Source organism: Helicobacter pylori, assembly GCF_006440215.1.
Taxonomy (GTDB): Bacteria; Campylobacterota; Campylobacteria; order Campylobacterales; family Helicobacteraceae; genus Helicobacter; species Helicobacter pylori_CS.
The window spans coordinates 1-57,671 of record NZ_VEZH01000011.1 but is presented as its reverse complement, the minus strand read 5'-3'; the positions used below and the strand labels follow the sequence as shown (position 1 = coordinate 57,671).

Annotated in this window: 48 protein-coding genes, 4 tRNA genes and 4 pseudogenes (1 of these 56 running past the window's edge); 14 read left to right on the top strand and 42 right to left on the bottom strand. The window is 38.1% G+C overall.

Annotation, left to right across the window (positions count from 1 at the left end):
- From FIM44_RS06205 to FIM44_RS06175, 7 genes are all read right to left on the bottom strand, one after another.
- Positions 1 to 185, bottom strand: the beginning of a protein-coding gene (locus FIM44_RS06205) for a DUF262 domain-containing protein (protein ID WP_238699906.1). Its footprint begins 1,195 nt before the window's first position; 185 of the gene's 1,380 nt are visible here — the first part of the coding sequence; its start codon is at positions 183 to 185; the stop codon falls past the left edge of the window.
- 254 nt (positions 186 to 439) lie between these two features.
- Positions 440 to 1,153 carry an amino acid ABC transporter permease gene (locus tag FIM44_RS06200; protein ID WP_140579436.1) on the bottom strand — a complete coding sequence of 238 codons (714 nt, stop codon included), beginning with the start codon at positions 1,151 to 1,153 and terminating at the stop codon, positions 440 to 442.
- Positions 1,137 to 1,913: an amino acid ABC transporter substrate-binding protein gene (locus tag FIM44_RS06195; RefSeq protein WP_140579430.1), complete on the bottom strand. Its 777-nt coding sequence runs from the start codon at positions 1,911 to 1,913 to the stop codon at positions 1,137 to 1,139. The genes FIM44_RS06200 and FIM44_RS06195 overlap by 17 nt, the downstream gene beginning before the upstream one ends.
- Before the next feature lie 71 nt (positions 1,914 to 1,984).
- Positions 1,985 to 3,118 (bottom strand): alanine racemase, encoded by a 1,134-nt coding sequence (gene alr, locus FIM44_RS06190; RefSeq protein WP_140579429.1) that lies wholly within the window; start codon positions 3,116 to 3,118, stop codon positions 1,985 to 1,987.
- Positions 3,119 to 3,124: 6 nt separating this feature from the next.
- Positions 3,125 to 4,477, bottom strand: coding sequence for an alanine/glycine:cation symporter family protein (locus FIM44_RS06185; protein WP_140579428.1), 1,353 nt, complete (start codon positions 4,475 to 4,477; stop codon positions 3,125 to 3,127).
- 40 nt (positions 4,478 to 4,517) lie between these two features.
- Positions 4,518 to 5,750, bottom strand: a complete 1,233-nt coding sequence (locus tag FIM44_RS06180) for an NAD(P)/FAD-dependent oxidoreductase (RefSeq protein WP_140579427.1) — start codon at positions 5,748 to 5,750, stop codon at positions 4,518 to 4,520.
- Positions 5,751 to 5,772: 22 nt separating this feature from the next.
- A complete protein-coding gene (locus FIM44_RS06175) occupies positions 5,773 to 6,150 on the bottom strand; it encodes a RidA family protein (RefSeq protein WP_140579426.1) in 378 nt (125 codons plus the stop codon).
- Between the two features lie 327 nt (positions 6,151 to 6,477).
- Here FIM44_RS06175 and FIM44_RS06170 point away from each other — a divergent pair.
- From FIM44_RS06170 to FIM44_RS06145, 6 genes are all read left to right on the top strand, one after another.
- A tRNA-Gly gene (locus FIM44_RS06170) sits at positions 6,478 to 6,552 on the top strand.
- 41 nt (positions 6,553 to 6,593) lie between these two features.
- Positions 6,594 to 6,680 (top strand) — tRNA-Leu (locus tag FIM44_RS06165).
- Between the two features lie 53 nt (positions 6,681 to 6,733).
- Positions 6,734 to 6,808: transfer RNA gene (locus FIM44_RS06160), tRNA-Cys, on the top strand.
- A 49-nt stretch (positions 6,809 to 6,857) separates the two neighbouring features.
- Positions 6,858 to 6,945 (top strand) — tRNA-Ser (locus tag FIM44_RS06155).
- A 125-nt stretch (positions 6,946 to 7,070) separates the two neighbouring features.
- On the top strand, positions 7,071 to 8,561 hold the full coding sequence (locus tag FIM44_RS06150; protein WP_140579425.1) for a Na+/H+ antiporter NhaC family protein: 1,491 nt from the start codon (positions 7,071 to 7,073) through the stop codon (positions 8,559 to 8,561).
- A 316-nt stretch (positions 8,562 to 8,877) separates the two neighbouring features.
- On the top strand, positions 8,878 to 9,240 hold the full coding sequence (locus tag FIM44_RS06145; RefSeq protein ID WP_131142773.1) for a hypothetical protein: 363 nt from the start codon (positions 8,878 to 8,880) through the stop codon (positions 9,238 to 9,240).
- 389 nt (positions 9,241 to 9,629) lie between these two features.
- Here FIM44_RS06145 and FIM44_RS06140 read toward each other — a convergent pair whose 3' ends face one another.
- From FIM44_RS06140 to accD, 3 genes are read right to left on the bottom strand one after another with little or no spacing between them, the layout of a single operon-like run.
- Positions 9,630 to 10,643: a LapA family protein gene (locus FIM44_RS06140; RefSeq protein ID WP_033122935.1), complete on the bottom strand. Its 1,014-nt coding sequence runs from the start codon at positions 10,641 to 10,643 to the stop codon at positions 9,630 to 9,632.
- A 9-nt stretch (positions 10,644 to 10,652) separates the two neighbouring features.
- On the bottom strand, positions 10,653 to 11,105 hold the full coding sequence (gene rlmH / locus FIM44_RS06135) for a 23S rRNA (pseudouridine(1915)-N(3))-methyltransferase RlmH (RefSeq protein WP_120878480.1): 453 nt from the start codon (positions 11,103 to 11,105) through the stop codon (positions 10,653 to 10,655).
- 13 nt (positions 11,106 to 11,118) lie between these two features.
- Positions 11,119 to 11,988, bottom strand: a complete 870-nt coding sequence (gene accD / locus FIM44_RS06130) for an acetyl-CoA carboxylase, carboxyltransferase subunit beta (protein WP_140579424.1) — start codon at positions 11,986 to 11,988, stop codon at positions 11,119 to 11,121.
- An 80-nt stretch (positions 11,989 to 12,068) separates the two neighbouring features.
- On the opposite strand from accD, the gene recO reads away from it, so the two are divergent.
- Complete coding sequence (gene recO, locus FIM44_RS06125) at positions 12,069 to 12,683, top strand: recombination protein RecO (protein WP_014536554.1); 615 nt, start codon at positions 12,069 to 12,071, stop codon at positions 12,681 to 12,683.
- A 10-nt stretch (positions 12,684 to 12,693) separates the two neighbouring features.
- Entirely contained in the window at positions 12,694 to 13,350 is a 657-nt protein-coding gene (locus FIM44_RS06120; protein WP_140579423.1) for a CinA family protein, read from the top strand.
- Positions 13,351 to 13,352: 2 nt separating this feature from the next.
- On the opposite strand, the gene FIM44_RS06115 is transcribed toward FIM44_RS06120, so the two are convergent.
- The 18 genes from FIM44_RS06115 to glyS all read right to left on the bottom strand — a co-directional run bounded on the left by FIM44_RS06115 (position 13,353) and on the right by glyS (position 34,889).
- Entirely contained in the window at positions 13,353 to 13,919 is a 567-nt protein-coding gene (locus tag FIM44_RS06115) for a hypothetical protein (protein WP_140579422.1), read from the bottom strand.
- Positions 13,920 to 13,983: 64 nt separating this feature from the next.
- Positions 13,984 to 14,556 (bottom strand): oxygen-insensitive NAD(P)H-dependent oxidoreductase RdxA, encoded by a 573-nt coding sequence (gene rdxA, locus FIM44_RS06110; protein ID WP_140579435.1) that lies wholly within the window; start codon positions 14,554 to 14,556, stop codon positions 13,984 to 13,986.
- A 77-nt stretch (positions 14,557 to 14,633) separates the two neighbouring features.
- On the bottom strand, positions 14,634 to 15,473 hold the full coding sequence (gene lgt, locus FIM44_RS06105; protein WP_140579421.1) for a prolipoprotein diacylglyceryl transferase: 840 nt from the start codon (positions 15,471 to 15,473) through the stop codon (positions 14,634 to 14,636).
- 9 nt (positions 15,474 to 15,482) lie between these two features.
- Positions 15,483 to 16,211: an RluA family pseudouridine synthase gene (locus FIM44_RS06100; protein ID WP_140579420.1), complete on the bottom strand. Its 729-nt coding sequence runs from the start codon at positions 16,209 to 16,211 to the stop codon at positions 15,483 to 15,485.
- A gap of 13 nt (positions 16,212 to 16,224) precedes the next feature.
- Positions 16,225 to 17,406 (bottom strand): lipid IV(A) 3-deoxy-D-manno-octulosonic acid transferase, encoded by a 1,182-nt coding sequence (gene waaA, locus FIM44_RS06095; protein WP_140579419.1) that lies wholly within the window; start codon positions 17,404 to 17,406, stop codon positions 16,225 to 16,227.
- Positions 17,407 to 18,171 (bottom strand): zinc ribbon domain-containing protein, encoded by a 765-nt coding sequence (locus FIM44_RS06090; RefSeq protein ID WP_140579418.1) that lies wholly within the window; start codon positions 18,169 to 18,171, stop codon positions 17,407 to 17,409.
- A gap of 9 nt (positions 18,172 to 18,180) precedes the next feature.
- Positions 18,181 to 18,912, bottom strand: a complete 732-nt coding sequence (locus FIM44_RS06085) for a GTP cyclohydrolase I (protein ID WP_140579417.1) — start codon at positions 18,910 to 18,912, stop codon at positions 18,181 to 18,183.
- 1 nt (position 18,913) lies between these two features.
- The gene (gene glyQ, locus FIM44_RS06080; protein WP_140579416.1) at positions 18,914 to 19,810 is read right to left on the bottom strand and encodes a glycine--tRNA ligase subunit alpha; all 897 of its coding nucleotides are present in this window, start codon (positions 19,808 to 19,810) and stop codon (positions 18,914 to 18,916) included.
- A gap of 13 nt (positions 19,811 to 19,823) precedes the next feature.
- Positions 19,824 to 20,762, bottom strand: a complete 939-nt coding sequence (locus tag FIM44_RS06075) for an NAD(P)H-dependent glycerol-3-phosphate dehydrogenase (protein ID WP_140579434.1) — start codon at positions 20,760 to 20,762, stop codon at positions 19,824 to 19,826.
- 141 nt (positions 20,763 to 20,903) lie between these two features.
- On the bottom strand, positions 20,904 to 22,511 hold the full coding sequence (locus FIM44_RS06070; protein ID WP_140579415.1) for a dynamin family protein: 1,608 nt from the start codon (positions 22,509 to 22,511) through the stop codon (positions 20,904 to 20,906).
- The gene (locus FIM44_RS08490; RefSeq protein WP_194148711.1) at positions 22,508 to 24,838 is read right to left on the bottom strand and encodes a dynamin family protein; all 2,331 of its coding nucleotides are present in this window, start codon (positions 24,836 to 24,838) and stop codon (positions 22,508 to 22,510) included. Before FIM44_RS08490 ends, FIM44_RS06070 begins: the two co-directional genes overlap by 4 nt.
- A 1-nt stretch (position 24,839) precedes the next feature.
- The gene (locus tag FIM44_RS06055; RefSeq protein WP_140579413.1) at positions 24,840 to 26,486 is read right to left on the bottom strand and encodes a dynamin family protein; all 1,647 of its coding nucleotides are present in this window, start codon (positions 26,484 to 26,486) and stop codon (positions 24,840 to 24,842) included.
- Positions 26,487 to 26,712: 226 nt separating this feature from the next.
- The gene (locus FIM44_RS06050; RefSeq protein ID WP_000271454.1) at positions 26,713 to 27,000 is read right to left on the bottom strand and encodes an endoribonuclease VapD; all 288 of its coding nucleotides are present in this window, start codon (positions 26,998 to 27,000) and stop codon (positions 26,713 to 26,715) included.
- A gap of 69 nt (positions 27,001 to 27,069) precedes the next feature.
- Complete coding sequence (locus FIM44_RS06045) at positions 27,070 to 27,351, bottom strand: DUF3240 family protein (protein WP_000880324.1); 282 nt, start codon at positions 27,349 to 27,351, stop codon at positions 27,070 to 27,072.
- A 15-nt stretch (positions 27,352 to 27,366) separates the two neighbouring features.
- Positions 27,367 to 30,426 (bottom strand): efflux RND transporter permease subunit, encoded by a 3,060-nt coding sequence (locus FIM44_RS06040; RefSeq protein ID WP_194148710.1) that lies wholly within the window; start codon positions 30,424 to 30,426, stop codon positions 27,367 to 27,369.
- Positions 30,426 to 31,505, bottom strand: a complete 1,080-nt coding sequence (locus tag FIM44_RS06035) for an efflux RND transporter periplasmic adaptor subunit (RefSeq protein ID WP_140579411.1) — start codon at positions 31,503 to 31,505, stop codon at positions 30,426 to 30,428. Before FIM44_RS06035 ends, FIM44_RS06040 begins: the two co-directional genes overlap by 1 nt.
- Positions 31,502 to 32,797 carry a TolC family protein gene (locus tag FIM44_RS06030; protein ID WP_194148709.1) on the bottom strand — a complete coding sequence of 432 codons (1,296 nt, stop codon included), beginning with the start codon at positions 32,795 to 32,797 and terminating at the stop codon, positions 31,502 to 31,504. The genes FIM44_RS06035 and FIM44_RS06030 overlap by 4 nt, the downstream gene beginning before the upstream one ends.
- Complete coding sequence (glyS, locus tag FIM44_RS06025) at positions 32,787 to 34,889, bottom strand: glycine--tRNA ligase subunit beta (RefSeq protein ID WP_140579410.1); 2,103 nt, start codon at positions 34,887 to 34,889, stop codon at positions 32,787 to 32,789. Before glyS ends, FIM44_RS06030 begins: the two co-directional genes overlap by 11 nt.
- 111 nt (positions 34,890 to 35,000) lie before the next feature.
- Here glyS and FIM44_RS06020 point away from each other — a divergent pair, with 111 nt between their 5' ends.
- The 3 genes from FIM44_RS06020 to gatC are packed head-to-tail and all read left to right on the top strand — an operon-like array spanning position 35,001 to position 37,852.
- Positions 35,001 to 36,068, top strand: a complete 1,068-nt coding sequence (locus FIM44_RS06020; protein WP_140579409.1) for a hypothetical protein — start codon at positions 35,001 to 35,003, stop codon at positions 36,066 to 36,068.
- A 12-nt stretch (positions 36,069 to 36,080) separates the two neighbouring features.
- Positions 36,081 to 37,556, top strand: coding sequence for a 2,3-bisphosphoglycerate-independent phosphoglycerate mutase (gene gpmI, locus FIM44_RS06015; protein ID WP_140579408.1), 1,476 nt, complete (start codon positions 36,081 to 36,083; stop codon positions 37,554 to 37,556).
- Positions 37,557 to 37,570: 14 nt separating this feature from the next.
- Positions 37,571 to 37,852: an Asp-tRNA(Asn)/Glu-tRNA(Gln) amidotransferase subunit GatC gene (gene gatC / locus FIM44_RS06010; protein ID WP_140579407.1), complete on the top strand. Its 282-nt coding sequence runs from the start codon at positions 37,571 to 37,573 to the stop codon at positions 37,850 to 37,852.
- A 114-nt stretch (positions 37,853 to 37,966) separates the two neighbouring features.
- On the opposite strand, the gene bioA is transcribed toward gatC, so the two are convergent.
- A complete protein-coding gene (gene bioA, locus FIM44_RS06005; protein WP_140579406.1) occupies positions 37,967 to 39,277 on the bottom strand; it encodes an adenosylmethionine--8-amino-7-oxononanoate transaminase in 1,311 nt (436 codons plus the stop codon).
- Between the two features lie 129 nt (positions 39,278 to 39,406).
- On the opposite strand from bioA, the gene FIM44_RS06000 reads away from it, so the two are divergent.
- From FIM44_RS06000 to ftsZ, 3 genes are all read left to right on the top strand, one after another.
- Positions 39,407 to 40,870, top strand: coding sequence for a peptidylprolyl isomerase (locus FIM44_RS06000; RefSeq protein WP_140579405.1), 1,464 nt, complete (start codon positions 39,407 to 39,409; stop codon positions 40,868 to 40,870).
- A 15-nt stretch (positions 40,871 to 40,885) separates the two neighbouring features.
- Positions 40,886 to 42,367 (top strand): cell division protein FtsA, encoded by a 1,482-nt coding sequence (ftsA, locus tag FIM44_RS05995; protein ID WP_108521538.1) that lies wholly within the window; start codon positions 40,886 to 40,888, stop codon positions 42,365 to 42,367.
- A 130-nt stretch (positions 42,368 to 42,497) separates the two neighbouring features.
- Positions 42,498 to 43,655 (top strand): cell division protein FtsZ, encoded by a 1,158-nt coding sequence (gene ftsZ, locus FIM44_RS05990; protein WP_140579404.1) that lies wholly within the window; start codon positions 42,498 to 42,500, stop codon positions 43,653 to 43,655.
- Positions 43,656 to 44,000: 345 nt separating this feature from the next.
- On the opposite strand, the gene FIM44_RS05985 is transcribed toward ftsZ, so the two are convergent.
- The 13 genes and pseudogenes from FIM44_RS05985 to FIM44_RS05920 all read right to left on the bottom strand — a co-directional run.
- On the bottom strand, positions 44,001 to 44,666 hold the full coding sequence (locus FIM44_RS05985; RefSeq protein ID WP_232728219.1) for a hypothetical protein: 666 nt from the start codon (positions 44,664 to 44,666) through the stop codon (positions 44,001 to 44,003).
- Between the two features lie 26 nt (positions 44,667 to 44,692).
- Positions 44,693 to 44,857, bottom strand: a complete 165-nt coding sequence (locus tag FIM44_RS05980; protein ID WP_238699633.1) for a hypothetical protein — start codon at positions 44,855 to 44,857, stop codon at positions 44,693 to 44,695.
- Positions 44,858 to 44,915: 58 nt separating this feature from the next.
- On the bottom strand, positions 44,916 to 45,131 hold the full coding sequence (locus FIM44_RS05975; RefSeq protein ID WP_194148708.1) for a hypothetical protein: 216 nt from the start codon (positions 45,129 to 45,131) through the stop codon (positions 44,916 to 44,918).
- Positions 45,132 to 45,534: 403 nt separating this feature from the next.
- Entirely contained in the window at positions 45,535 to 46,359 is an 825-nt protein-coding gene (mscS, locus tag FIM44_RS05965) for a small-conductance mechanosensitive channel MscS (protein ID WP_140579402.1), read from the bottom strand.
- A gap of 207 nt (positions 46,360 to 46,566) precedes the next feature.
- Positions 46,567 to 46,687, bottom strand: a pseudogene (locus FIM44_RS05960) (DNA adenine methylase); the annotation flags it as partial.
- A gap of 242 nt (positions 46,688 to 46,929) precedes the next feature.
- A complete protein-coding gene (locus FIM44_RS05955; RefSeq protein WP_194148707.1) occupies positions 46,930 to 48,342 on the bottom strand; it encodes a Card1-like endonuclease domain-containing protein in 1,413 nt (470 codons plus the stop codon).
- 66 nt (positions 48,343 to 48,408) lie between these two features.
- A complete protein-coding gene (locus tag FIM44_RS08685; RefSeq protein WP_238699630.1) occupies positions 48,409 to 48,615 on the bottom strand; it encodes an AAA family ATPase in 207 nt (68 codons plus the stop codon).
- Positions 48,616 to 48,684: 69 nt separating this feature from the next.
- The gene (locus tag FIM44_RS05945) at positions 48,685 to 51,453 is read right to left on the bottom strand and encodes a DUF2357 domain-containing protein (protein ID WP_140579401.1); all 2,769 of its coding nucleotides are present in this window, start codon (positions 51,451 to 51,453) and stop codon (positions 48,685 to 48,687) included.
- Positions 51,453 to 54,311 (bottom strand): annotated as a pseudogene (locus tag FIM44_RS05940) (AAA domain-containing protein). Before FIM44_RS05940 ends, FIM44_RS05945 begins: the two are co-directional and overlap by 1 nt.
- A pseudogene (locus FIM44_RS05935) lies at positions 54,305 to 55,635 on the bottom strand (protein kinase domain-containing protein). The pseudogenes FIM44_RS05940 and FIM44_RS05935 overlap by 7 nt, the downstream one beginning before the upstream one ends.
- Before the next feature lie 64 nt (positions 55,636 to 55,699).
- On the bottom strand, positions 55,700 to 56,326 hold the full coding sequence (locus FIM44_RS05930) for a protein phosphatase 2C domain-containing protein (RefSeq protein WP_140579400.1): 627 nt from the start codon (positions 56,324 to 56,326) through the stop codon (positions 55,700 to 55,702).
- Entirely contained in the window at positions 56,323 to 56,655 is a 333-nt protein-coding gene (locus FIM44_RS08485) for a hypothetical protein (RefSeq protein ID WP_194148133.1), read from the bottom strand. The genes FIM44_RS05930 and FIM44_RS08485 overlap by 4 nt, the downstream gene beginning before the upstream one ends.
- A 113-nt stretch (positions 56,656 to 56,768) precedes the next feature.
- Positions 56,769 to 57,385, bottom strand: a pseudogene (locus FIM44_RS05920) (vWA domain-containing protein); the annotation flags it as partial.
- Positions 57,386 to 57,671: the final 286 nt, after the last annotated feature.

Here is a 57,671-nt window from a genome sequence, read left to right as displayed (position 1 = left end):
TCAAATTGGTAATTGTCTTCTGGATTATCCATGTTTGGCTGGTGCTTCAAATTCAAATACAAACGCTTCTCTTCATAAGCGTTGGGATTATCGCTTCTAGCCCCCTTTTTCTTAAGAGTTCTAGTGCCTTTAAGCCCGATATAAAGCGAGGTTAAGCGTTGTTGGCCATCTAAGACAATAGACAAATCATCACGACTGATTTGTTCAATATAGATTTTTTCATTGTGAGGCTTTCGCTCATCGTAATTTGTAATGAATTGATAGAGTTGGAAATTGAGTTTATTCTCGTCTTATTCGTCGCTCTTGGCTATATCTTCCTTTTGTAATTTCCAAAATAAAAAAGAGCCAATAGGATAGCCCCTACACACCCATGAGAATCTCCTTATTTTTATTCAGGCTGTATTATAATCAAATATTAAAGGGATTAGATTGAGCCAACTTAATTTAAGATTTTTTCCATGCGCTTTTGGATCACTTCTAAAACCAAGCAAAAAAGCCAGTAAATCAAAGCGGCTTCCAAGTAAATAGGCAAAAAGTCATAGCTGGCGTTCGCTTTTTGCTGCGCGATTCTAAAAACCTCTGCGATCGTTACCACCGAAGCTAAAGAAGTTTCTTTAAAAAGGCTGATGAAAGTGTTACTCAGGCTGGGCGTGGCGACTTTGAGCGCTTGAAAAAAGATGACATGCCAAAAGGTTTGCAAGTAATTCAAACCCAAACTCAAGCTTGAATCCCATTGATCTTTAGGGACAGAAAGAAAGCTCGCCCTTAAAGTCTCTGAAGCGTATGCCCCCACATTAAAGGAAAACGCAATAATACCTGCCGGGATTGGATCCATATAAACCCCAAGAGCGGGCAAACCATAAAACACCACCACGATTTGGACCAATAAAGGCGTGCCTCTAATGAGTGAGACATAGAAATTCACGCCCGCTAATAAAGCCTTATGAACGAAATGTTTAGGGGGCGCGATTTTAATGAGAGCCACCACAATAGCAATCAATAAGCCCAAAATAAAAGAAACAACCGCTAAAGGCAAAGAAATAGAAAAAGCGGCTTTTAGCATGGGGTAGAAAGCCTCTAATAATAATTCCAAACGCTCCTTGCTCAAATCTAAAGATTCAAAAAACAAAGACAGATTATGGCTGGCTGACATCTTTTCCAAAAAATTGTTCGCCTAAGCGTTTTAAAACCCCTTTATCTATCAATCTTTGCATCGCCTGGTTGATAAGCTCTAAGGCTTTTTCTTGGTGCTTGTTGATGACAAAGGAAGCGCCCCCATCTTTTTCTTTGGACTCCCATGCGATTTTAAAGGGGCTATTTTTATGGGTGTTTAGGTAGTTTAAGATCGCTAAAGAACTATTTAAGGTCAAATCGGCTCGTTTTTGTGCCACTAGCAACAAAGCTTGCACCATAGAATCCACCGAAACGATTTGAGCGTCGTATTTGAAAGCGATTTCCCCATAAGTGGAGCTTAAAGTGTTAGCCGCTCTCAAACCCTTAATGTCTTTAATGTCTTTAATGCGGTTTTCATCTTTTCTAACCAGCATGATCGTTCCTGAATAGCTATAGGGTAAGCTTTTATCAAAAGTCGCTTGGCGTTTTTTAGTCGTCAAACTCACCTGGTTAGCGACCATATCAAAACGCCCCGATTTCAAGCCTGTAAGCATCATATCCCATGAAGTTTCGTGGAATTTGATTTTCACGCCAAGCTCTTTAGCCAACTCCCTAGCCACTTCCACATCATAGCCGGTGAGCTTGCCTTCTTTATTGTGGTAAGTGAAAGGGGGGTAAATGCCTTCTGTGCCAACGCTGATCGTTTCTTTATTAACAAGCCTTTCATACAAGCTAGAAGCGTCCAAAAAACCCCCAAAAAAGCTTATTACCAGTAAAAAAAGAAATAAAACTTTTTTCATTTTTTAATCAATCCTACATTTTTATTTTTCGCGCATTCTAGCGCAAAATAAAAATTTTGCATGGTTTGATTTCAAATATAGACGCGCTCCAAGCGTTTGGATAGGGTGCTGATGGTTTCATAAGGAATGGTGTTTAAAAGCATAGCGATTTCGCTTGCATCATTAGCCTTAGCGCTTTTATCCCCAAATAAGATGACCTCATCGCCCTCTTTGGCTTCAATATTATTGAGCTTAACAAAGCACTGATCCATGCATACCTTGCCAATAAGGGGGGCTAATTGGTTATTGATCGCTACTTGAATGCGATTGCCTAAAGCGCGCATTAACCCATCCGCATACCCTAGAGCTAAAACACCCACTAAAGTCTCTTCATTCGTGTAAAAATGCTCGCCATAGCCAATAAATTCACCTTTTTTAACGCTTCTGATTTGAACGATTTGAGCTTTTAAACTGATAACATTTTTTAAGATTGTTGGGCATGTTTCTTTCATTCCATTAGAAGGGTAAAAACCATAGAGCATGATGCCTGGGCGATAGAGGTTTAAGAAGCGATTTTCATTCCCGTTACACAAAGAAAGGATGCCGGCGGAATTGTAGGCATGGCGGTATTGAAACTCTATTTTTTGATCCAAAAGCTGTTCTAAAAAAGCGTTAAAGGTTTTCATTTGGTTTTTAGCATGGGTTTTAATGTTGGAATCAGCGTTGCTTAAATGCGTGAATATCCCCTCTATTTCCAGGCCCTTCAAAGCGCGGATTTTTTTAATGATTTCTATGCTTTTAAAATTAGGCTCTAATCCCAAGCGGTGCATACCGGTATCAATCTTGAGATGGATTTTTAAGCGTTTTTGAGATTTTAAAGCCATTTGGGAAAAAACTTCCGCTTGTTCAAGGCTAAAAACCATAGCGCTCAAATTGTTATCAATCAGCATGGAAGCGTTAGAATTAGGGCTATAGCCTAAAATCAAAATGGGGGTTTTAGAGAAACGAGAGCGCAATTCTAAAGCTTCATCTAAGGTCGCTACCCCTAAATAATTAGCCCCTTCTTGTAAGAAAATTTCGCTCGCTTTTATGGCCCCTGCCCCATAAGCGTTCGCCTTGACAACCGCCATGATGTGAGCGTCTTTAGGGACGATGCTTTTGACTGCACTAAAATTATGCCTTAAAGAAGCGGTATTCACTTCTACAAAACTCGCCCTTTTTAACATGCCGTCTTACTTGTTAGAATGCTTGCTAAAATACCAGCGCGTTTCTGAAGAAACCACTTTATGCAACAAAATCAAAGCGATCAAATTAGGGATAGCCATAAGCCCGTTAGAAAGATCCGCTAAATTCCACACAAAATCAATTTTAGCCATGGCCCCCACCATCACACTCGCTAAAAAGATCAAGCGGTAATATTTCACTTTTTTTTCACCAAAAGCGTATTCAGTGCATTTTTCCCCATAATAAGCCCAACCAATAATCGTAGAGTAGGCAAAAAAGATCATGGTCAAAAAAATCACCACTGCCCCTAATGAACCTAGAAAATACTCCGTGCTTTTTAGAGTGAGCAAATTAGCGCTTAATTTTTCCCCATTAGGGAGCAAGGTGTTGTATTCTGGCGCCATTAAAATCACGCTCGCTGTTGCCGAACACACTATTAAAGTTACAATAAAAGTTTGGAGCATGGACACTAGGGCTTGACGCACCGGGTGGTGCGTTTGAGCGCTTGCGGCAATAATGGCTGAACTCCCTAACCCCGCTTCATTAGAATACAATCCCCTAGCCACGCCCGTTTTTATCATCGTCGCTACCAATGTGCCGCTCGCTCCGCCCACAACGGGTTTAGGGTTAAAGGCTTCTTCAAAAATGAGTTTGATCGCTTGAATGGCTAAATCAAAATGGCTAACAATAATATAAATAATAGCGATCAAATACAAAAGCACCATGATAGGAGCTAAGTAAGAAGTGAATTTACCAATGGATTTAATCCCCCCTATGACAATAACAGCGGTTAAAAGAGTGAGCAACAAGCCTGAAACCCAACTAGGCAAGTTCGCTTGTTCGCTCAAAATGGAAGAAACCGCATTAGATTGCGTCATGTTACCGGTGCCAATGCTTGCAATAATCGTAAAAATCGCAAACGCCATGGCGAGTTTGGGCATGTTAAGGCCGTTTTTGATATAATACATAGGCCCTCCGTTGTATCCAAACGCCCCTTTTTCCCTATATTTCACTGCTAAAATCCCCTCAGAATACTTAGTCGCCATGCCAACAAGCCCGGTAACCCACATCCAAAACACCGCTCCTGGTCCTGCAATGCTGATAGCAGTCGCTACGCCTACGATACTCCCAATGCCTACAGTCGCTCCTAAAGAGAGCATGAGGGCGGAAAATTGCGAAATGTCGCCCTTGGATTGGGACTCTTTGTCAAAAAGGATTTTGATCGCATAAAAAATCTTACTGAATTGCAAACCCCTAAGATAGAAGGTTAAAAACAAGCCGGTGCCTACTAATAAAATTTGCATGGGAATCCCCCACACCAAATTAGATAACAAACGCACCACCGAATCAATCGTTTCCATAAAAACTCCTTAATAAACTAGGGTTTAAAAAAGAAATTTCTTAATCCCTAAAAAATGCAGAAAAAAGCATAATATCGGCATTTTTTTCATTCGCTCCGTCTTGGCTTAAATCGGCGATGATTTTACCAATGGCCGGGCCAAAAGTGATGCCAAGCCACCCAAGCCCTGTCGCATGGATTAAGTTTTTATAGTGTTTGTCAAACCCTAAATAAGGAATATCATTAGGGGTTAAGGGTCTAAAACCGCACCACTCTATGGCGTCTTTCATTTCAAAAGGCTGCGTGAAAGCGGCTAAATTCTTTTTCATGTTGGCGATTTGCTCTTTATCAATGAGAGCGTTGTTGGTGTTTAATTCTAATTTAGAAGTGATCCTAACGGTGTCTCTTCGTGGGGTCATTGCCATGAAAATATCCGCAAATAAAGAAGAGGTTTTGGGTTTCAATTCTTCAGGCATTTTAAAGGTGATGCTATAGCCTTTAGCCCCCATCATTAAAAAATCGTTCTTGGTTTTTTTAATGAGAGCGGGGTTAGCCCCGGCGGCTAGAATGATTTTTTCTGCTTGGATTTTTTCCTTGTGCGTGATAACGCCATCAATGAGGTTATTTTTAAACTCAAAATCGATCACTTCTTCATTATAAAGAAATTCCACGCCCGCATTTTGTAAATATTCTTGCAAAGAGCGCATCACTTCGCCCGGATCCACATGCGCGTTTTCGGTTAAAAGCACGCTCCCGCAGATATTGTCATTAACAATAGGCATGTATTCTTTGGTCTCTTTCACATTCAAAATCTTATAAGCACCGCTGTTATCGCAAGTTTTAAGCTTTTTTTCAAAACTTTCTTCTAAAGTGTAGATCATTAAAAGCCCGTCTTCCTTATACCAAAAGTCCATGCCGTCTTCTAGCATTTGATGGTATATATCAACACTCAGCCACCCATAGCGTTCAAACAACGCCATGGTGCGGTGCGTGGATTTGGCGTTTGCGCTTTTCATAAACTTTAAAATCCATTGATAGAGCTTTAAATTAAGCCCAAAATGGAATTTTAAAGGGGCTTGGTTTTTGAGCATGAGCTTTAGGGTGTCTAACACCACACCAGGGCATGAGAGCGGGGCTTTTTTAAACGCAGAAATGAGCCCGGCATTCCCAAAAGAAGTGCCGTTTGCACCATCGCTTTTTTCAATCACGCAAACCTTATGCCCTAACTTGTGCATAGAATACGCACAAGAAAGCCCCACAATCCCACCACCTATGACCACGACTTCTTTTTTCATGCTGATAGTCCCTTTAATAAAATCACTTAATGGCTATCGCTTCAATTTCTACTAAAGCGTCTTTAGGCAGTTTGGCCACTTGAAAGGTCGCTCTAGCCGGATAAGGCTCTTTAAAATAACTCCCATAGATTCCATTCACCACCGCAAAATCGTCTAAACTTTTCAATAAAATAGTCGTTTTAACCACGCTATCCATCCCTAATCCTGCTTCTTTTAAAACCGCTTTGATATTTTCCATTGACTGCGTGGTTTGAGAATGAATATCCGCGCCTTTAAATTCGCCGGTACTCGCATCAATGCCTAATTGCCCAGAAACAAAAACAAGATCGTTAGTAGCGATAGCTTGAGAATAAGGGCCTATAGCTTTTGGGGCCAGCGTTGAATGAATGACTTCTTTCATGATTGAAACTCCTATGATGATGTGTTATGTCAGCTATTATTATGCAATCAAATTAAAAAGAAGTAAAAAATGAGCGCAAAACGCTTTGAATTTTCATCTTATTATAAGGTATTGTATATTTTTTACCCATATTTAGAAATTCTTAAACGGGTTTTATTTGAATTTTAGGCTTATTTCACAAAATGCCTTTGAGTATTTTTATAGACACTGCCACTAAAAGAGCAAAGCCACAATCTGTTTTTAAAAGAGAATTGAAAATTTTAACAAAACCTTGACTTTTATTATTGAGTTTAGATACAATAACAATCGTCTTTTTGAATAAAGAGTGCGGGAATAGCTCAGTGGTAGAGCACGACCTTGCCAAGGTCGGGGCCGCGGGTTCGATCCCCGTTTCCCGCTCCATATTTTGATTTAACTTCTAGAGCATGGTTTCTATTTAGTTTGCCCAGGTGGTGGAATTGGTAGACACAAGGGACTTAAAATCCCTCGGTAGCAATACCGTGCCGGTTCAAGTCCGGCTTTGGGCACCATTTTTGGGTGCGATTTGATTTTATTTTTTGAATACGCTAGTGTTAAAATTTAAGGCGACATAGCCAAGTGGTAAGGCATGAGTCTGCAAAACTTTGATTCCCCGGTTCGAATCCGGGTGTCGCCTCCATTTATTGTAGTCATTTAGGGACTTTTGTAAGGGACTTTTATGAAAATAGCGGGAGATGGCTGAGTGGTTGAAAGCGGCGGTCTTGAAAACCGTTGAGGGTCATACCTCCGGGGGTTCGAATCCCTCTCTCCCGGCCACTTGATTAAAATCTTTTAAGCGATTTGTTTTGGCAAATTCATCTCTTCTTTTAACAAAGAATTTTGTGAATATTGATTGTCTCTTTTAATTGAAATTTAAAGATTAGTTTAAAGGATTTTATTCGGTGGGATTGTCAGCGTTAAGCCTTATTGTTCCTATTAGCGTTATTTTAATGGTGGTTTTTACTAAAAGAGTCGCACTCTCGTTGTTTGTGGGCATTTTAGTGAGCGCTGTTTTAATGCATTCGTTACACCTTTCTTACATCGTAGAATATGCCTATACTAAAATCACTTCCGTTTTTTACACTTACGAGCCAGAAAAAGGGCTTCATTTCAATCTTTCCAACCTCTATGTTTTTGGTTTTTTAATCTTTTTAGGCGTCTTAAGCCAAGTGATTTTAAAATCCGGTAGCGTGCAGAACTTTGTCAAAAAAGCTAAAAAATACTCTAAAAACGCTAAAACCCCTGAATTTATCGCTTTTTTTTCAGGCATTATTATTTTTGTAGATGATTATTTTAACGCCCTGACCGTGGGGCAAATCTCAAAGTCTTTAAACGACGCCCATAATTCCACACGAGAGCGCCTAGCTTATATTATAGACTCCACTTCAGCACCGGTGTGCTTATTAGTCCCTATTTCTAGCTGGGGGGCATATATCATGGGGATCATGAATAACGACAGCTCGCCCTTATTAAAAGATAGTTTTTCGGTGCTTGTGCAAAGCTTAAGCAGTAATTATTATGCGATTTTTGCGCTCATTGCGGTCTTTCTCACCATTTTATGGCAAATCAATCTCCCTAGCATGAGGAAGTATCAAAACATAGGCGTGAAGGATTTTTATAGCGAACAAGAAGAAAGCTCTTCAAAACTAGCCCCCTTAAGACTGTTACCCCTTTCTATTTTATTATTGATCGTGTCCATTTCATCATTGATTTTTTATACAGGAGTGGTCTTAAAAAACACTGATGCGAGCTTTTCGCTCTTTTATGGGGGGCTGTTTTCGCTCATTGTTACTTATCTTTTAGCTTATAGGTTTTTAGAAAAAGGGAGTTTTTTTAAACTCATGTTGGATGGCTTTAAGAGTGTGGGGCCAGCGATACTAGTTTTAACGCTCGCTTGGGCTATTGGGCCTGTGATCAGAGATGACGCTCAAACGGGGGTTTACTTGGCCCACATCAGCAAGGGATTTTTAAATAGTGGGGGAGGCGTGTATATGCCTTTAATCTTTTTTTTAATCTCTGGGTTTATCGCCTTTTCTACCGGCACAAGCTGGGGGGCGTTTGCGATCATGCTGCCCATTGGAGCGGGCATGGCTAATGAAAGCGATATTATTTTGATTGTTTCAGCGATCCTCTCAGGCGCGGTTTATGGCGATCACACAAGCCCCATTTCTGACACGACTATACTATCGGCTGCAGGGGCAGGGTGTTCGGTGCAAAGCCATTTCATCACACAACTCCCTTATGCGACTATTGCGATGCTTTGTAGTGCGGTGAGTTTGGGGGTGGCAAGTTTTATGCATTCACGCTCGCTCGCTCTTTTAATCGGTGTGGCTTTGCTTGTGGGGGTGTTTTATCTTTTAAAAAGGTTGTATGGTGAAAATCTAAAAACTTAAATTGGGCATTGACCTAAAAATTTAAAAATCCCATTTTTTAAAATTAAAATAAGGTTTTAGCGATCCCTATTGGATTAAAAAAGAGTCTTATCTCATTATCAATCAATTTAAAAAAATTATTCAAAAATAACCATCAATTATAAAAATCTTCACAAATCTCTAAATCGTAACGCTTTTTTAAAAAATACATTTTTTTTAATTTTTTAATCAACCATTAAGGTGTTTTAGGTTAAATTTCCTTATCTGTTAAACATACGGATAATGTTATATCTTAAGGAAAGAAAATGGGGTTAGGACACTAATAAGTTTAGGGATTTTGTTAAGCGTTTTGAATGGCGATGATCTGAGATTGTATTCAAAGCCTTTAGTCTATTCGGCTGGAAGTGGGATTATTGGGATTGATATTGACAAACGGACATTTTATAAACGAGCGTTCGCTTTCACGATGAAATCATTGTTCGGTGAAAACTTGCTTCTGTTTGTCAAATTAAAGCATTCTGCGTTGACGAGCAAACACATGAAAGGGCCTTTAGAAAACCGCCATCATCATTCTTTCACTAAAAATTATGAAAAAGCGGTTAATAGTTGTCAAAAGTATTTCCATATCAAATTGCCTGAAGGTGCTCCTAGCAACTTCAAATCAGGTTCATACATGGCCACTATGGTGGTGCGTTTTTAAAGCGTTATTTGGGGTATTCTTTAATACCCTTATCGTCTTTTAAAATACCATCTTTCAAAAGCACAAATTTATTTTTTAGCCCTTTTTTTAAATCTTCTTAAGACTCTTTTATTGTAGTAATGAATGAAGTATTTTTAAAATATGGATAAAATTCATAGAAGAAAAATAAAAAGGCTCTGTTTTCATCAAATACGGGTTACTAAAACTTTTTATGGTGGGTTAAAGCGTATTTTTGGCTTTAGTTGTTTCTTTTTAGGATTAGTTTAAGGTTTAAAGCATTACTCTCTTTTCTCTTGTCATTTGGCGCTAAAAGCGACTCAATTAGCCCATTCCTTGATGATTGATTTCTTTGTAATCATCTAATCTGCCCTAAAATTAAAACAAACCCCCTACAAAAACGCTTCTAACTTATAAGCTTTTTTATGCTCTTGTTTCAAATCCATGTAAGCGTTTAAAAGCATGTATTCTTCAAAGGATAAAACCGCTAGATGCTCCTTAGCGAGATCGTTCATTTCTAATTCTAACAACACAAACAAAAAGGCTTTTTGCGCTTTATCGTCTTCTTGGCTTAAAATCTCAAAAAATTGGAACCATTGATCAGGGACAAGAAATTTTTGCGCTTTTTGCGCGAGCTTTAAATAATCATTCTTGTCATAACCCACCCTTTTGCAAAGCTCTGAAATCTTTAAAGTGTCTGCGTTTAAAGATTTTTCAAAAAAGGCTTTTAAAAAAGACTTCACGCACTCTTTATCCAAGTTATCTTGCATCGCATTCAAAGCCTTTAAAACCTCTTTTTTGCTGCCTTTTTGGGCGATTTCTATAAAAGCGTAGCGTCGTAATTCCAAAGGGATTTGCGCGTTTGTTAAAACTTCAAAAGCGTTTTTTAAGTCGTTATGAATGAAAGCTTTCAAGCGTTTAGAAAAATAAGCATGATCATAAGCCAGAGAGTGCTTATCGTGATCTTTAGGCTCAAGGGTGTTATTTTCTATATTGTGGTAGTGCTTAAAAAGGTTATCCACTTTTTCGCACCCGCTACTTGGCGTGTTTAAATCAGCCTTTAAATCATAGCGGGCTAAGATTTGAGAGAGGTTTTTAGCGAGATCGCTTTTAAATTTCGTTTTTAAAAAAGTCTTTTGGGTGTCTTGAGACAGGATTTGTTTGAGCAATTTGTCAAAATCCCTTTTTTCATGGTATAAGCGGATTTTATGGCTGAGATTGTGCTTGAATAAAAAAACCCATGAAAAAAAAGCGAACATGCCCAAAACGCCCATAAGCCATACGGCAATGGGAAAATTAAAGCTGTAACTCCCCAAATTGAAAGCATAAGCTTGCGGATCAATGCTATAAACAAACACGCCAAAACCCACAATGAACAAAAATGTAAAGATAATGTAAAAACGCATGCGCACCTCCTATTTATGGTATGGATGCTTAAAAATAATGCTTAAAGCCCTATAGATTTGCTCGCACAAGACAATTTTAGCCACTTCATGGCTAAAAGTCATCTCGCTCAAACTCCAAGCCTGACAATCCTTTAAAAACTTTTCTTCAAACCCATACGCTCCAGCGATAAAAAAATTAATATTAAGATGATTTTCTAACATTTTACTAAACGCAAAGCTATCGCCCCTTTGAGCTTTAGGGTGTAAGGCAATATTTTTCGCCTTAAGGTTTAAATACGGCTCAAAGGCTAGAGAGTAGCTTTTTTGAGCGAGTTCTTTAGAAACTTTTTGAGCGTTGGCGGTATTTTTAGGGAATAAATCCACTAATTCCAGCTCGCAATCAAATTGCCTGCATTGCTTTTGATAAATTTTCACTAACTCTAAAGGCGAACTTTTAGCGATAGAATACACCACGCAACGCATCAATGTTAAAACTTTAAAAAATCTTTGAAGTCTTATGCATCATCATAGCGATCAAATCGCTCAAAGTTTTTTTCAAATCCTTCCTGTGCACAATCATATCAATCAAGCCATGCTCTAATAAAAATTCCGCTGTTTGAAAGCCCTCAGGCAAATCCGCCCCTATAGTTTGCTTAATCACTCTAGGCCCTGCAAAACCTATCATCGCCCCAGGCTCTGCGATAATGAGATCCCCTAAAAAAGCAAAAGACGCACTAACGCCTCCATAAGTGGGATCGCTTAAGAGCGAAATGAAAGGGAGTTTGGCCTCACTCAATCGGTTCAAAGCCGCGCTCGTTTTAGCCATTTGCATGAGCGAATAAGTGGATTCTTGCATCCTAGCCCCCCCACTCGCTGAAACAATCAGTAACGCTTCTTTTTTAGCAACCGCGCGATTGATCGCTCTTACGATCTTTTCGCCTTCCACAGAGCCTAAACTCCCCCCCATAAAACTGAAATCAAACACCACGATCTGCAAAGGCATGCGATTAATTTTAGCCTCACCGCTGATCACTGAGCTTGGGCGGTTAGTCCTTTTTTCGTATTTTTTAATGCGTTGCTTGTAGCTCTCTTTATCCACGAAATTTAAAGGATCATTAGGCCGTAAGTGCTTGTCAAATTCTTCAAAACTCCCCACATCGCAGAGGAATTCAATCCTTTCAGCCGCTTTCATGCGGAAATGGTAATGGCATTTCAAACACACGCTGTATTTACCAAACACTTCTTTATGATACATTAACACATAACATTTAGGGCATTTCACCCAATGGCTTGGCTGTTCTTCCTTACTTGGTGCTGTCCGCAACTTATTGATCTTAAAATTTTTAAAGAAATCTGCAAATCCCATGTTTTTCCTTAATTTTGCAGTTTTATTAGGATTGTATCCAAGTTTTGCTTATAATAAACAAAATTAGCTTAAGAGTAGTGATGCAAGGGTTTCTTTTACAAACACAAAGCATAAGAGATGAAGATTTGATCGTGCGCGTTTTAACCAAAAACCAGCTCAAAACCCTCTATCGTTTCTATGGCAAACGCCATAGCGTGCTGAATGTGGGGCGTAAAATTGATTTTGAAGAAGAAAACGATGATAAATTTTTACCCAAGTTAAGGAATATTTTGCATTTAGGCTATCTTTGGGAAAGAGAAATGGAGCGCTTGTTTTTTTGGCAACGCTTTTGCGCTCTCTTGTTCAAGCATTTAGAAGGCGTGCATTCTTTGGATAGTATCTATTTTGACACTTTAGATGATGGGGCTAACAAGCTCTCCAAACAGCACCCCTTAAGAGTGATTTTAGAAATGTATGCCACGCTTTTGAATTTTGAAGGGCGCTTGCAAAATTACAATTCTTGTTTTTTATGCGATGCAAAATTAGAGCGTTCTGTCGCTTTAGCGCAAGGGTTCATTCTAGCGCACCCCTCTTGTTTGAAAACTAAAAGCCTGAATTTAGAAAAAATCCAAGCTTTTTTTCGCACTCAAAGCACGATTGATTTAGAAATAGAAGAAGTGGAAGAATTATGGCGCACGCTGAATTTAGGGTTTTGAAAGGTTAAAAATGAAATTTAAATTTTTGAATATGGATAATGAGAGCGGTTTTATTTTGATTGAAAAAGAATTGAAACGATTGGACATTCTCGCTCAAGTCAAAGAAGATTGCATTGAATTAAAAGGCGAGAATATCAAACAAGCAAGAATCTATCTTAAAACGCTTTTTAACTCCAATATTGTGGAATTAGACGACAATCAAAAAAGCGCAAGCGCTTTAATAGAACGCTTGAAATCTTTAGGCTTAAAAATTGCGGTGGCTGAAAGCTGCTCTGGGGGGTTGTTATCGCATGCATTCACTTCCATTAGCGGGGCTTCAGCGGTTTTTATGGGGGGTGTTGTGTGTTACAATGAAGAGGTTAAACGCGAATTATTGAAAGTCAATGCCACGACTTTAAAAGTTTTTGGGGTTTATAGCGAAGAATGCGTGAAAGAAATGCTATTAGGCGTGTTTTTAAATTTTAAAGCGGATTTAGCGCTTGCGATGAGTGGGGTGGCTGGCCCTAATGGGGGGAGCAAGGCTAATCCTGTAGGCACGATTTATATTGGTGCACAAAAGTTAGGATCTCAAGCTGTAATTGATCGCTGTTTTTTTGAAGGGAACAGAGAAAGCATTCAAAATAAAAGCGTAGAGCATGCCCTAAACATGCTCGCTAGAATGCTATAAAACTACCTTAACGCGCAAACGCTACCGAATTCTTTTTGAGCGACTTTAGCGATGTAGGCGATTTCATTATCGTTAAGATTTTCAACGCTCGCTTTTAAATACCTTTTGATTTGCTCAATCTGGCAACCCTCTAGCTTGATTTTCACCACAGCCACCTCAGATTTTAAATTCGTATAGGTGTAGGCTACCTGGATCTTAGTCGCTAGGTAATTATAGATAGCGTAGCTGATATCCGTAGTCGTTTTCTCGGACTCATGGAATTGCTCCATGAAGCGTTTTTTATACTTCAACATGATTTCATGAAAAACCACGATCAAGTTCAATTTAGCGTTTAAGGTCGCTTGCTCAATCCCTAAATATTTATTACTAACAGGGATATACGCCACGCCCATTTCTTCATAGGGGACTTTAGGGTCTTCAAAAACCCAAGCAGGAGCATCAGATAGTTCTGATTTCATGCCCTTTAAATCAGAGACTAAAATCCCATCATCTCTTAAAAGACTCTTAGCACTTAATGAAACGCTTGAAAACATCCCTAAAAGAGCGATTAAAACCATTCTTTTAAACAAAATACCACTCCTTAAACTTTAATTTAGGTTTGATTATAGTTAAAAAGTTTTTGATTTTGTTTAATCACAACCAAGTAATTGCATCAACTTTTGATTTTCTTGATTTTTGGCTCGCTTCTGCCACCCTCTTACCCAAAGCGATCAAGCATGCGATTTTAGGCTTATTGATACGCTCTTCTAAAACTTCGCCCACTTTTAAAGGATCAAAGCCTCCAATAATGCAACTATCCAATCCCATTAAGCTCACGCCCATGCAAATTTGCCCCACAGCGATATAGCATTGCTCTAAAATATAGCTTTCTAATTTTTGCATGCTGTGGTTGAATCTCACGCCAAGCATTTGAGCGAAAGAGGGGATCACTCTAACTTTATAAGACTCCGGATAAAGGTTTTGCATGTAGTGGCTGTGTGGCAACAACTCGCTGGGTCTTAAAGAGCATACCACCATTAACGCTGAAGCGCTTTTAATCATTTCTTCATTAAAATAGCTGTGTGCTGCAATTTGATTTTTTAAATCCTTATTAGTAACCATCACAAAATGCCATGGCTGCGTGTTGTAAGAGCTTGGCGATAGTCTGGCGATTTCAGCGATTTCTTCTAATTCTTCGCTAGAGAACTCATAATGGCTGTCAAACATCTTGCAAGAATGGCGCTCGTTTAGTAATTGTCTTCTTTTTTCTTGATCCAAAATCCAAAAATTTCATTGATTTTCCTTTATTTTTTTAGAATTTTTGTAGCATACAATAAAATCCCTAATGAAACAATTACCATAAATAAGCTTAAAATCTGCCCCATGCTCAAATTTAAAAAATAAACCCCCATTTGGCTATCCGGCTCTCTGTAAAATTCCGCAATAAAGCGCATCAAGGAATACCCCAAGCCATAAACCACAATAAGCAACCCATGCGTTTTGGTGTGTTTTTTAGCCCACACCACCATTAAAAACACGATAACCCCCTCTAAAAACGCTTCAATCAATTGACTGGGATAACGCAATTGATTATCCACCATAATGCCTATGATTTGCCCTAAATGGCTGTCTTTGGGGACAATTCTCCCCACAAGCTCCTGATTTAAAAAATTCCCAATCCTCCCAAAAACATACCCTAAAGGCAGGCTAATCGCAATCAAATCCAAATAAATCAAAAGCTTTTTCAAATCCTTACGGCTATAAAGATACGAAGCGATCAAAAACCCCACCAACCCCCCATGATAGCTCATTCCACGAATGCCTACAAAATCCCCATGGCTGTCAAAAGGGTTGAAGATTTGCCAAAAATGCGTCAAATAATAGCTGGAATTAGGCTCATAAATAAGAATGTATCCTATCCTTGCCCCTAGCACAATGCCAAGCTCCGCCCATAAAAAATAACTCTCAAATTCCTTCCTTTCAATGGGGAATCGTTTGGGGTCTTTTTGAATCATTCTTAACGCCATGTAAAAAGCGATAACAATCGCGCACGCATACGCCAAACCATACCAATGCACTTCAATACTGCCAAGACTAAAAGCGATAGGGTTAAATTGATCATAAATCGTATTCCAAGCGTTCATGATCAATCCTTAAATTTCAAATTCTTTAGGGGGGATCGCTTCAAATTCATACCCTAATAGCGCGATTTTATGCGCATGGAGCATCAAGCGTTTGGCTGAACCTGGCTCATTATTATAAAGCGTATCGCCTATAATGGGGTGGTTGATATGCTTTAAATGGACTCTGATTTGGTGGGTTCTTCCGGTTTTGATCCCCACTTTTAAAAGGGTTTTTTTGTTGATGATTTTTAAGGGCGTGATGATTGTAACCGCTTCTTGCCCTTTTTTAGAGATCTTGCTAAACGCTTTAGTGGTTTTAATCGTGAGAATGGGGGCGTTGATTTCTCGCTCTTCTTCTATGATGCCTTGAACGATCGCTAAATACTCCTTTTTAACCACCCTGTCTTTAAAAGCCTTTTTAGCTTTTAAATGGAATTCTGAATTTTCTTTCACCAATAAAATCACCCCGCTTGTTTCTTTATCCAAGCGGTGCAACAAAACCCAACCTTTGAAAAAAGAGGCTAGATCATAGCTCTCTATAAAAGGGGGTTTAAAAAGGGCTAGAATGTTTTCATCTTCAAAAATCACGCTGGGTTTTTCAATTTTTTGGACATTAAAGCGTGTGTTTTTAGGTAATTCCTTTCTGGCGACCATCAATTTCTTCCCCCCTATACTCACTAACCCCAAATCAATCAAAGCTTTAGCTTTTTTATGCGAAATGTTTTCTTGAACGCTCAATATTTTATAAGCTTTTTCCATGTTTATATCCTTTTTAATGTTTAATGAATGCGAGCAATTCGTTTAAATCATGCCCGTTTTCTAAAAAACGCGCCACGCCTAAATTTTTGTAATCCAAAAGAGCGTCTAACAGATCCTCTTTTTGAACGATTTTATAAGGCTTGATTAATTCAAACAACGCTACTTGGTTGAAAATATACTCCCCTGTGATCAAGCGCGCATTAAAAAACGCCGGCTCTAAAGGGTTATGCCCCCCCATTTTGACAAACGAACCCCCTAAAATGACAATATCTGCGATTGGATAGAAATTATTCAATTCCCCCAAGCGATCCACTAACAAAATATCGCATTCCACAAAACCTTTTGAAGAAAAACACTCCAAACTAAAAGGCGTCGTTTTTAAAGCATCTTGCAATAAATTTTGCACGCTTTTAAAACGCTCAGGGTGGCGCGGCACGATAAAAAGTCTTGCGTTTTTAAAAGTCTTTTTCAATTCTAAAAACGCTTTTAACCCTAATTCCTCCTCGCCCTCATGCGTGCTGGCTAAAACAATGTTTAAAGCGCTTGGGTTTTTAGGGTAAAACGAAGTGGTTATGGGCTTTGAAAAACGCTTGATATTCAAAAAATCCACCACTTTTTTTGCCCCTAGATTCAACAAGCGCTTTTTATCATCCTTGCTTTGCGCTAAAACCAAATCAATGCGTTTGAATAAAAGCGCATAAAAAAAAGAAAAACGCTGGTATTTAGGGTAAGAACGAACGCTAATCCTAGCGTTAATGAGCATGGTTTTTGCCCCTAATTTTTGGGCCGTATCAAACACATTAAACCACAATTCCGCTTCTGTAACCACCAAAGTTTTTAAGCGTTTTAAGTTTTTTTTCCATGCAAATAATAGGGTTTCAAAAGGCAAGTAACGCACTTCTATATGCTCCAAATTCTGGTAAGTTTGAGCGGCTAATTCAAAACCGGTATGAGTGGTAACGCTAATTAAAATCGGCTCTTTTAAAGCTTGAATGATTGGCTCTAAGGATTTGACCTCCCCATAAGAGCATGCATGAAACCAAAAAATCGGCTCGCTTTTTAAAAAATTGTCTTTGAGGAAAAAACGAGCTTTTAAAGAATGGCGGTATTTTTCTTTAAAACTCCAAAAAAAGATGAAAGGCGCACCAAAAAGATGCCCCAAAGTTAAAAATAAAAGGTAGAAAAACTTAAACAATCAAACTAATTCTTGGCTTTCTTCTTGGCTTTCTTTTGGAGGTTGAGCGTTGTTTTCATACGCACCCTCAGCGTATAAAATACGCCCGCAATACGGGCAAGTGATCATATCCCCACTCGTTAGCACTTCAGTATAAATCTTATCGTTCAATCTAATAAAGCAACCCCCACAAGCCTGTTTTTTGATCGTTACAATGCTCGTGTTTTTCGCCCATCTTCTGATCCTTTCATAAAAGCTATAGATTTTAGGCTCGGTTTTTTCCACGAGTTCTTCTTTCTTTTTGAAGATGATTTGTTGGGTTTCTTTGATGTTTTTGACTTCGTTTTCCACTAAACTTTCTAATTCCAACGCTAATTTTTCAAGCTCTAGCATTTCTTTTTTCAAATCCTCTTGTTTTTCGCTTTTGTGCTTGATTTCATTTTGCAGGTTTTCAATTTCTCTGTTGGCTTGGTTGGATCGTTCTTTAGCAATATCTTCTTCAATGTTTAAAGAGCACAATTCCCTTTCGGATTTGATCTCGCTCATTTTCTTTTGAATGCTAGCGATTTTAGCGTTCGTGTCTTGTAGGGTTTGCTCGTTTTTAGAAACCTGTAATTTTAGGGCTAATTTTTCTTCTTCCAAATTCAAAATCGCTTTATTTTTAACTTCTTTATCATTCAAGGCCTTATCCAAGTCTTTTCGTTTTTCTCTGATCAATGGCTCTAAGGAGTCAATTTCTTTATCCAAATGCGAAATTTCAATCAATTGTTTGAGGTGGGTGTTCATCGCTTTCCTTTAAATGATTTGCAAGGGGTTTTTAAAATTCTCTATTGTAACCAAATAATTGAAAGAATGCAAAATTTCAGCCATAATCAGTGCAAAACCCCTTTCGCTATAATAATGCGTGGCGTCAATCAAGCTTATCCCTAAAGATTGAGCGATCATAGCGTCATGGTATTTCACATCGCCTGTAATCAAACAGCTTTGCACTTTTAAAGAAGAGAACATGGACGCTCCCGATCCGCACACAAACGCTAAATCTTTAACGATTGGAGAACTTTTGACACACGCTAAGGATCCCACCCCTAAAGAAGATTTGATTTTTTTCACCAACGCATCAAATTCCATATTAGCATTTTCTTTCACTAGCATAAGGCCTTTTTCTATCAAGCCATCAAACCCTAAAAGCGCGTGCGCGAAATGCTTGTTTAAATGCGTTTTGTCAAAATTCGTGTGCATGCTGATGACTGAAATGTTTTTTTGGATTAAGATTTTTAAAATATTCCCCGGATAAGCCTCATCGTTAAGCGTTTTTAAGGGCTTGAAAATTAAAGGGTGGTGCGTGATGATTAGGGCGTTTTGCGGCGCGTTTAGAGCGATTTGAAGCGTGATTTCTAAGCATGCGATAATCTCGCCAAACTCGCTATTTTCACTCCCCACATTCAACCCGCTATTATCCCACAATTCTTGAAGTTCAAAAGGCGAAAGGCGCTCTAAAACTTCCAACACTTCCTTAACTAACGCCATTTTAAGCCTTTGTTAAAGCGTTTTTCAGGCGCTCTTCCCTCTCTTCTTCTTGCTCTTTATAAAGAAGCGCACACCCTTTGGCTAAATCCCTGATTTGTAAAATATAATTTTGCCTTTCAGCCACCGAAATCGCTTTTCTGGCGTCTAAAACATTGAAAAAATGCGAGCATAACATCACAAAATCATAAGCCGGCAGCGGGAGCTTGTTTTCCAAGCAATGCAAGGCTTCAGCTTGTGCGTTTTTAAACATTTCTAACAGCCTTTTCACGCTCGCTACTTCAAAATGATACTTGCTAAATTCGTATTCGCTTTCTAAATGCACTTGCGCGTAATTCACGCTGTCATGATCTTTTTTAGCCCATTCAATCTCTAGGATATTTTCCACTTTTTGGACATACATCGCCAATCTTTCTAAGCCGTAAGTGATTTCTACAGGGATAGGGTTGCAAGGAATGCCCCCCACTTGCTGGAAATAAGTGAATTGCGTAACCTCCATGCCATCAAGCCACACCTCCCAGCCAAGCCCCCATGCCCCTAAAGTCGGACTCTCCCAATTGTCTTCTACAAATCGTATATCATGCTCATTAAGGTTTATCCCTAACACTTCTAAGCTTTTTAAATAGAGTTCTTGGATATTAGAAGGGCTTGGCTTGATGACTACTTGGAATTGGTAATAACTCCCCAAGCGGTTAGGGTTTTCCCCATAGCGCCCATCAGTAGGCCTTCTAGAGGGTGCGACATACGCCACATTCCACGGCTTTTTATCCAAACTCCTTAAAAGCGTGGCCGGGTGGAATGTCCCAGCTCCTGCAGGAATGTCATAAGGCTGGATCACCAAACAGCCTTGATTCTTCCAATACTCTTGTAATTTTAATAATAAACTTGAAAAATCTTGCATGCTCTCTTTCCTTTTAAGCGCGTCTGATCAAATCGTTCATGCTCTCTAGCACACTCTTACCCTTTAAAAGCAAGGCTAATTCGCTCGCAATGGGCGTATAAATGCCGTATTTTCTAGCGATTTCCACAATGGCGTTGGTCGTTTTCACCCCTTCAGCCACTTCGCCCAATTCTTCTAAAACCACCTCTAAAGGCTTGTTTTGGGCTAGCCCCAAACCCACACGATAATTCCTAGATAAAATGGAATTAGCGGTTAAAAACAAATCCCCAGCCCCAGAAAGCCCTAAAAAAGTCTCTGTCTTGCCCCCAAAGAACGCCCCAAAGCGTTGCATTTCCACTAAACCTCTAGACAATAAACTCGCTTTAGCGCTATTGCCTAATTTCAAGCCATCACAAACCCCCCCAGCAATGGCTATCACATTTTTATACGCACCAGCGATTTCACCCCCTATGATGTCTTGTTGGGCGTAAGCTCTGATAAAAGAGGGGGTTTTATTGGCAAATTCTAGCGCTAAAGCCTGATTATTAGAGTGAATGACTAGCGCGCAAGGCAGGCCTTGAATGATTTCAGCCGCAAAACTCGGGCCCGCTAAAAAACACAAAGAATTAGAATCGATAAAATCCTTTGCGATCTCGCTCACAAACGCCCTGTTTAAAACCTCTATCCCTTTAGAAGCGATTAAAACCTTAGCGTTTTTGGGTAAAGAAGCGTTTTGAAACCATTCCCTTAAGTGCTGCACGCTAATAGCGATCACATAGAGCGCTGCTTTTAAGCCTCTTTCTAAATCCACTTGCTCTATGGGGGCAGAACCTTTAGAGATTAAAGCGTCATTGAGCTTTTTTAGCGGCTCGTTTAGATCGCGCCTTGAAATGATTTTCACTTCATTCTTTTCTCCAAAAGCAAAGGCTAAAGCCCTCCCCCACGCCCCGCCACCAAATACTGCAATTTCCATTAAATTCCTAATCTCATTGATTGTAAAACTCACCATTTTACAATAATTAAGTTTAAAATAGCCCTTACAATCAAAACGCTGTCTTTGATTACAAATAAGGTAGTTTAAAAATCAGAAATCCCTTTCACGCTTTAATCTAGATCACCGCCGTTTTGATCGCCTCCACTCCCGCAAATCGTTTTGAAGCTCCTCGTTGTTTAAAGACTCTTGATAATATTCTTCGTTTGTTTCCTTATATTCTTTAAGTATTGACAAATTTTTTAAAGAATAGTCTAATTGGAGCAGTTCATTGTCATTATCCATCCAATCTCTATGTTTTTGGATGTATTCTTCACTCAAATCATACCAATCCAAGCAAAACATGTAATAATCCCTAAAATACAACACCATTTTTTTGATTTCTTTAAACTCTCTGTAGTTTGCTTCGTCGTCCTCTTCGTCTTCGTTTTGTTCTTTGTATTTTTCAAAAGTGAAAGCGCTCACACGATCAAAAACCTTATCAATGCTTTCTTTAAACAAGTCAATCACTTGGTTCAATTGCGCTAAATTCTCTCTTTTGGATCGCTCTTGCTCAGAAAATTCGTTGTTGAGCGAATGAATTTTATTAAAGGTAGCATCGTTGAAATCATCAAAGCCTTTTTGCATCAAATCCAATCCAACAGAACGCAATTCGCTTTGGTAGCGTTTGAATCGGTTAGCGTCTTGCTCAACAGCCTTTTCATACATCCGATGCACCTCGTATAAAGATTCTAAAATTTCGTTTTGTTTCTCGCTCCTTTGATTTAACTTCATTAAAAATTTTTCAAGCGAGTCAAAAACGGGTCTTTTTTCGCTGAACTCTTTATATTCTTGATACCTTGTAGCGCTATAAGCGCCAATCCCTAAAAACTCAATGCCATTATCTTTTAAAGTCCCTTTAATTTGTTTAGCGACTTCTTCTAATTGGCTTTTGGTGCGCCTATCAGCCCTACTCAATACGATAAAAACCTGCTTGCCTTCTTCTTCGCATAATTCTTGCAAAAACTCTAAATCATCGCTTTCAATGCCCCCACGCTCGCAACTAATGAGCCATAGAATGTGTTTAGCGTGCTTTAGGGATTCTTTAGAGGCTTCTTTGTCCCCACCCGTATAGCCTTGATTGCCGGGGTTATAGCCAGGCGTGTCTATGAAGCATAAAAATTCAAAAGGCACGCTAGGAGCGCTTAAAAGCATGAAGGGCATGATCTCTTTGAGATTAAAGCCAAGGGATTTTAAAAACTGATGGTCAAAAGCGAGATTAGGTAATTCCACCATGCCTCCATTTTGAGAAAACCCCATTAAAACTTCTTTTTTACCCTTTAGGCAATAAGTGGGGATAGCTGTGGTGGGATTCATGTCTTCAGGGAGTTTTAATTTCAAGCCCAACAAGTTGTTTAAAAAAGTGGATTTGCCCGCGCTAAACCCTCCCCCCACCGCAACCATGGTTTTTTGAAACAAACTAGGGTAGCTCGCTACCAATTGCAATTCTTTTTGGATTTCTTGGAGTATCAGTAACGCTATTTCCTTTTCTTTGAGCGAATCCACGCCGCTAGCGAACTCTAAAAACTCGTTATCCAAGACTCTCTGGTATTCCTCTAGCCCTTCATTGTTTGTTTTAGCGTTTAAAATACGAGCGATTAAATCGTAGCGTTCTTTTAAACCCACTGTATTGTGGTGGTTCTCAGACCTGCTATTGTCATTAAAAATGCCCTTAAAAAAATTAATACTCATTGGATCCCATTTAAAGCCTTGATTTGCGCGTCTAATTGAGCGATGGATTGCACTTTGTTTTGCACTTGATTTTGCAAATTTTGCATGTCTTTTTGGAGTTTTTTAAGCGTGTCGCTGGCGAAGTTTTGCTTTTCTAAATTCTCTCTTAAACCTTGGATATAGCCTTTCACATCTTTTTTAGCCTCAGATTCAAAATTTCTCACATGCATTTCCACGCTTTGTATAAAAGCATTAGCTTCATCGCCTTTTAAAAAGCCCGTCTTTGCTCCTATCTCGCCAGGAAGAGTGTAATCAAACTCTTTAAATTTAATGCGATCCAAGACAGCCATCACGCTTCTTTTGAAAGCCACCTCATCAATCAAATCATCAGAGATGATTTCACGCAATTGTTTAAAGACTTTAGCGTAGAGTTCTTTTTTAAAAACGACTTTAAAAGAATCAGCGCTGTCATTCAAAGCACTTTCGCAGCGTTCATGCATCTCTGTTAAATAATCAAGCACCGCTCCGGCTTTAATGGTTACTCTTGTGCGCTCTACTTCATCATAGCCCGCATCGTCATCAGCCCACCACAAAAAATTTCTTTTAAAGCTTCCAACAAGACCGCCTTGCTTCACTCTTTCAATATAATGCTCTTCTTCCTCTTCTTCTCTAGAGCGCGTTTTAGCCGTTTGGATAGCTTTCTTCAATGCTTCTTCCAAGCCAACTCTGATATTGTTGATGAAATGCAAGATAAATTCTTCATACACTTCCCTAAACTTCATTTCAATGTTACCAGAGAGTTTTTCATAAGCCTTTATTTGCTCTTTGATAGTGCTTATATCAGCGTTTTTAATCCTCTTTTTTTCTTCTTCTAGGTCTTGTAATAACTGCGCTATTAATGAATGGAGGTTGTTTGCTTGGCTCTGTGCATAATCTTGCCATTTTTGAGAAATGATTTTTTCTTTCTCTTTTGCGGCTTTTTCTAAACGCTCTTTAATCGCGCCCATATTGCTTAAAAACAATAAGCTTTCTTTAGACTTATCATCGCTACTAAAAGCGTCAGGGTAAAAATCTTTTAAATTCCGTAAGGCATTGTGATACTCTTCTGTTTTTTGGTTTCTTTCCCAAGAAGCTTGGTTGTTAAAATCTTTATACATGCTAAAGCAAACCCCTGAAGCCAAAATGACGCCATTTTTGATCGCTTTTTCAAAAACCTCTCGTTGGTTAGGGTAGTTTTGAATCAACTTTTCCATGATGCTATTTAATTGAGATGAAAGGGCTTTTTGCGCGTTTTCTAAGGCTGTAGGGAGGTGTTGGCGAGATTTTTCCACTTCACTCATAGAAAGAACAGCGCTGTCGGCTTGGCTTGCCACAAAATAAATTTCTTGAAGGCCTTCTTTGTTAGAAACCCTATCAAACAAATCCATATCGCTATCCGTTAAAAACTGACCAGAAGGGCTTATGATAAACACCACATCGCAATCTTTCAATAAGGCTTTGGTGCGCTCTTCTCTTGAGATAATCGGATCGTTCACGCCAGGGGTGTCAATCACCTCCAAATCTTTAAGATTGGGGTTATTCAAAGAAATTTGCACCGCTTTAGTGTAGGGCATGAACTTCCCGTCCGCGCCCACGAATTCAAGCAATTTCTGATTCAGCTCTTCTAAGCTGTTGGCTTGAATGCGCGGATCCAAGTTTTCCGTGTTGAGCGATCCGCTTTTTTTCATTTTTTCGTATTGATCGTATGATGAAACGAGTCTCGCATCCTTTTCTAACTCGTTTTTAGCGATCCTTTCAGCCCTTTTTACTATTTCTTCATCGCTTAAAACCCTCTCTTTGGGCACTTCTTTATCACTTTTGTTTCCGCTGATAAATTTGCCAAACTTATTTAATCCCTCTTTAGCCCTATTTGAAAGGCTCTGTTTTTCTTTTTGCTTTTTGACTTCTTCTTCAACAATTTTGTTAAACTCCCTTACATACCTTTCATGTTCGTTTTTAAGCTCTTCAATATCCTTTTGGCTATAAAACTCCACTTCAGTGCTTAGGGTATTGGCGTATTTTAAAACAGTAAGGCTAGCGGTCATGGGCGTTGCCGCTTTGGGTAAAACCTCTACACCCTCAAAAATCAAAGCGTTTAGAAGCGAGCTTTTGCCCGCTTTCACGCGCCCGATGATACCGACTTTAAGATCCCTATTTGTATCTTGCAACTCTTTTAGCGTTTTCTCTAACTCTTCGGTTGTAATCACAGAGTTATCGCTGATAAAAGGCCTCGCTCTTTCTTGCAAGCCTTGTTCTTTTAGCGTTTTTTCAATTAAAGCGCTTTTTTTAATGATTTCTTGCGCGTTCATTTTAATCCTTTAAATATTGTTGTTCTAGATCGCTTAAAGCGTTGATCTTGTTTTCTAAGATTTGTTTTTGATCTTCTAAATCGTTAAGGTGTTTTTCTTTTTCCTTTTGAGCGAGCGCGATTTCTTGTTTTTTGTGCGTGATTTCCAGTTCGCACCGATCTTTTAAACCTTTTAGGGAATTTTCCAAGCATTCATTAAACAAGCCTGGTAAAACTTTTTTAAGCTTGTGTTGAATTTCTGGTATCACTTTTGCTTCAATCAGATTTTCTAATTTCGCCCGCTCTTTTTCTCCATTCCTGAAGAATGAAGCGATGATATTAGGCAACAATGTCAGTAAATCTTTTAAAAGAGGTTTTAACCCTTGCAAAATCATCGCGAACGGCCTTGTAACCGGGTTTTTGGACAGAAACAAGCTTAAAGCGTTGATCCCTAATTCAAGGCTACGCTCTAAATTCACAGACAAATCGCTAGAAAGCTGCGTGTTGTTCAGGCTTTCAAATTCTGCGCAAAAATCTTTTGAAAAAGAAAGGTTGATCTTTTCAATCTCTAATTTAGCGTTTTTGATCAAGCTTTGTTGCATGATGCTTTCTATTTCGCTATTGAACTCGTTAGGCTTGTTGATTAAAGAGGCTAAATAGGATTTTTGCTCCCTGACCTCTTCTACTACTTTTTTAACCACAGATCCCACAGCCACGCTAGAATATTCTTCTTCTAAATTAGCCCTTAATTTTTTATAGGTTTTTTCAATGTCTTTAACGCTCAAATCCAAAGCTTGTATTTCTTCTAACGCCTTTTCTTTAGAATAATCAAAGCTTTCCATCACGCTTTTTAGGCTGTTTTGTAACTGGGAATTTAAAAACTTCAATCGTTTCAAATACAAAGTGCTAAAAAGCTTTTCAGCGTCTATTTTATCCGCCACCTCTAAAAGAGCGTTATTGTCTTTATTAGAATGAATGAGGTGCGTTGTCAAATCAAGGTGATCTTGGATTTGCTCTTGAATGTAGCGAGAGATTTCTCCCACTTGCGAGGGCGTTCTCAAATTCGTTTTACTCAAAATAAAGCTAAGGCCTTTGTCAAACTCTAAAAGGTTTTTTAATTCCCTAACCATGCGTTTAGTGAGATTGCCCTCTTCTACGCTTGTAAGAATGACAAAATGCACGCCTCTTTCTAAATATTCCAAAATGGCATGGGTGTGGCTTGAAATGGGGCTATCAAAGCCTGGCATATCCACAAACACTAAAGGAGCGCTGTTTTTCAAAGCTTCATTATTCAAATAAACCTTAAGGTAGGAATATTTCGTGGCATTCTCTTTAATCGCCTCAAAACTTTGCTCATTCAGTTCAAAACTCTCTGTTTTTTCATCATTGTTTGAAAAAGCTTCTATGCGTTCGTTAGCGCTATAGTGCAACTCAGTGGCTAAAGAAGTCTCTGGCGTGATACCGGTAGGCAAAACGCTCTTTTCTAAAAAGCGGTTTAAAAGCGTGCTTTTCCCTGTGCTAAAATTCCCCACAACGGGTATGACAAGCTGTTGTTTTTGAACGCTTTCTAAAAGCGTATAGCATTCTGTTTTATCAATCTCCACTTCTTTTAAAACTTCTAAAACATGTTCTAAAAACTCCACAAAATTCGTCTGTGCGCGTAAAATCATTACCAATCCTTTAAAATTAAAAATTAAAAACTAAAATCCAAACAAGACGCAAAAATCCTCAAAAAATTCCTAAAAAAGATTTATATGGGTGTGGGTTTATATGGGCGTGAAAAGATAAAATGGCTGACTAGAGAAGAGAGAGAGAGAGAGAAGACGAATTTTTAAGAATAACAATCATTACAAATTCCTAATACAATTTATGCTGTGGCTCTTATTATACTCAATTTCACAAAACAATTTTAATCGCTGGCATCAGATCGTTATTTTCTTCTATTTTTAGCATCCTCACATCTTTAACACAGATCGCAAAGCTTGGTATTTGCTTGGCTAAAATTTGCACCGTAGCGACACAAGTAACGGCGTTGATGGTCTCATCGCCAAAATACACGCTGCCTTGTTGCCATTTAAAGCCGTGTTGCTCCATGAACTTACGAATATCCGAATAAACTTTTGAGAGATTCACTGCGTTCTCATTCAAGCAATTGGTGTCAAGATCAAAAGTTACAGCATACATTTTAACTCCTTTATTGGTTTGTATTATAGCATGTTTTTACTTAGAATTTCGTTTGATAACCCATGCGTTTTACAACCCATGCGTTTGCGAATAAAACAATTTCATGTCTTTAGAAGCGAACTGGTTTTTTAACGCTTGGGCTAGAGGTAAAGCGACTTCCTCGCTTAAAAAAAGCTTGAATTTAGCGTAGTCTTTGCGCCCGCTCACCTGCTCTTTTTGGCTTAAAAGCAGCGAAGAAGCGGCGTATTTATAGCATTCCACATAAAAAAAATCATCAAAGCCTTTTTCAAACAAATAATCTATTAAAGCGTCTTTCAAGCAAATATCAATATAAATTTCTAAAGCTAGCATTTTAACCCCTTTAACTCAAACGATTTTAATCTTTTTAGCGATGAGCATGAACATGGGTGGCAGTAAGAGTAAGGTTAGAGCGCTTGAGGTAACCAAGCCTCCAAGCACCACGATCGCTAAAGGTTTTTGGACTTCTGATCCCACGCTATGAGAAAATAATAAAGGGAGCAAACCCAAACCGGCAATGCAAGCGGTCATTAAAACCGGCCTCAAACGCCTTTTAGCGCCCAATAAAACGCATTCTTCTACGCTTTTTCCTTGCAAGAGAAGCTCTTTAAAATAGCCTATCATCACCACGCCGTTTAAAACCGCAATCCCAAAAAGAGCGATAAAGCCCACGCTCGCTGGCACGGAAATATACTCCCCGACCGCAAACAATGCAATAAGGCCTCCGGTAACCGCAAAAGGGATATTCAAAAGAATGAGCAAGGCTAAAGGGATGCTTTTAAAAGTGAAAAAAAGAATGAAAAAAATCGCTAAGATGCTTAAAGGGATAACAGTAGAAAGCCTTTTATTGGCCCGTTGCTGGTTTTCAAACTGCCCCCCATAAGTGATATAGTAGCTAGGAGGGAGTTTGATGTTTTGAGCGATCACTTTTTTAGCCTCTTCTACAAAAGAGTTCAAATCGCGCCCCACCACATTACTGCGAACCACGCTCATGCGCATTGAATTTTCACGCACGATAGAAACAGGGCCATCCACTTCTTCAATCTTAGCGATAGAAGTGATAGGCACTAAAACGCCATATTTTGAAGTCAAGGCTAAACTTTTGATTTTAGTGATAGAGCTTGCAAAATCGCTCTCTTGGCGGATCATCACCGGCGTGCGTGAAATCCCTGTAGGGATCACATCCACGATCAAGCCCTCTAAAGCGGATTTTAAAAACTTGGAAAATTCATCGCTAGTGATCCCCACATTCGCCATCGCTTCTTTATTGGGGGTTACATACAAATAATTCACGCCCTCATTAAGCGTGGTTAAAACTTCACTAGAGCCTTTAATCCCTTTTAAAGCTTGCGCGATTTGAAAACTCAATTGATTCAATTCGCTAATATCATCTCCAAAAATCTTAACCGCTAAATCCCCCCTAACCCCTGTAAGCATTTCAGAAATCCGCATTTCAATGGGTTGGGTGAAAGAAAAGTTAATCCCCTTAAAGTCTTTTAAGGAATCTGTGATTTTTTCTAATAATTCATCTTTGGTTTTTACGCTCCATTCTTTTTTAGGGATGAAAGAAATAAAAGTATCGGTTTGATTCAAGCCCCCTAAATCCAGCCCCAATTCATCGCTCCCTGTGCGCGCGACAATGCTTTTAACTTCCTTGACATGCTTTTTAATCGCACTCTCAATGTTTAACATGAGATCCCTAGATTGATCTAAAGAAATAGAAGGGGTGGTTTCCACGCTCAAAACCACATCGCCCTCATCTAAAGCAGGCATGAAATTCTTCCCCACAAAAGGGAATAAAGAAAGGCTTGCTGCTAAAAAAACAAACGCTCCTAAAATCACTTTTTTAGGGTTACGCACAAAAAATTCCAATAAAGGGGCATAGATTCTGTTTAAAAACCTCGTTAAAAAGGTTTCGCTATGGGGCGTGGCTTTTAAGACAAGAGAGCTCACTACAGGAATGATAGTGATGGATAAAACTAAAGTGCCTAAAAGCGCATACACAATGCTTTGCGCTAAAGGCCTAAACATCTTGCCCTCTAACCCCTGTAAGGTTAGAATCGGCACAAAAAACACAATAATAATCACCACCCCGCTCACCACTGAAACAGCGATTTCTTTGCATGAACGATAGATTGCATGGAGTTTAGTGGTTTTAGTGTTAGCGCTTAATTTTTCAAAAGCGTTTTCCACCACCACTACGGCTGAGTCAATGAGCATGCCTATAGCGATAACCAACCCCCCTAAACTCATCAAGTTTAAAGTCAGATCGCTCAGTTTGATAAAAATAAACGCCACGGACAAGCTTAAGGGTAAAATCACCCCCACAGCCACGCTCGCCCTCAAATTCCCTAAAAATAAAAAGAGCGTGATGACGATTAAAACAACGGCTTCAATGAGGGTTTTAGAAACGGTGGCAATGGCTTTTTGCGTGAATTCAGAGCGATCGTAAAAAACATTAAGGGAAACGCCGCTCGGTAAAAAGGGTTTTAATTCTTCTAGTTTTTGATACACTTGAGTGATGATTTCTTTGGTGTTAGCGTCTTTTAAAGAAAGCACCAAGCCCTCTGTGGTCTCGCCCACGCCATCTTTAGTGACAAACCCCAAACGGGTGCGAGACTGGCTGATGACTTTCGCAAAATCCTTAATGTGCAAATGCCCTAAATTAGTGGAAACGGTGATTTTGCCAATGTCTTCTAAACTCAAAGAAGCGGTTTGGATTTTGACTAAAAAGGTCTCACCATCTCTATCCACGCGCCCCGCTCCGCTGTTTCTTAAATTCACTCTTACAGCCGCTTCTAAATCAGAAATACTCACCCCAAGCCTCGCCATGTCATTAAAATCTGGCACAATCACAAACGCTCTGCTAAAGCCTCCAATAGAATTGACATCCGCCACGCCGCTAATCATTCTTAATTGCGGGCGGATCACAAAGTCTAAAAGCTGTCGTTTTTCTATCTCGGTGATATTGCCATCAATGGTGAACATAAAGATGTCTGACAACGGCGTAACAATGGGCGCCATGCCCCCTTCAACCCCCACGGGTAAATCTTTCATCACGCTGCTCAAGCGTTCATTAACAATGTTTCTCGCTAAATAAATATCCACGCTGTCATCAAAATCTATCGTGATGTCTGAAATAGAATATTTGGAAATACTTCTTAAAGATTTTTGCCCCTTTAGCCCTAAAAGCTCCAATTCTAAAGGGCGCACGATGTTGTTTTCCATTTCTTCAGGGCTAGAGCCGGGGAGTTTTAAAATGATTTTAACTTGAGTGGGCGAAATGTCCGGGAAAGCGTCCACTGGAGTGTTGATAAAACTATAAGTCCCAAAAAACAAAACAAGAATCGCGCCAACAATCACGATTATTCGCTGGCGTAAGGAAAATTCAATAATAGAAGCGAGCATTATTCTTCCCCTAAATTGTTGATCATGCCTTTTAACCCTATCAATGACCCCACTGCCACGCTGTCATTAGGGTGTAAATTTTTAGCGTTCACGATAAAAATCTTGCTGCGCTCTTCTAAAACTTGAACCACTACAGGCCTAAAACCTTTAGGCGTCCTCACAAACACCAGGTAATCCTTCCCATTTCTGATTAAAGCGTTTGAAGGGATCAAAACCGAGTCTTTAGGTTGAGAGCCTTGAATATACATTTCTACCATTTCCCCCACATGGTAATTGCCCTCATCTAATAAAGCGGTGGCTAAAATCGTGTTAGAGCCTTTGTCTAACACCACCGAAACGCTTTGGATCTTTCCGATTTTTTCCCCCTCTTCATTATAGACCGGCGAATCTCTTTTAATGGTTTTAGAAACGCCTACAGGCAATTTGATTTGAGCGATCAAATCATCGCTTTTTGAAATACGTACATAGCTAGTGAAAGCTAAAATCTTCTCGCCCACATTTTTAGGCGCTAACGCTAAAAGACCGCCATCTCTAGCCACAATCCTAAAACCATAATGCCCTTTAGGGTTTTTGGGATCCACGCCAAAGCTTTTAAACGCGCTCTCTAATTGTTCCACCTTTAAGCCCATTTCTTCACTGGTTAGAAAGCTCGTTTGATACTCCCTTTTAGGGATCACCCCGGCCCTATAAAGCTCTAAATCTTTTTTAGTAATATCTTTAGCGATTTTTAATTTATTTTGGTTGTTTTGCAATTCAAAATACAAATTGCTCAAATCAATAGAGCTCACTTCACAGATCGCATCTCCAGCCTTCACCTGCTCGCCCTCTCTTTTATAAACAGCGACCACAGACGCATCAAAACTCAAGCTCTGCACCACAGAGCTTTTACTATCAAAATCAATATAAGCGTTAAAAGGAAGCCCTTTACTGAAAATTTCTTTATCTAATTTAATCACCTTTAACCCCATGGGTTGCAAGTTTTTTTCTTCTAAAACAATTTCTGGATACTCTTTGGCTTTTAAAGAAACACCCATTGAAAAAACGCCCATTAACATCAGCCACAATAACGCCCGCTTCAATGCAATTCTCCTAATCTGGTCAAACTCTCCCCTAAAGTCTCTTCTAAAAGCGCGCTAATATCAATGTATTCAATCTTAGCTTCCGCCAGAGTAATAAGAGCGTCCATGTAAGAATTTTGATAAATCAAGTATTCAAAAAGCCCGATTTTTTGGGCTTCATAAGCGATGCGCCCCATTTCCATCAAACGCTTCTTATTGGCAATGGCTTCTTTTTGGGTTTCAATGTATGCTTCTTTGGTTTTGAGCTGGCTTAAGTAGGAGTTAGCGTTGATTCTAATGTTTCGTTTCATCACTTCATTTTGCGCGAGCGTCCCGCTTTGCAGATCCAAGAATTTACGCTTTTGATAGATATTTTTAGGCGTTACCGGCAAAGGGATACGCACTTCTACAGAAAGATTAGTGGAAGAGTTATAGCTTTCAGAGCCAATCCCAAATTCAAATGCATTAAACACATCTCTATTAGCCAATTTCGCATTCACCTGATAATCTTTAGCCGTCAAATCCAAAATATCCACATACAACGAGCGATCCAATTTAAACTTTAAAGCTTCAGGTTCTAAGCGCACGTATTCAAAATCCAAACCGATCACCTTGACATCATGCAAATGGTCTAAATAAGTGTCAAAATGCGCCCCCTCTTTGACCGGCTCCACAATCGCTAGCATCGTGTCTAGCATTTTTTCTAAATCTATGAGTTTGGTTTCCACATTGGTTTTAGCGAGTTTGGATTCCAAATAAGAATTATTGAAGTTGATATAATCTTTTTCGCTCATGCTGCCGGCTTTGACTTTTTCTTTAGCGATTTTGAGCTGCGAATAAAAGTTCGCTTCTCGTTGCACATACACCTGATACTTTTCTTTAGTCATCACGTAAGTCAAATAAAGGCGTTTAGCGCCAATAAAAGCGAGATTTTTATTTAATTGATAACTTTTATCGTATTGAATGGTTTTGATAGAAAGGCTTTTGGATAAAAGCGAACTCACCCATGGGAGCTTGGGTCTTACCACTAAAAGGGTTCTGGGTTGTGCTTCTATAATGCCTTGGAAGTTTTTCACCATAGAAGTTTCATTCTCAATGAAAGGGAAATCCCAAGCATTCACGGAGCGTTGCTCATTCAAACGGCTTTTAAAATCGGCTTTTTTGCCGATCAACTCCATTGAGTTGGTTTCTACTTCTTTAAAAAACTCTTGTAGGGTAAAGGTTTTCGCATCAAGCGTGCCCACACCGCTTATTAAAAAAGCTACCCCCAAACAAAAACGCTGGACTTTGCGTTTGAAAAAATTAAATCGCAATTTCTTTAATATCCCCAATTTCTAAGAAACTTTGATACACGCTCCACAAGAAATTTTTACGATTTTTTTGGATTTCTATATCTTTATCCATCACCAGCACGCTTTTAAAATATTCTTCTAAAGGCGCATGCAAACCAAAATAAGCCTCTATTTTGCTATCCAAACTCTCAAAAGCACTCATTTTGATCGCGTTAAACGCTTCAAAAAGGGCATGCTCTTGTAATTCTTTGAAAAGACTCGTGGAAAACCCGCTTGATTCGTTAGGGTTTCTGTCTTTATTGATATTGGCTAGGCGTTTGAAAGCGCTAAAAAGCAATTCTTTTTTTTGAGCGTTCTTGGGATCGTCTAAAAAGCGTTTTAAGGCTTTGACTTTTTGAATGATTTTAACAATGTCTCGCTCGTTGGTGTTTAACACACTCCTTATAATAGAGGGGTTACAATCTATTAAATTATTAAAGCGCTCCAGTAAAAACTTCTCTAAAACCTCTAAATCAAAGCTCTGATAAACGCCCACTTTTTCAAAGAGGTTTTTTAAATCCGCTTTCAAATCAAATTCTAACCCGTAATGCGCGATGATTTTCAATAGCCCAAAACTCAAGCGCCTTAAAGCAAAAGGATCTTTAGAACCGCTAGGGATTTTACCCACGCTAAAAAGAGAAAACAAGCTGTCTAATTTCAAGCTCAAAGCCACGATCGCGCTAAAAACGCTAGAGGGCAAGGGAGCGTTTTCGCTTGCGGGCAAATACTGCTCTTTCACACTCAAAGCGACTAACTCGTTTTCGTTTTGTTTTAAAGCATAGTAATAGCCCATGATCCCTTGAAGCTCGCTAAATTCATACACCACTTCACTGAGTAAATCCGCCTTAGCGATTCTAACAGCTCGGCCAACCAATTCAAGGGCTTTTTCTAAAGGCATGTTTAAAGATGAAGCGTATTTTTGCGTCAAATATTCAGCGATGATTGCTTCTCGCTCCATTTTATCTTTCAAAGTCCCTAAACCTTGCACAAAAACCACGCTCTCTAAAGGAGCGTTATCCAAAGGCTTTTTGAGATCGTTTTCATAAAAGAAAACCGCATCGCTCAAACGGGCTTTTAAAACCTTTTGATTGCCTGCAATGATTTTTTGCTTGTCTTTATTGATAGCGTTACTCACCACAATAAAGCCGTTGTGCAATGTTGGGCTTTCTTGGCTTTTTTGATTAAAGGCTGCAAAATAGCGTTGGTTTTCTTTCATAGAAGTGGTGATGATTTCACTGGGTAATTTTAAAAACGCCTTGTCAAACTCCCCTAAAAGCGCGCTGGGGTATTCCGTGATCGCTACCACCTCATCTAATAAATCCCTATCTATTTCTACGATGATGCGATGCTTTGTTTCTAGCTCTTTGATTTCTTGTAAGATTTTAGCTTCGCGCTTTTTAGGGTCTAAAATGACATGGTTTTTTTCTAAAACTTCAAAATACGCTTTAGGGCTATCCACTTGAATAAAATCAAAACCCTCTTGTCGGTGCACTTTCGTGGCTTGCTTGGTTTTAAAACCATACTCTTTAACTTCAATATCGTTAAAATTTTCCCCATTAAACAACACGCAAATATTATGAATGGGCCTAATAAAGCTTTTTTCCACATTGCCCCAACGCATAGACTTCCCGAAATTCAAACCCTCTAAAAACTCTAACACAATGGGCATGATTAAGTCTTTTGTAGGCTCTTTCGCATGGATTTTAGCGTGATAAAGCACTTCTTTATTGTTTTTAAACGCTGTTTGGAAATGCTGGTGATCTTTTAACCCTAATTTTTGATAAAACCCTAAACCTAATTCGTTCAACCCTTGCGTTTTATCTTGATGATTGCATGCGATTTTAACGGGAGGCCCAAAAAATTCCTCTTTAGTTTCTTGGGTTAAAAGGGGAAAATCTTTAATGAGCAAACACAAACGCCTAGGGGTGTAAAAAATCTCTATATTTCCCACTTCTAAAGCGCGCTTTTGAAAAAGAGCGTGGAGTTTTTTAGGCATTTCTTTATATTCATTCAATAACGCTTGAGCGGGCAATTCTTCAACTAAAATCTCTACTAACAATTCATCTGAATGCAAAATCTCAATTCTCCCTAAAAAACAAAATCACTTTTAAGACTAAATCATGTTAGAATTATACTTGAATTTATTCTTAGTTCAGTTTATTTCTCAATACAAAAGGTAGGCGTTTTGAAACATTTAACCCCACTCACTCACACCATCTTTAAAGCCTTATGGCTAGGCACAGCCTTAAGTGCATCTTTAAGCTTAGCCGCAACAGAAAGCCCCACTAAAACAGAGCCTAAGTCCGCTAAAGGGGTTAAAAACAAGCCCAAATCGCCCGTTACTAAAGTCATGATGACCAATTGCGATAACCTTAAAGACTTTAACGCTAAGCAAAAAGAGGTCTTAAAAGCCGCTTATCAATTCGGCTCTAAAGAAAATTTAGGCTATGAAATGGCAGGCATCGCATGGAAAGAATCATGCGCAGGGGTTTATAAAATCAATTTTTCGGATCCGAGCGCGGGCGTGTATCATTCTTATATCCCTAGCGTTTTAAAAAGCTATGGGCATAACGATAGCCCCTTTTTGCGTAATGTGATGGGGGAATTGCTCATTAAAGACGATGCGTTTGCTTCTGAAGTGGCTTTAAAAGAGTTGCTCTATTGGAAAACACGCTACCATGATAATCTAAAGGACATGATTAAATCTTACAACAAGGGCAGTCGTTGGGAAAGGAGTGAAAAATCTAACGCCGAAGCTGAAAAATATTATGAAGACATACAAGACAGAATCAGGCGTTTGAAAGAATCTAAAATCTTTGATTCGCAGTCTAATAATGACCAGGAATTGCAAAAAAGCGCTAATAGCAACTTGGATTTAGACCCTATCGGCAACGCCATGCCTCAAACTTTAGCCACCAAAGAAACTCAAACAGAGCAAACCCAAGCAAAAAAACCCCAAGAAATGGAAGAGGCAACTAGCGAGCAAACAACCAGTAAGCCAGAAAAAGCAAAAGATAAACCCATGTATTTCGCTCAAATCAATAGCACTGATTTCACACCCGCTAAAAAAAGCCCAAAAAAACCGGCTAAAGCGAGTCCAAAACGCTCCTCCAAAAATAATACAAATAATGTAAAAAGCAACGCTAAAACCGCTTCCAAAAATTCCAAAAATAAAGAAGTGTGCAAAAATTGCTCTCCAGGGCAAAGAAACGCGATTTTAGCTAACCACATCACCCTCATGCAAGAGCTTTAAAAAGTCCTAAAAATGGCACAAAAAACTCTTTTGATCATCACTGATGGCATTGGGTATCGTAAAGATAGCGATCATAACGCATTCTTTCATGCTAAAAAACCCACTTATGACTTGATGTTTAAAACCTTGCCTTACAACCTGATTGATACGCATGGCTTGAGCGTGGGCTTACCTAAGGGGCAAATGGGAAATTCTGAAGTGGGGCATATGTGTATTGGGGCTGGTAGGGTGCTGTATCAAGATTTAGTTAAAATTTCTTTAAGCCTTCAAAACGATGGCTTAAAAAACAACCCTGCTTTTTTAAACACGATCCACAAAAGCAAGGTGGTGCATCTTATGGGTTTAATGAGCGATGGAGGCGTGCATTCACACATTGAGCATTTTATCGCTTTGGCTTTAGAGTGTGAAAAATCCCATAAAAAAGTCTGTCTGCATTTAATCACCGATGGGCGCGATGTCGCTCCTAAAAGCGCTTTAACTTATTTAAAACAAATGCAAAATATCTGCAATGAAAACATTCAAATCGCTACCATAAGCGGTCGTTTTTATGCCATGGATAGGGATAAGCGCTTTGAAAGGATTGAGCTTGCGTATCACAGCTTAATGGGGCTTAATAACACGCCTTTAAGCCCTAGTGAGTATATCCAAAGCCAGTATGATAAAAATACCACCGATGAATTTATCATGCCCGCTTGTTTTAAGAATTATTGTGGCATGCAAGATGGTGAAAGTTTTATTTTTATCAATTTCAGGAATGATAGGGCTAGAGAAATCGTGAGCGCTTTAGGCCAAAAGGAATTTAGTGGCTTTGAGCGCGAAACTTTTAAAAAACTCCATATCGCTACCATGACGCCTTATGATAACACTTTCCCCTACCCTGTTTTATTCCCCAAAGAAAGCGTTCAAAACACGCTCGCTGAAGTGGTCTCTCAACACAACCTGACCCAAAGCCATATCGCTGAAACTGAAAAATATGCGCATGTAACCTTTTTCATCAATGGCGGAGTGGAAGCGCCTTTTAAAAATGAAAACCGGGTGCTTATCCAAAGCCCAAAAGTAACCACTTATGATTTAAAGCCTGAAATGAGCGCCAAAGAAGTAACCCTTGCGGTGTTAGAGCAAATGGAATTAGGCACGGATTTGATCATTGTGAATTTTGCTAATGGCGATATGGTGGGGCATACGGGGAATTTTGAAGCGAGCATCAAAGCGGTAGAAGCGGTGGATGCATGCTTAGGGGAAATCCTTTCACTGGCTAAAAAATTGGATTACGCCATGCTTTTAACCAGCGATCATGGGAATTGCGAACGCATGAAAGATGAAAATCAAAACCCCTTAACCAACCACACCGCAGGGAGCGTGTATTGTTTTGTTTTAGGGAATGGAGTTAGATCCATTAAAAACGGAGCGCTAAACAATATCGCTAGCAGCGTGTTAAAACTCATGGGCATTAAAGCCCCAGCAACGATGGACGAACCCCTATTTTAAACTAAAGGAAGAGAATGCAAATTGATGACATGTTATTGCAACGCTTAGAAAAACTGAGCATGCTAGAGATTAAAGATGAGCATAAAGAGAGCGTTAAAGACCATTTAGCCGAGGTTTTAGGCTTTGTAGAAAACATTTTCGCTTTAGAAACTAGCGCGCTAAAAACAGATACAGAACTATGTACCCCTTTAAGAGAAGACGAGCCTAAAAGCCAACCTAATATTGCCAAAGAGATTTTAAGCCAAAACAAACACAGCCAGGATCATTACTTCGTTGTGCCTAAAATCATTGAATAGGTTTTATTGAATAGGTTTCATATCAAATTAAAAGCTTTTGAAATCAAACAGACAGAAAAAAGCTATCGCTTGATCCAATTCAAGCTTTTTACTATTTTATTTTTAAAAACGCTTTCAGCCTTTTTTTAATTCATCAAGAATTTCCACTAGCCTTGCAACCGCCTTTTTGATTTCTTCATGCGTGATAATATAAGGGGGCATGAGGTAAATGGTGTTGTTTAAAGGGCGTAATAACAGGCCTTTTTTTAGAGCTTTTTTAAAAACCGCCAAACTCAAACGCTCTTTGGTTTGAATAAAGACTTCAAAGGCAAAGACCATGCCCAAATGCCTTAAATCAGACACCACTTGTTGCTCTATCAAGGGTTTTAATGCGTTTTGGAGCGTATTAAAAAGAAACCCGCTTAAAGCCTTGTTCTTTTCAATAACATTTTCTTTTTCAAAAATATCCAGCGTAGCGTTCGCGCATGCGCATGCCAAGGCGTTTCCTGTGTAGCTGTGCGAATGCAAAAACGCTTTATTGTCTTCATAGGGAGCGTAAAATTGGTTATAGATTTCATTGCGGGTTAATAGCACGCTTAAAGGCAAATACCCCCCGCTAATCCCCTTAGACAAGCATAAAAAATCAGGCTCAATCTCGCATTGTTCATAAGCAAACATGCTCCCTGTGCGCCCAAACCCGGTAGCGATTTCATCAAAAATAATGTGGATGTTTTTTTGCTTGCACAATAAAACGGCTTGTTTTAAATATTTTGCGCTATAAATATGCATATTCCCCGCGCATTGCAAAAGAGGCTCTGCAATGAAGGCGCAAATTTCTTCATGATGCTTATCTAACAAACGCTTTAAAGCGTTCAAACTATTTTCTATTTCATGGTCGTTTTTAGGCACGGGTGTGGTGAGATTTTTGAGTAATAGTGGGGTGTAAGTGTCTTTATAAAGTTTCACATCGCCCACGCTTAACGCTCCCAAAGTCTCGCCATGATAGGAATTAGAGAGCGATAAAAAAAGCTTTTTGCGGCGCGTTTGGTTTTTTAAAAAATGGGCGTGATAGCTCATTTTCAAAGCGATTTCAATACAAGATGAGCCGTTATCCGCATAAAAGCATTTGTCCATATGAGTGAGCTGGCAAAGCCTTTGAGAGAGCGTGATGATGGGCTTATGGCTAAAAGAAGCCAGAAGGACATGCTCTAGATTATCAATTTGATTTTTAAGCTGCTGGCTGATATAGGCGTTATTATGCCCAAAAAGATTCACCCACCATGAGCTGATTAAATCCATGTAAGCGTTATCATTAAAATCATAGAGGTAAATCCCTTGAGCCTTTTTAATGGGGATAATGGGGAAATTTTGATGCTCTTGCATTTGCGAGCAAGGGTGCCAAAGATACTCCAAATCCAAAGCGGCTAAATTTTCTTGAAAATTCATGTTAAAAACTCTCTATAATAAGGATAATTTTAATAACCTTTGGTTAAAATAAGGTTATTTGATTTTACTATAAGGTTGTTTAAACCTGAATTTCACATTTTTGATTTTTTAAAAGGGATTAGAGTTCTTATGATTGAATGGATGCAAAATCATAGAAAGTATTTAGTGGTTACAATATGGATAAGCACGATCGCTTTTATTGCCGCCGGAATGATAGGCTGGGGGCAATACAGTTTTTCTTTAGATAGCGATAGCGCTGCCAAAGTGGGACAGATTAAGATTTCTCAAGAAGAATTAGCCCAAGAATACCGCCGCCTTAAAGACGCCTATGCTGAGTCTATCCCTGATTTTAAAGAACTCACTGAAGATCAAATCAAAGCCATGCATTTAGAAAAAAGCGCTCTAGATTCGCTCATCAATCAAGCCCTATTGAGGAATCTCGCTTTAGATTTAGGGCTTGGCGCTACAAAGCAAGAAGTGGCCAAAGAGATCAGAAAAACGAGCGTTTTTCAAAAAGATGGCGTTTTTGATGAAGAATTGTATAAGAATATCTTAAAACAAAGCCATTACCGCCCCAAGCACTTTGAAGAAAGCGTTGAGAGGCTTTTAATCCTTCAAAAAATCAGTGCACTATTTCCCAAAACCACTACCCCTTTGGAGCAATCCAGCCTATCGCTTTGGGCAAAATTGCAAGACAAATTAGACATTCTTATCCTAAACCCTAATGATGTTAAAATTTCTCTTAATGAAGAAGAGATGAAAAAATATTACGAGTCCCATAAAAAGGATTTTAAAAAGCCCACGAGCTTTAAAACACGCTCTTTATATTTTGACGCTAGTTTGGAAAAACCTGATTTGAAAGAATTGGAGGAATACTACCATAAAAACAAGGTGTCTTATTTGGACAAAGAGGGGAAATTGCAGGATTTTAAAAGCGTTCAAGAGCAAGTCAAGCATGATTTAAGCATGCAAAAAGCGAATGAAAAAGCCTTAAGGAGTTATGTCGCTCTAAAAAAAGCGAACGCACAAAACTACACCACGCAAGATTTTGAAGAAAACAACTCCCCCTATACTGCTGAAATCACGCAAAAACTCGCCGCTCTCAAGCCCCTTGAAATCCTAAAACCAGAGCCTTTTAAAGATGGTTTTATTGTAGTGCAGCTCATCTCTCAAATTAAAGACGAATTGCAAAATTTTAATGAAGCTAAAAGCACTCTTAAAACCCGCCTAACTCAAGAAAAAACCCTTATGGCGTTGCAAACCTTAGCCAAAGAAAAGCTTAAGGATTTTAAAGGGAAAAGCGTGGGCTATGTAAGCCCTAATTTTGGAGGCACTATTAGTGAGCTTAACCAAGAAGAAAGCGCTAAGTTTATCAACACCCTTTTTAACCGCCAAGAAAAAAAGGGGTTTATTACTATTGGTAATAAAGTGGTGCTCTATCAAATCACAGAGCAAAATTTCAACCACTCATTTAGTGCAGAAGAAAGCCAGTATATGCAGCGTTTAGTCAATAACACTAAAACGGATTTTTTTGATAAAGCGTTGATAGAAGAATTGAAAAAACGCTATAAGATAGTCAAATACATTCAATAAATGCAAGGGGAAATAATGGAACATAAAGAAATCGTTATAGGGGTTGATATAGGCTCTAGAAAGATTTGCGCGATAGTGGCTGAATTTAAAGAAGGGATTTTGCGCATCATTGGCACAGCCCATCAAGACTCTAAAGAAATCAATTCAAAAGCCATTAAAAGAGGGCGTATCAATAGCCTTGCTCACGCTTCTAACGCCATTAAAGAAGTGATTAATAGTGCTAAAAAAATGGCAGGTTTGAACGCTGATGAAGACAGGAATAACCCCATTTCATCCTTTAGGGAATCGTATTACCCTAAAACTAAAGCGATTGTTTCTTTTTCTGGGGCTTATACTGAAAGCATTAGAGATATCACCGGTGTGGCTAGCACTAAAGACAATGTGGTTACTATAGATGAAATCAATCGTGCTATCAATAACGCATGCGCTAAAGCAGGCTTAGATAATGATAAACATATTTTGCATGCCCTCCCCTATCGCTTCACTTTAGACAAACAAGAAGTGAATGACCCTTTAGGAATGAGCGGGACTCGATTAGAAGTCTTTATCCATATTGTCTATACAGAAAAAAACAACATTGAAAATTTAGAAAAAATCATGATCCAATCTGGGGTGGAGATTGAAAACATCGTGATCAATTCTTATGCAGCCTCGATTGCCACCTTGTCTAATGACGAAAGGGAATTGGGCGTGGCTTGCGTGGATATGGGCGGAGAGACATGCAACCTTACGATTTATAGCGGCAATTCCATACGCTATAACAAATACTTACCCGTAGGCTCTCACCATTTAACCACGGATTTATCGCACATGCTCAACACCCCATTCCCTTACGCTGAAGAAGTTAAGATCAAATACGGGGATCTTTCTTTTGAAGGCGGTGAAGAAACGCCCTCTCAAAATGTCCAAATCCCTACCACCGGCTCTGATGGCCATGAAAGCCATATTGTGCCGCTTAGTGAAATCCAAACTATCATGAGGGAAAGGGCTTTAGAAACTTTTAAAATCATCCACAGGAGCATTCAAGATAGCGGCTTAGAAGAGCATTTGGGCGGGGGCGTTGTGTTAACCGGTGGGATGGCTTTAATGAAAGGGATCAAGGAATTAGCCAGAACCCATTTCACTAATTACCCGGTGCGTTTGGCGGCCCCTGTGGAAAAATACAATATCATGGGCATGTTTGAAGACTTGAAAGATCCTCGCTTTTCAGTCGTGGTTGGCTTGATTTTATACAAAGCAGGGGGGCATACCAATTATGAAAGAGACTCTAAAGGGGTTATCCGCTACCATGAAAGCGATGATTACACAAGAACAGCCCACCAATCAAGCCCTACCCCCCATATCCATTCATCGCCCACAGAAAGGAATTTGAGCGATTTAAAAACCCCTAACGCTCCTTTAAACACCGCTAAAAACGATGACTTCTTGCCTATAAAACCCACCGAACAAAAAGGTTTTTTTAAAAGTTTCCTTGATAAGATTTCTAAAATCTTTTAAGATACAGCAATTTCTTTATGCGATAAAAACGCCTTGATAGTTATCAAAAGCCAGAAAACATGGTATAATCCTTCAGCTATTTATCAAAGTTTAAGATTTGCAAAGATCGTATCTCAAGGGGAATGTGGCTATGGTTCATCAATCAGAGATGGAAAATTATAATATTGGTCAAGCGAGCATTGAAGAAGTAAGCGATCCAGCTTATAAAGGGGCTAAGATTGTCGTCATCGGTGTTGGAGGTGGGGGGTCTAACATGATTAAACACCTGGTTGAATACGGCGTGCATCAAGATGTTACCCCCATTGCAACGAACACTGATGGCCAACACCTCAAAAACAATCCCGCTCCGGTTAAGATCCTTTTAGGTAAAGAATCCACTGGAGGTTTAGGTGCTGGAGGGGTTCCTGATATTGGTAGGAAAGCCGCTGAAGAAAGTGCTAATGAAATTAAAGAAGCGATTAAGGACGCCAAATTAGTCATTGTCTCTACAGGGCTTGGAGGAGGGACTGGGACTGGAGCCACCCCTACTATCGTTAAAATCGCAAAAGAAGTGGGAGCGCTCACGATTGCTATCGTTACCAAGCCTTTCAAATACGAAGGGAATCAAAAAAGAAAGAGGGCTGAAGAGGGATTGAAAGAATTGGAGCAATCTAGCGATTCTATTTTGGTTATCCCTAATGACAAAATCCTTCTCACCATGAAAAAAAACGCTAGCACCACGGAGTGTTATAGGGAAGTTGATGATGTCTTGGTTAGGGCTGTGAGCGGTATTTCTACCATCATCACTAAACCCGGTAATATTAATGTTGATTTTGCCGATTTAAAGAGTGCTCTTGGTTTTAAAGGCTTTGCGTTAATGGGTATTGGTGAAGCCACTGGCGAAGATGCTGCTAAAGCAGCGGTGGAAAATGCGATCCAATCGCCTCTTCTTGATGATGCTTCTATTGAAGGGGCTAAGAGCATTATTGTCTTTTTTGAGCACCACCCTGATTATCCTATGATGGCTTATTCCAACGCATGCGATTTTATTCAAGATCAAGCCCATCAAGATGTTGATGTTAAGTTTGGTCAACACACGAGCGATAATATCCCCATTGATCATGTGCGCGTTACTATCATTGCAACCGGTGCTGAAAGAAACAGCGGTGGAGCGGGTTTGGAATCTATCGCTACGCCCTCTCAGCCTGTGGTGAAACAAACGAGAAAAGTGGGTAATGGCGAGTATTTAAAGATCCCTACTGAAGAAGAGCTATCCATACCCACAACCATGAGGATCCAGCAAGATTAATTGCAGATCTCGCTTTTTCCCCTATTTATAGGGTCATAATAAAGCGGTTTGTTGGGTTTGCTCTCATTTATTTTTTAGAATAAAATTAAGAAGCTTTGATTTTGGTGTGCTGACTTTTAAAGCGTTTAGGGGATTTTAAAGTGCTTAAAGGGGGAAATTATCCCAAAATACCCCCTAGTTAATGAAATGCTAGAAACCCATTTGGCAAAAACCAAGGGCTTTCATGCTTGCGTAAATTCATAAACTCCGTTATAGATTTGGTAAGTCAATGCATTTTTAATTTGATTGAGTTCTGCATTCTTAAGGGCTGATTGAGAAACTTCAATGACTAGATGACTGAACGCTTCACCGCTTTATCAATCTCAAAGATAAAATCATACAAGTGGTGTCTTTAATCAAAGCATAAACTAGGTCTATGTTCTCTGTTTGTCTTATCGCTAATGAGGTGTCGTGGGATAGTTTCGTACTCACATTGATGAACTGATTTAAAAGGTCTTGTTCGTTAATGGAACAATACCCAGCGTTAGTATCAAATTGATTAGTTTTAAGGGGTTTGGGTTTGTATGTGTTATCTAGAACGCTATCCATAGTAAAGGAAGCATTCAAGTCGTAGGAGTATCCAGGAACCCACTTGCTCCAATTTTCCCAACCACCCCTAGTTCCTCTTATTTTTCTCTGCCCGTTCTCTATCAAATTGGCTTTTAATTTAGCAAGAACACTGTTAGCGGTAATGTCTTTTTGTTCGGTTGCCTTATAAGTTCTTGCTATACTTTCATAGGTAGAGAACCCAAACCTAGCGGATTTAGATTTATCATCTCTTTTGATTTTATCTTTTTTAGTTTCGCTGTAGCTGTGTTTAGCAACGCTACGCATAAACTCCGTGAAAGCAATCAAAAAGTCAGGGTTTGACTGACCATTAGGTAAGGCTTCATCAGCGATAGAGTTCCTAAATTTAGGGTCTTTTAACTCAGCAAAGGGTTCTCCAAGTCTTGTTTTTTCCCCATCAAGCATCAAGTAGGGGTAAGGGGTAGTGCATATTAAAGTGAATACAGCCCCACGCTATCTTTAGGGCTGTTGATAATAGTGCTGTCTTGGTTGAACTCCCTACCCAAATTCACTATGATGTCTTTGAACTGATTTTTATTATGGAATGGTTTGAGTTTAAAACAAATGAAGCTAGTTTCTATGTTAGCTTGTGGCATACCTGCTTCTCTGTATAACCTTTAACAATTTTGTATCCTATGTAGCTCTTGTATAGGTCTAGCTTTTTCTCAACCACTTGGTTCTTTTTTCGTTATCAGTGTTAGTGAGCATAAAGGGTTTTAAAAGGGCTTCAACTTCCTCTTTTTTCTCGCCCTCTGTTGTCGCATTCAGTTCTAAAATCTTGGTGGCTTCTTTTAATCCATAATCCGCAATAATGGCTTTATCGTTATATGCCCTACAACCAGAGATAACCGCTACTGGGCAGTTTAGCATCCGATCGCATAATCGGCTCATACAAATAAAGCGGTGGTATTCATCTTTTGAGCCATAGTCAAATCATCATAATACACCAGGTTATTGTCTCTTTTTGATCTTGTGTTTAAAACGGCTCTTAACGCTGACTTTTTCTTATCATACTCGTTTAATTGAACGGATAGGGGTTGGTTAGAATTGACAGAGATTTTGAAGAGAGGTATTTGCTTTTAGCTTCCTTGTATTCCTTAAAGGCGGGCATCAATGAGAGATGATAACGAGTTAGAATGGATAGGGTTTTTTTCGCTATTAAGCTAACTTGGTGCGTTTAGAATTATTAGCACCAATGAAAATGTTTTTAAAATCGCTTAAAACATGTTATTCCTTTAAAATTCAAGTATTACTACAATGCGCCTCACACCAATCACTTAGAAGAATCTTGATTTTTAATAGCAATATCTAGCTTATTGAAAGGGATTTCAATGTGGTTAGCGTCTAGAGCGTTTTTGATGCGTTCAATGAGTTCGCTGCGCACATTAAAGATCCCATCTTCAATCTTTGCCCAAACCCTAATGGTGAAATTCAATGAGCTGGATCCAAAATCCGTGATTCCAATAAAAGTGGGCATGTTTTTATCAATTTTTTCCATTGCGTCAATAACATCTTTTATCGTCTTATGCACCAGTTCAATATCGCTCCCATACCCTACCCCACAAACCCATTCAATGCGCCGACATGCAGTGTTATTGCTATTGATAATATTAGAATTAGCGACACTTCTATTGGGCAAAACCGCCAAACGCCCATCATGCAAGCGTAAAGAGGTATTAAAAAAATCAAGCGCTTCTACTTTGCCCTCTAGGCCAGAGATTTCAATGATGTCTCCTTTTTTGAAAGGGTGTAAAATAATAAGGATTATCCCTCCAGCAATGCTTGAAAGGTAATCTTTTAAAGCCAACGCCACCGCAATCCCCACCGTTCCTAAAACAGTGATAATAGAAGTGGTTTGCACGCCTAGCGTGCTGAGCGCGATGATTGTAGTGATGATAAGGATTAAGATAAAAGTAACCTGCGCAACAAAATTCGCTAAAATCTCATCCTTTTTGGATAAAAGTTTCATGGTTTTGTTCCGTAAGAAAAACGAAAAATAAAAACCTATACAAAAGACAACAATAGCCTTGATTAAGATTATCCCAAAATGCTTTGCCTGCGGAAAAAAATCCACTAACAGCGTTTTAATTTCATCCATAAATCTTTCCTTGCAAATCACAAAATCGCTAAAAGAGACAAGATAACTTACCCTTATATAGCTAATTTTGACATGTTAGCATGTTTAGGACTAACCTTATTACCACAACTCAAACGCTCAACCCAGTGCCAGCGTCAAAGGGATTGGCTTTTAGCACGCTATCTGATGAAGAAGGATTTTTGAGTGTTGAACCTAGAGATTACTTTACGCACACCCCACGATACCCGTCCCAGCGAACAGATCGTAAAAAATCACACCCAAAAGGTTGCCCCACAACTGCATGGATATTTTCTTGAATAAAGGCAATGAGTTTGTATTTAGAGCCGATGTAGTTCGTAGTTCATTGATACAACCATTAAAGGGTAGTTTTTGATCAGATCTAATTGGATAGCTCGCATGATAGTCTTTTTCCTGTATTATATTCAAACCCACACTCTTTCAAAAGGAATGAAGCGATCCCTCTTTTTGCTCCTTTGAATTGGCTCAAGCGTTCCTTTAAAAAGACTCTAAAACTCTAAAATCCAATAGCATATTGGTTTAACACCAACTAAACACCCTCTCCCTGATTTATCAACGCCTAGAGTTATTAATATAATTCTCAATATTTTTTTTAAAATCTCTAGAAATAAGCTTAATATTCAAATTCTTAATTCTTTCTTGAATATTTTGAGACAAAATATCAGTATCGCTTGCTACTAAAATGCATTTCGCATTGGCTCCACCAAAATTTTGAGTGTTAGCAGATAGAGCGGTTAAAACCCCCTTATTTTTTAACTCCCCACTCTTGCATTCTGCAACATAGAGATTTTTACCATCGCTAAAAGCTATGTCAAGCTCAGTATAAATAGGGTGCTTATCTCCTTGAGTGGCGTTTGTGTTTTCAACGCCCAAAATCATATTCAAGCGTAGATCACAGATCACTTGTTTGTCTAGCAACTCCAGCAATTCACAATAAACATATTCTTCAAACCAACCCCCTATAATATAATCTCTAAAATCATCTTCGTTTTCTGAATATTTAAGCTTTATTTCCTTTCCATCTATATTCACGCAAACTTGATGGTTTTTGTAAAACAATTTAAGATTATTTTCGCAAATATTTATCGTTTTATCTTTGGCATAGTTTTCATTGATCCTTTGATAGAGCGGAATAATTCTTGCGCGATGTTCATACAATAAGTTGCTTAAATTTTTACGCTCTTGTATTTTTTCTAAACTCTTTTCGTCTATAATACCATTTTGTTTTATCATACGATTTGGGACATGCAAAGAGAAAAAAGTTTCCACATCTTTAATGGGGATAGCCGGAATAGCAAAAGGCTCAATACCGCTTGGATTTTTAAAAAATAATAGCCGTTGGGCTTTTTCTTCAATATAGAAATAAGGCGCTTGAAAATATTCTGATGCCTTTAGCCCTGCTAGAAACATCATTTTAGTCCCACCGGTCAAATTAAAACACAATCTCTTATCCTTTAAATCATGTTTGTTTGTATGTTCCAAAATGTTTTCATAAATATTTTTAGGTTCAAAAACATTCACTTCTATAGAATGAATACGATCGGTATTGATTTGAAAATTCTCATTAGTTTCTTTTCGTTCTTCAAAAAATCTCTTTAATGTATTAGCGTTTTTGGAACTAGAAGTGATAAAAACATGCTTTTGAGCGCTAAATTGACGCATTCCTAAAAAAATAGGCATTAATTGCTCCCCAAAAGAATAAAAAATCACATCAAAATCAAAATTGTATTTCAAAAACTCTAAGGCTTTTAGGCTCAACTCTCTATTTTGTTTCTCATAATCCTGTGGCTTAACCAAAACCCTCTCCAAATAAAAATCATAGTCATAATGCTTTGCAATACCTCGTGGCTTCTTGACGCATTGCGCAACATCCCATCCATAATCCATGGGGGTTTCTAAGGTATCTATTCTTAAAATCTTGGTCTTATCCAAGCAAGGACTAGAAATCCTATGCTCTTTATGCATTCTTTCTAACACATCTTTATCAACTTGATGCGCATCAGGGCGTTCTTTGGTTACCCTTTGAGCTTCTCAATGCAATTCTAATTCTCTAGGTTTAAAATCAATCAACAAAATTTTATAGCCAAATTCTCTAGCCATATCTGTATATGGTTTGCTTTGCCACGATTCAAAATTGGTGTTATCGCGCACTACAATATCTATACGATTTTCTAAAGCTTGTTTGAAGGCTTCTTGATTGTTTTGGTGGTATTCATTGAGTTTTTTTATCAAAAACATAACGCCTGATACCCTCTTCATCTATTTGGATGAAATATTCATCGGTAGAATGAACGCTGATAGAATGCCTCAAGCTTTTTGCTGCTCCAAGCTGGTTTGAGCCATCAAGTTCTTTAAAAATTTCTCATTAATCCAACTAGCCCTAGCCACAATGCTTAAAGTCTTTGGGTTAGTAAGATTCTTAAAAATCGTTTTTTGAAAGTCTTTTTCAAGAGAGCCTAAACATCTGCTTAAAAAATCCGTAGAAGGTGATTCAAAAGGTAAATCAATAAATTCTTGTTGTAATTTTGCGGGAATGCTATCATTCAGACGGCCAAAGAAATCCAGAATCTCTTTTTTAAAATCTTTGTCTATTTGTGGGTCAAAATAATACTCTTCTAACCGCCTCAAATATTCTTTAAAGGGAGTAGCAAATTCAGGATTTAGGGTTTCTAACTCTTCAAGCGTGTAATGTGAAAAAATTTTTAAACAAGGATACTTGATTCTTTTGAGCGCTTCTATTCTGTGTTCAATTTTCTCATCTAGAGGTTTTCTTTGGTAATTATTTTTAGCTGTATTTAATAAAACTTTTTCTTTATTTTTTTCCAAACCATAAATTTTACCTCGATATTTACTAGGGTCGTTCTTATCTGGCCCCACTTCCAAACACACTCGCGCACCTTGTGAAAGCTCATCTTTGTTCACGCCCTCTTTGCATTGACGGCTATGACAAAAAACTTCTTTACCATTTGTTTCCACTGTGTAAAAAAGTTCATTGTTTTTATCTTTCCCTATTTTTGAGATTCCACCGCATTCTAGTTTTTTCTCTAAGAATTCTATGCCTCTCTCTAAAACAAATCTGGGTGGACTATTTAAATCTTTCAATGTCTCTAATTGCTCTAGCGCCCACTCAAACAAATCAGAACTTTTGCCCTTATTAGGATTAAAGTCACTTTTTAGTTCATCAATACTTGGTTTTTTGATGGGATCGGGCGTAGGGAGTTCAACCCTATCAATACGCTGCCATTCTATAACAATGGGCTTTAAATCATTATTAACAGGTTTAAACTCTAACATGTAGTTAAACTCGGTACCAGTGTCATAAGTGAGCGTGAGTTTGTATTCTTCGTCATTTTCTAGGGGAAAATCTTTAGAGGTGATTTTGCCTTGATAGGAGATTTTTTCTTCATTTAGGATCAAGGGCAAAGCAAGGCTTTCTCGCCCTTTAGGGATAATAAAAGGCATTTCAATCTCTAGGGTTTCTTTATCTCCTAAAATGGTTTTATCTTTAATGATCTCAAAATTTTCAAACCGCCCGTCTTTAACCACTTCCATAGAGAGCTTAGGCAAGCATTCTTTATACAGAATAAAGCCTTCTTTTTCTAATCCTAAGGCTCTTTTAAAATTTTTTAAAGCTTCTTCGATAAAAGAATCTTGTAAAATAAAGGTCTTTTTTGAATCATCGCTTTTTTGCCTCTCCAAAACCAAGCCACAATCATTAAAGGTCTTACTTTTATGGTTTTCTTTAACGACCAAATCCACGCCGTTATAACGCAAACGCTCATTTTTCTTTAATTTATTTTCAAACAAAGAACTAAATCCTAAAGCAACGCTTTTAGGATAGAATTTTGCGTCTTTAAAATACAAGCTTATTTTATGCTTGATCTTAGCAAATTCAAAATTTTTAATATTATCATCTAATAAATAATATAATTTTTCTATCTTATAGCGTTCCTTGAAATCTCTCATAAAAGCTTCTACGAGAGTCTCATCATAGTCTTTGAGAGCGTTGGCCAAATAACCTTTTTCATTTATCTCACCCTTAGCGCCATTAGCGTTGATGTAAATATTATTCTCCTGCTTTTTGGCTAAAAGGGGGAGCTTTAAAATCTTTTCTTCATTGTCATTACCCACTAACAAAGCGAAGGGTTCAGGGCTAAACATATCAATATACATTTCTTTATAAACTCCCTTACACAATTCCAATTGCGGGATTTTTTGATTTAAATTTATAGGCTGTTTTAATTCATTTTCCAAAAACTCTTTCGCTTTTAAACGCATCTTTTCAAACGATAAACCTTTTATTGGAAAACTATTTTTAATTAGCGCGTATAAATCTTGTTCATTTTTAATTAGCGTGGGTTCAACGTTTATAGAAGTATAAAATTGGGCTTGGTATAAACACTCCAAATAGAAAATTTGATCCAAGTTCATCAATGACCCCACACCATCATAAAGCCAATCATGGGCTTTAAAAATGCGTTTGTAGTGCTTATGAAAATGCAACAAGTTATTAGGAATGATGGCTTGTTTTTCATCAATTTGTTGGGCTACTTTACTCTTTAAAAAACTTGTTATGCTGAAAATTAACTCTTCAAAAACCTGTTGGAATTCTATCTCGCGCCAATGAATTATTCTTAAAAGTTCTTTAATGAAACGCTTGAGAAACCTGTTTTCATGCGTATTGGCATTCACATAACGCTTGACGCTCAATACTTTATTGTCGCACAACTTTTCTTTCAAACTACGACCTGGTCGCTTGGCTAAATACAATACGCATTTAGCGTCAAATTCCCTAGCCTTTTCTAAAGGAATTTTTAAATGTTTTCTGCAGATATTGGTATTTAGATTGCTAAAGATAGCCTTTAGGGCTGGCTCCACAAATTTGCACAAAAAATACAAATCATCTTTATACGGCTTTTTTTCATAATCAAATTGCACGATATTCTCCAAAACGCTAAATAGATCTCTGTATTCAAAAGAAGCGCTAAAATCATCAAAAAAAGCAATCGATCTTAAAAAACTCTGCGCTTTCAAACGCTCTATATGATCAGGCGCATAGAGTTCTTCTAGATCCATTACAAGCTACTTTTTAAGAATTTTTCATATTCGGCATTATTCAAATAGTTAGTGCTGTTAAACACAAACTGATTGAAATCATTTTCCATAGCTTGTTTGAAATCCGAAGACACGCTAAAGTCTTTCAATAGATCTTGAATCTTTGTTAAGTGTTGGTTGTTGCGTGTCTGAACCCCTCTAAGTTTGGGGAAGATCTTTAAAACTAAGCATTCTTCATAAGCGAATTGCAAAGCCTTGTCCTTATCAAAAGCATGGAGAACTAAAGGGTGGTTATGCATATAAACGCTCATGCTCTGCCACACTCTATGCCCAATGCTTCTACCACAAGCGTTCAAGCGTTCATTGATCCCTTCGGTTAGTTTTTTATATTTTCTTTCCAGCTTAGCTTCTTGATCACCCTTTTTGTTTATCCAACGATTAAAAGTTTCAGCTTTTAAATATCCATCATTACTAGGAAGAGGTTTTTGTTGCTTGCCTTTCAATATTTTAGGTCTCTCAAAGTTCAAACAAAACGCCCTGTCTAGCACCTTATCGCTTAACATTTTGGTGCTTTCATCTTCATTCATCGTGCCCACAAACAATAAATTATCGCCTAAGGGCAATTCCCAAGTTAAGCCGGTGCCTAGTTTAATGCTGATATTAGTTTCTTTACTGCGTTTAATCTCTAGCTTGCTCAAAAATTCTGCAAAATACAATTCAATGTGGGCTAGATTCATTTCATCAAGCAACACAATACTCATCGCTTCTTTTAAGCCGTATGGTTCTTCATTCTTTTCTAACAATCTTATTTTAAGCTCTTGTAATTTTTCTAAATTTGGCTTAGGCGATTCCAAAAGCTCTCTATCTTCTTTGGTAAGATTTTCTTTAAACTGGCTTTCTAAAAGATCATAATTACGCATAACTCCATCATCTTCAAACCTCTCTTGTGTGGCGCGTAAAGCATGGATAATAGATAGGTTGGCGGGCATTTCTTATTTTTGCTGCTCTGCTTTTAATTGGCTCAGCTTTTCACGCATAGAAGAATTAAAAAAGATCGCATTTTTTTCTATTTCTTTTAAAAATTCCAATTCGCTGATAGGCGAACTGTGGTAGCGTCTGAGGGCTTCTTCTAAATCCAAAATTTTTTCTATATTTTCATAATCCCCTAAACTTTGCAGTTTTTTCCTCACGCTTTCTATGAGTATTTCAGCAAACTCTCTCAATCACTCATTCAATCTTTCATCTTGTTTGTATTGTTCTTCTTTAGCATTTTTTTTAGCACCAAATTTAAAAGTGGGCAATCCCCCTACTTTGATGCGCTCACGCGCATTGTTAGTCGCATCATGCCCTTGAGCACACAGTAAAATTTGCCCCTTGATATTTTTATCCTTAGGGTATTCTTCAAACAATCTCTCACAAATGGCATTGATCACAGTGGTTTTGCCCGTTCCAGGAGGCCCTTGGATAATAGCAATATCAGGGGTATTTAGAGCGATCTTTATGGCTTTTTTTTGATTTTCTGTGGGATCATTCTTAAAGATCTTCTTTCTAACTCTTTTAGTTAATCCTAAAGCTCTTGTTTGATAACTTGATAAGATCTCTTTTAAGACTTCATCCATCGTGTCTGCAGTATTATTATCGCCATCACTATCCTCTTTATTCTCTTTAATGTTTAAAATTAATCCTAAATTAGGATTGGCACTCAAACCTTTTTTTGTTTTATCTAATGCACTATATTGTTTTTTAAGCGTATTTAGATCCCCCATATAATCTAAATGAAAAGCATCGCCCTCTTTTATGGAAGGATCGTAATCTATGATAAAATCATCCCCACTAATGTCTTTAATCATTATTGATTGGCTGTTGTTTTTAGAAATTTGTTTCTTTTGTTGAGAAATAAGATTGATTAAGCTTTCTTCATTTTGTGGGTCTAATCCCTCTAAAACCCCTAAATCACTCCCCTCTCTTAATTGCGCTTTCTTTATTAAGATTTCCATTTTATTCTTGCCTAAAGCTGGCTTAAAACGAATTCTTAAATTCCCTCCTGCTTTACTCACGCTTTCAATCTCTAAAACCCCCACTTCTTTTGCCTCATTAAAACTTTTTTGAGCACTTTTGATGAGATATTGTTCCCAAATTTTTAAATAAGATTTGTCATCTTGCTGGATCTGGTCTAAAAGGCTCGTTCGCATGATTTTTGTGGTTTTATCATTAAATTCTAATGAACCTTGAAAAAACAAACACAAACCAGGCGCTAGCTCTTGTTTAATGGGTCTTAATTTTATCGCTTCATAAGAATGCCTATTATTTATCAAAGCGCGCTTAACGCTTAATCCCCCCTTGGTATTTAACAGCCTGAAATCTTCTTCTAAAATCTCTTCACTATTCTCTTTATCCTCTTTATCCTCATCTTCATAAGGCAATACGCACACAAAATAAGTAAAACCAGCCATTTTTAAAATACAAGTTTCTTTAAAATCTTCTAGTTTTTTGTCTTTGCTCATATCTTTTAGTAACTTTTCTGCGATTGCGTCTTTGAAATTAATGTTTAACGCTTCAGGAAGAATTTTTATAGGGCGTTTGAAAAAATGGCACTTCAATTCTAAAACTTGTCTTTCTTGGTTTTGGCTTAAATTTTGGCTTAAATTTAGAACTTGAGCTACAAGAAAGGCGCTACTGCAAAAAGCGTTTTTAATTTCTTTTTCTTTGACTTTGCCTATGATCTCTAATTTCAAATAACGCTTTTCATCTAGATGAAAATATATTTTATTTTTTTCAATCTTTAATAATCCCAATTTTTCTCTATCTTTTGGCTCTAGTTTTGCGGTATTGAGGTTATAAGCCTTGATGATGCTATCTTCTTTGATAAAACTCAGCATTTTTGAACCTTAATTAAAAGATCATTGTATGAAATAGTCAATTCTTTTTCTAAATCTATTTCTATCCTATAGTGATCCAATCTTTTATCATTGATGAGAATCTTTTCTTGTTGTATGTCATGATGAAAAATCAATATATTATCAGCAATCTCTGCAAACTCCCATTCGCTTTTAACCACTTCAATCCCCTTAAATAAGGTTGTCGGTAAAAAATAGGGTCTGTAAAATTCGAGACAAAATAAAAAACTTCGCTATTTTGGTAATAACTTGTTGCTACAAGTCTGATAGGTTTTTTAGCATCGCAATAAGGGCAAATCTTCCATTCTCTATCATAATAAGTCATTGAACAATTGTCACATTCTAACACTTGCAAGCTAGCTTTTTCTAAGCTCTCTATAAATAAGGGCATAGTATGGCGTTTCAAAGGATCTTTTTTGCCTTCTTCAAAGCATTGCGCTAATAAATTTTTTAAATCCCTTGTTAAGAAAAAAGGCAGTAAGCCACAAGAATTATTGCTGTCATCCTCACTATCTTCAATCCAAGGCAATTCTATAAAATTTTCTGCATCACCAGCACTATTCCCGTCAAAAGGATGAACCATATTTAAAAGCTCATAAGCTATGATGGCAAAAGAAAAGGTATCGCTAAGCATGGTGTTGTAATTGGTTGTATCGCTATTTTTAGAGGTTTGGCTAATCTCTAAAGCCCCATAGTTAGGCGTAAAAATAACACACAGGGCTTTTTCGCTCTCATAACGCACATTATCCGCATCAATCAAAAACGCTGAATTATCTTTATAAAACACATTGTTTAAATTCAAGTCCCCATACACCAAACCCTTACTTTGCAATCTGAATAGAAGTTTTGCTAAATGGGTGAGTATTTTTAATCGTGATCTCAATCCTTGTGTTTGTGAGTAATAACTTAAACTTAAAGCCATATAATGGTTATCTTTGCAAAGTTCTTGAATGGCATTATTGATCCTAAAAATCCAATCTTTTTCTTCGTTTTCTAAAATGCTGGGCTTCTTTAAAAAAGTTTTTAGTGGTTCATAGCCCTCAGCCATTTTCATCACATAGCCTTGTTTTTCTCTCAAAGTTACTAGCGGAATTGACATAGGGAAATGTCTCTCTATCGGCTTAAAAGATAAATTTAGAACGCTTTTTTCATATTGTTTAAGGGATTCTTTGTCTTTAATGAAATCTCCATCCCTCAATACTACCTTAATAACCACATCCTTATCCAAACAGCGATACACTATACCCTGTCCGCCCTTTCCTAAAACTTCTACAATCTTATGGATATTCCCCTCACTATCAACAATTTTTTTCTAACTCCATAAACTATCCTTTCTATACGCTATGATCAAACTCGTATCATCATAAAATTTATGATTCTTTAAGAGCTCGTAGCACTTTTTTGATGCCTTTTTTATGTTTAAATTCACTGATTATGTCCTTAACAAAATCCAAGCGTCTTGCATCTATTAAGCTTTCATCTAATCCATCCGTGCATAAAAATAACGCATCAATTTTTTTACTCTCTAAGACTTCCCAGGTTAAAAGCGTATTGCGATCAAAAGGTGTTGTGAAATGCGCTAAATCTTGCTTATCCTCTCTTAATAATCTATGTTCTTTTCCTAAAACAGCTAACAACCCATCACCCACTTTACCTATAAACGCCTTTTCTTTGCCAATAAAAACCAGTTGCAGAGTGCTTAGCGCATTGCGAACTTCAAAAGGATAGAGCAGACATTCCCAAATACTAAAAATAACTTTATTCAATAACGCTAAATTGCAACCTTGTATATCAATAGCATTTAAGGCTTTTTCTACGCTCTCGCACAATTTTTTAGCCCCAATTTGTGAATCTTTTTTACTCCCTAAACCATCGCACAAAACAAGCAATAACCCCTTTTGATTTTTTCTGATTAAAAAAGCGTCTTGATTAGGCAATCTAGCATACGCATGGTATGTTCCCCTAATAGAAGCCCCAAACGCTTTAAAATCTCTCATTGCTTAATCGCATCCACTTTCTTCATGAAATGCAATACTTGAAAAATTTCAGCGCTATCAAACACTTTAGAAGAAATTTCTTTAAGTTTGATCATATTGGCATCCGCTCCAAAAGCCACACTGGATTTAACTTGAATTTCTTCTGTAAAATGCCCATCGCTCAACAACAAAGCGTCTTCAAACTCCCCTTTTAAACCCTTTAAATCCCACTTTTGTATATCTGTATTTTTATTTTTAACCAATTGCTCAAAAGCTAAAAGCCATAATTGAAGGGCTTCTTTTTTCCCGTTTTCATTCATAGATCCTGAATTATCTATAATGATCCTCATGTTTTCTCTTTAAAGAGTTTAAAATACTGATAAGTTTCATCGTTCAAATCCATAAACAAAGCGTTTTTATGGCGTAAAGATTTTAAATCATTCATCATGGAATCCAGATCATCTTTAATTGAAGCAGAACCCTTGCTAATGGTTTGAGTCATGATTTCAAACAACTTCACTAACTTTTCCACATCATCTGCGTAAAATACGCCATCTTTGCCAAAATCCTTATTAACTTGCGGGTTGGCTTCTCTATCGCCAATAAAAATGTCCAACACACACTTTTAGCACTTCTCCCATCATGGTGGAAGTTAAACAAAGGCTCTTGCCACTTATCATTATTTGGCTCACCATCCGAGACTAAAATGCTATAAGGTTTATAGAATTTAGTAGGGAAAGTGTCTTTATCTTCAATAAGATCCTTAGCCAATTTAAACGCTTGATCTAAAGGGGTGCCACCACTCGCGCTTAAAGGCTTAAAATTGATGTTTTTTATATCATCAAAGGGCGTGTGCAAAACCGCGCCATTTCCGCCAAAAGTAACAATAGCCATTTTGCTAAATAACTCTTTTTTAGCTTCTTGCTTTAGAGTTTCTATCATTTTTTGAATGCAAAGATTAAGCACTCCAATGCGTGTGCCATTACCCAAAGAGTGACTCATTGAACCACTCGTATCTAACAATAAAAATACTGGAATAAAGCGTTCTTCCATAGTATATTTACTTAAATCTAATGCCATAATATCTCCTTATAAATAATTTTTCGCGCCAAAAAACCCAATCACAAGAATAAAACACAATCTGATTAAAACATTCATTTCAGCACTCTTTTTGATGATTTTATAAGCTTTTGAGTATAGTAGACTTAGACTTAGCTTAGGAGTGCCTGAATTTTGGGGTAGCAAGCCGACTCTATGGTTTGTCTTAAGGCAAAGAAATAAAAAGCAACCACCAGCAATAAAATCAAGCATGCAAAAACAACCATCAAAAAGTCAAACCTAAAACCAAAGAATCTAGACAGAAAAA

Excerpts from the sequence above, each read along its gene's own strand:
- FIM44_RS06050 (WP_000271454.1), bottom strand. The coding sequence starts at position 27,000 with ATGTATGCTGTAACTTTTGATCTTGACACCAATTGCTTGAATGAGAAC.
- FIM44_RS05930 (WP_140579400.1), bottom strand. The coding sequence starts at position 56,326 with ATGAGAGATTTTAAAGCGTTTGGGGCTTCTATTAGGGGAACATACCAT.
- FIM44_RS06090 (WP_140579418.1), bottom strand. The coding sequence starts at position 18,171 with ATGAACACCCACCTCAAACAATTGATTGAAATTTCGCATTTGGATAAA.
- FIM44_RS05955 (WP_194148707.1), bottom strand. The coding sequence starts at position 48,342 with ATGCATAAAGAGCATAGGATTTCTAGTCCTTGCTTGGATAAGACCAAG.
- accD (WP_140579424.1), bottom strand. The coding sequence starts at position 11,988 with ATGGGATTTGCAGATTTCTTTAAAAATTTTAAGATCAATAAGTTGCGG.
- gatC (WP_140579407.1), top strand. The coding sequence starts at position 37,571 with ATGCAAATTGATGACATGTTATTGCAACGCTTAGAAAAACTGAGCATG.
- FIM44_RS06070 (WP_140579415.1), bottom strand. The coding sequence starts at position 22,511 with ATGAGTATTAATTTTTTTAAGGGCATTTTTAATGACAATAGCAGGTCT.
- FIM44_RS06040 (WP_194148710.1), bottom strand. The coding sequence starts at position 30,426 with ATGCTCGCTTCTATTATTGAATTTTCCTTACGCCAGCGAATAATCGTG.
- FIM44_RS06195 (WP_140579430.1), bottom strand. The coding sequence starts at position 1,913 with ATGAAAAAAGTTTTATTTCTTTTTTTACTGGTAATAAGCTTTTTTGGG.
- ftsZ (WP_140579404.1), top strand. The coding sequence starts at position 42,498 with ATGGTTCATCAATCAGAGATGGAAAATTATAATATTGGTCAAGCGAGC.
- FIM44_RS05945 (WP_140579401.1), bottom strand. The coding sequence starts at position 51,453 with ATGGATCTAGAAGAACTCTATGCGCCTGATCATATAGAGCGTTTGAAA.
- FIM44_RS06000 (WP_140579405.1), top strand. The coding sequence starts at position 39,407 with ATGATTGAATGGATGCAAAATCATAGAAAGTATTTAGTGGTTACAATA.
- FIM44_RS05980 (WP_238699633.1), bottom strand. The coding sequence starts at position 44,857 with ATGCCACAAGCTAACATAGAAACTAGCTTCATTTGTTTTAAACTCAAA.
- FIM44_RS08490 (WP_194148711.1), bottom strand. The coding sequence starts at position 24,838 with ATGAACGCGCAAGAAATCATTAAAAAAAGCGCTTTAATTGAAAAAACG.
- FIM44_RS06175 (WP_140579426.1), bottom strand. The coding sequence starts at position 6,150 with ATGAAAGAAGTCATTCATTCAACGCTGGCCCCAAAAGCTATAGGCCCT.
- FIM44_RS06085 (WP_140579417.1), bottom strand. The coding sequence starts at position 18,912 with ATGGCGTTAGTTAAGGAAGTGTTGGAAGTTTTAGAGCGCCTTTCGCCT.
- bioA (WP_140579406.1), bottom strand. The coding sequence starts at position 39,277 with ATGAATTTTCAAGAAAATTTAGCCGCTTTGGATTTGGAGTATCTTTGG.
- FIM44_RS08485 (WP_194148133.1), bottom strand. The coding sequence starts at position 56,655 with ATGAGGATCATTATAGATAATTCAGGATCTATGAATGAAAACGGGAAA.
- FIM44_RS06075 (WP_140579434.1), bottom strand. The coding sequence starts at position 20,762 with ATGGAAATTGCAGTATTTGGTGGCGGGGCGTGGGGGAGGGCTTTAGCC.
- rlmH (WP_120878480.1), bottom strand. The coding sequence starts at position 11,105 with ATGCGTTGCGTGGTGTATTCTATCGCTAAAAGTTCGCCTTTAGAGTTA.
- FIM44_RS06180 (WP_140579427.1), bottom strand. The coding sequence starts at position 5,750 with ATGAAAAAAGAAGTCGTGGTCATAGGTGGTGGGATTGTGGGGCTTTCT.
- gpmI (WP_140579408.1), top strand. The coding sequence starts at position 36,081 with ATGGCACAAAAAACTCTTTTGATCATCACTGATGGCATTGGGTATCGT.
- alr (WP_140579429.1), bottom strand. The coding sequence starts at position 3,118 with ATGTTAAAAAGGGCGAGTTTTGTAGAAGTGAATACCGCTTCTTTAAGG.
- FIM44_RS06140 (WP_033122935.1), bottom strand. The coding sequence starts at position 10,643 with ATGCGTTTTTACATTATCTTTACATTTTTGTTCATTGTGGGTTTTGGC.
- lgt (WP_140579421.1), bottom strand. The coding sequence starts at position 15,473 with ATGAACGCTTGGAATACGATTTATGATCAATTTAACCCTATCGCTTTT.
- glyQ (WP_140579416.1), bottom strand. The coding sequence starts at position 19,810 with ATGCAAGATTTTTCAAGTTTATTATTAAAATTACAAGAGTATTGGAAG.
- FIM44_RS08685 (WP_238699630.1), bottom strand. The coding sequence starts at position 48,615 with ATGTTTTTGATAAAAAAACTCAATGAATACCACCAAAACAATCAAGAA.
- FIM44_RS05985 (WP_232728219.1), bottom strand. The coding sequence starts at position 44,666 with ATGCTTGATGGGGAAAAAACAAGACTTGGAGAACCCTTTGCTGAGTTA.
- ftsA (WP_108521538.1), top strand. The coding sequence starts at position 40,886 with ATGGAACATAAAGAAATCGTTATAGGGGTTGATATAGGCTCTAGAAAG.
- FIM44_RS06100 (WP_140579420.1), bottom strand. The coding sequence starts at position 16,211 with ATGGAAAAAGCTTATAAAATATTGAGCGTTCAAGAAAACATTTCGCAT.
- FIM44_RS06120 (WP_140579423.1), top strand. The coding sequence starts at position 12,694 with ATGAAATTTAAATTTTTGAATATGGATAATGAGAGCGGTTTTATTTTG.
- rdxA (WP_140579435.1), bottom strand. The coding sequence starts at position 14,556 with ATGTTTGACAGCCATTATGAGTTCTCTAGCGAAGAATTAGAAGAAATC.
- recO (WP_014536554.1), top strand. The coding sequence starts at position 12,069 with ATGCAAGGGTTTCTTTTACAAACACAAAGCATAAGAGATGAAGATTTG.
- FIM44_RS06045 (WP_000880324.1), bottom strand. The coding sequence starts at position 27,351 with ATGCTAGCTTTAGAAATTTATATTGATATTTGCTTGAAAGACGCTTTA.
- FIM44_RS06200 (WP_140579436.1), bottom strand. The coding sequence starts at position 1,153 with ATGTCAGCCAGCCATAATCTGTCTTTGTTTTTTGAATCTTTAGATTTG.
- FIM44_RS06185 (WP_140579428.1), bottom strand. The coding sequence starts at position 4,477 with ATGGAAACGATTGATTCGGTGGTGCGTTTGTTATCTAATTTGGTGTGG.
- FIM44_RS06055 (WP_140579413.1), bottom strand. The coding sequence starts at position 26,486 with ATGATTTTACGCGCACAGACGAATTTTGTGGAGTTTTTAGAACATGTT.
- mscS (WP_140579402.1), bottom strand. The coding sequence starts at position 46,359 with ATGGATGAAATTAAAACGCTGTTAGTGGATTTTTTTCCGCAGGCAAAG.
- FIM44_RS05975 (WP_194148708.1), bottom strand. The coding sequence starts at position 45,131 with ATGCTAAACTGCCCAGTAGCGGTTATCTCTGGTTGTAGGGCATATAAC.